The 55,176-nt window shown below is 43.0% G+C and carries 48 protein-coding genes (1 of these 48 only partly in view); 5 read left to right on the forward strand and 43 right to left on the reverse strand.

Features of this window, described 5'->3' with window-relative positions:
* From A5882_RS01240 to A5882_RS01285, 10 genes are all read right to left on the reverse strand, one after another.
* Window positions 1-51 carry the 5' end (the start) of a tyrosine-protein phosphatase gene (locus A5882_RS01240; RefSeq protein WP_008380628.1) on the reverse strand. The gene continues 735 nt to the left of window position 1, outside the view, so the window shows 51 of its 786 coding nt (coding positions 1-51); it begins with the start codon at window positions 49-51; its stop codon lies beyond the left edge, outside the window.
* 3 nt (window positions 52-54) lie between these two features.
* Complete coding sequence (locus tag A5882_RS01245) at window positions 55-1,935, reverse strand: BglG family transcription antiterminator (RefSeq protein ID WP_086372341.1); 1,881 nt, start codon at window positions 1,933-1,935, stop codon at window positions 55-57.
* A 244-nt stretch (window positions 1,936-2,179) separates the two neighbouring features.
* Complete coding sequence (locus tag A5882_RS01250) at window positions 2,180-3,205, reverse strand: LacI family DNA-binding transcriptional regulator (RefSeq protein ID WP_005234088.1); 1,026 nt, start codon at window positions 3,203-3,205, stop codon at window positions 2,180-2,182.
* Window positions 3,206-3,208: 3 nt separating this feature from the next.
* Window positions 3,209-5,335 (reverse strand): glycoside hydrolase family 65 protein, encoded by a 2,127-nt coding sequence (locus A5882_RS01255; protein WP_016621629.1) that lies wholly within the window; start codon window positions 5,333-5,335, stop codon window positions 3,209-3,211.
* Window positions 5,322-6,158 (reverse strand): carbohydrate ABC transporter permease, encoded by an 837-nt coding sequence (locus A5882_RS01260; RefSeq protein WP_008380621.1) that lies wholly within the window; start codon window positions 6,156-6,158, stop codon window positions 5,322-5,324. The genes A5882_RS01255 and A5882_RS01260 overlap by 14 nt, the downstream gene beginning before the upstream one ends.
* A 5-nt stretch (window positions 6,159-6,163) precedes the next feature.
* Window positions 6,164-7,072 carry a carbohydrate ABC transporter permease gene (locus A5882_RS01265; protein WP_008380619.1) on the reverse strand — a complete coding sequence of 303 codons (909 nt, stop codon included), beginning with the start codon at window positions 7,070-7,072 and terminating at the stop codon, window positions 6,164-6,166.
* A 62-nt stretch (window positions 7,073-7,134) separates the two neighbouring features.
* Entirely contained in the window at window positions 7,135-8,412 is a 1,278-nt protein-coding gene (locus tag A5882_RS01270) for an extracellular solute-binding protein (protein WP_005234084.1), read from the reverse strand.
* Between the two features lie 11 nt (window positions 8,413-8,423).
* Entirely contained in the window at window positions 8,424-10,751 is a 2,328-nt protein-coding gene (locus A5882_RS01275; protein ID WP_086372342.1) for a glycoside hydrolase family 65 protein, read from the reverse strand.
* Window positions 10,752-10,801: 50 nt separating this feature from the next.
* Window positions 10,802-11,095: a hypothetical protein gene (locus A5882_RS01280; protein ID WP_005234082.1), complete on the reverse strand. Its 294-nt coding sequence runs from the start codon at window positions 11,093-11,095 to the stop codon at window positions 10,802-10,804.
* A complete protein-coding gene (locus A5882_RS01285) occupies window positions 11,073-11,486 on the reverse strand; it encodes an RDD family protein (RefSeq protein ID WP_005234081.1) in 414 nt (137 codons plus the stop codon). The genes A5882_RS01280 and A5882_RS01285 overlap by 23 nt, the downstream gene beginning before the upstream one ends.
* Before the next feature lie 230 nt (window positions 11,487-11,716).
* Here A5882_RS01285 and A5882_RS01290 point away from each other — a divergent pair, with 230 nt between their 5' ends.
* A complete protein-coding gene (locus tag A5882_RS01290; RefSeq protein ID WP_086372343.1) occupies window positions 11,717-12,931 on the forward strand; it encodes an amidohydrolase family protein in 1,215 nt (404 codons plus the stop codon).
* Between the two features lie 91 nt (window positions 12,932-13,022).
* On the opposite strand, the gene rbsK is transcribed toward A5882_RS01290, so the two are convergent.
* The 11 genes from rbsK to A5882_RS01345 form a co-directional block, all read right to left on the reverse strand.
* Window positions 13,023-13,952, reverse strand: a complete 930-nt coding sequence (rbsK, locus tag A5882_RS01295) for a ribokinase (protein ID WP_086297986.1) — start codon at window positions 13,950-13,952, stop codon at window positions 13,023-13,025.
* 4 nt (window positions 13,953-13,956) lie between these two features.
* A complete protein-coding gene (locus A5882_RS01300) occupies window positions 13,957-14,451 on the reverse strand; it encodes a GNAT family N-acetyltransferase (RefSeq protein WP_086297989.1) in 495 nt (164 codons plus the stop codon).
* A gap of 4 nt (window positions 14,452-14,455) precedes the next feature.
* Complete coding sequence (gene dcuC / locus A5882_RS01305; RefSeq protein ID WP_086372344.1) at window positions 14,456-15,826, reverse strand: C4-dicarboxylate transporter DcuC; 1,371 nt, start codon at window positions 15,824-15,826, stop codon at window positions 14,456-14,458.
* 12 nt (window positions 15,827-15,838) lie between these two features.
* Window positions 15,839-16,759, reverse strand: a complete 921-nt coding sequence (gene rihC / locus A5882_RS01310; protein ID WP_081117921.1) for a ribonucleoside hydrolase RihC — start codon at window positions 16,757-16,759, stop codon at window positions 15,839-15,841.
* Window positions 16,760-16,899: 140 nt separating this feature from the next.
* Window positions 16,900-17,913, reverse strand: coding sequence for a LacI family DNA-binding transcriptional regulator (locus A5882_RS01315; RefSeq protein ID WP_008380606.1), 1,014 nt, complete (start codon window positions 17,911-17,913; stop codon window positions 16,900-16,902).
* Window positions 17,914-18,064: 151 nt separating this feature from the next.
* On the reverse strand, window positions 18,065-18,874 hold the full coding sequence (locus A5882_RS01320) for an alpha/beta hydrolase (RefSeq protein ID WP_086372345.1): 810 nt from the start codon (window positions 18,872-18,874) through the stop codon (window positions 18,065-18,067).
* A 10-nt stretch (window positions 18,875-18,884) separates the two neighbouring features.
* Window positions 18,885-20,351, reverse strand: coding sequence for an alpha-L-fucosidase (locus tag A5882_RS01325; protein ID WP_086372346.1), 1,467 nt, complete (start codon window positions 20,349-20,351; stop codon window positions 18,885-18,887).
* On the reverse strand, window positions 20,348-21,004 hold the full coding sequence (locus A5882_RS01330; RefSeq protein ID WP_005234072.1) for an SGNH/GDSL hydrolase family protein: 657 nt from the start codon (window positions 21,002-21,004) through the stop codon (window positions 20,348-20,350). The genes A5882_RS01325 and A5882_RS01330 overlap by 4 nt, the downstream gene beginning before the upstream one ends.
* Before the next feature lie 138 nt (window positions 21,005-21,142).
* Complete coding sequence (locus tag A5882_RS01335) at window positions 21,143-22,891, reverse strand: ABC transporter substrate-binding protein (protein ID WP_005234070.1); 1,749 nt, start codon at window positions 22,889-22,891, stop codon at window positions 21,143-21,145.
* A gap of 21 nt (window positions 22,892-22,912) precedes the next feature.
* Window positions 22,913-23,845 (reverse strand): carbohydrate ABC transporter permease, encoded by a 933-nt coding sequence (locus A5882_RS01340; protein ID WP_005234069.1) that lies wholly within the window; start codon window positions 23,843-23,845, stop codon window positions 22,913-22,915.
* A gap of 15 nt (window positions 23,846-23,860) precedes the next feature.
* On the reverse strand, window positions 23,861-24,802 hold the full coding sequence (locus A5882_RS01345) for a sugar ABC transporter permease (RefSeq protein WP_005228459.1): 942 nt from the start codon (window positions 24,800-24,802) through the stop codon (window positions 23,861-23,863).
* 234 nt (window positions 24,803-25,036) lie between these two features.
* Here A5882_RS01345 and A5882_RS01350 point away from each other — a divergent pair, with 234 nt between their 5' ends.
* Window positions 25,037-25,642: a YesL family protein gene (locus A5882_RS01350; protein ID WP_005234068.1), complete on the forward strand. Its 606-nt coding sequence runs from the start codon at window positions 25,037-25,039 to the stop codon at window positions 25,640-25,642.
* Window positions 25,639-27,435, forward strand: coding sequence for a sensor histidine kinase (locus A5882_RS01355; protein ID WP_086316535.1), 1,797 nt, complete (start codon window positions 25,639-25,641; stop codon window positions 27,433-27,435). Before A5882_RS01350 ends, A5882_RS01355 begins: the two co-directional genes overlap by 4 nt.
* 58 nt (window positions 27,436-27,493) lie before the next feature.
* On the opposite strand, the gene A5882_RS01360 is transcribed toward A5882_RS01355, so the two are convergent.
* The 7 genes from A5882_RS01360 to xylB all read right to left on the reverse strand — a co-directional run bounded on the left by A5882_RS01360 (window position 27,494) and on the right by xylB (window position 38,237).
* Window positions 27,494-28,957 (reverse strand): glycoside hydrolase family 43 protein, encoded by a 1,464-nt coding sequence (locus A5882_RS01360; protein WP_086372347.1) that lies wholly within the window; start codon window positions 28,955-28,957, stop codon window positions 27,494-27,496.
* Window positions 28,958-31,228, reverse strand: a complete 2,271-nt coding sequence (gene yicI / locus A5882_RS01365; protein ID WP_016612766.1) for an alpha-xylosidase — start codon at window positions 31,226-31,228, stop codon at window positions 28,958-28,960.
* The gene (locus A5882_RS01370; protein WP_016621642.1) at window positions 31,225-32,124 is read right to left on the reverse strand and encodes an ROK family protein; all 900 of its coding nucleotides are present in this window, start codon (window positions 32,122-32,124) and stop codon (window positions 31,225-31,227) included. The genes yicI and A5882_RS01370 overlap by 4 nt, the downstream gene beginning before the upstream one ends.
* Window positions 32,125-32,261: 137 nt before the next feature.
* Window positions 32,262-33,671 carry a response regulator gene (locus tag A5882_RS01375; protein ID WP_061053206.1) on the reverse strand — a complete coding sequence of 470 codons (1,410 nt, stop codon included), beginning with the start codon at window positions 33,669-33,671 and terminating at the stop codon, window positions 32,262-32,264.
* A gap of 36 nt (window positions 33,672-33,707) precedes the next feature.
* Window positions 33,708-35,174, reverse strand: coding sequence for a glycoside hydrolase family 1 protein (locus tag A5882_RS01380; RefSeq protein WP_061053207.1), 1,467 nt, complete (start codon window positions 35,172-35,174; stop codon window positions 33,708-33,710).
* A gap of 141 nt (window positions 35,175-35,315) precedes the next feature.
* Complete coding sequence (gene xylA / locus A5882_RS01385) at window positions 35,316-36,623, reverse strand: xylose isomerase (RefSeq protein WP_008380597.1); 1,308 nt, start codon at window positions 36,621-36,623, stop codon at window positions 35,316-35,318.
* A gap of 117 nt (window positions 36,624-36,740) precedes the next feature.
* Window positions 36,741-38,237, reverse strand: coding sequence for a xylulokinase (gene xylB / locus A5882_RS01390; RefSeq protein ID WP_061053208.1), 1,497 nt, complete (start codon window positions 38,235-38,237; stop codon window positions 36,741-36,743).
* A gap of 250 nt (window positions 38,238-38,487) precedes the next feature.
* Between xylB and A5882_RS01395 the strand changes: the two genes are divergently transcribed.
* Entirely contained in the window at window positions 38,488-39,666 is a 1,179-nt protein-coding gene (locus A5882_RS01395) for an ROK family protein (RefSeq protein WP_016612770.1), read from the forward strand.
* Between the two features lie 56 nt (window positions 39,667-39,722).
* On the opposite strand, the gene A5882_RS01400 is transcribed toward A5882_RS01395, so the two are convergent.
* The 4 genes from A5882_RS01400 to A5882_RS01415 form a co-directional block, all read right to left on the reverse strand.
* Window positions 39,723-40,556, reverse strand: coding sequence for a carbohydrate ABC transporter permease (locus A5882_RS01400; RefSeq protein ID WP_005228444.1), 834 nt, complete (start codon window positions 40,554-40,556; stop codon window positions 39,723-39,725).
* Window positions 40,557-41,468, reverse strand: coding sequence for a carbohydrate ABC transporter permease (locus tag A5882_RS01405; RefSeq protein ID WP_016612771.1), 912 nt, complete (start codon window positions 41,466-41,468; stop codon window positions 40,557-40,559).
* Window positions 41,469-41,594: 126 nt separating this feature from the next.
* Window positions 41,595-42,920 (reverse strand): ABC transporter substrate-binding protein, encoded by a 1,326-nt coding sequence (locus tag A5882_RS01410; protein ID WP_086372348.1) that lies wholly within the window; start codon window positions 42,918-42,920, stop codon window positions 41,595-41,597.
* Entirely contained in the window at window positions 42,917-44,533 is a 1,617-nt protein-coding gene (locus A5882_RS01415; protein ID WP_008380592.1) for a glycoside hydrolase family 43 protein, read from the reverse strand. The genes A5882_RS01410 and A5882_RS01415 overlap by 4 nt, the downstream gene beginning before the upstream one ends.
* Window positions 44,534-44,799: 266 nt before the next feature.
* On the opposite strand from A5882_RS01415, the gene A5882_RS01420 reads away from it, so the two are divergent.
* Window positions 44,800-45,594, forward strand: a complete 795-nt coding sequence (locus tag A5882_RS01420; protein ID WP_008380589.1) for an AraC family transcriptional regulator — start codon at window positions 44,800-44,802, stop codon at window positions 45,592-45,594.
* Window positions 45,595-45,856: 262 nt separating this feature from the next.
* Here the strand turns inward: A5882_RS01420 and A5882_RS01425 are convergent, their stop codons facing one another.
* The 11 genes from A5882_RS01425 to gnd all read right to left on the reverse strand — a co-directional run bounded on the left by A5882_RS01425 (window position 45,857) and on the right by gnd (window position 55,144).
* Window positions 45,857-46,579, reverse strand: a complete 723-nt coding sequence (locus A5882_RS01425) for an HAD family phosphatase (protein WP_008380587.1) — start codon at window positions 46,577-46,579, stop codon at window positions 45,857-45,859.
* 96 nt (window positions 46,580-46,675) lie between these two features.
* Window positions 46,676-47,293, reverse strand: coding sequence for a bifunctional 4-hydroxy-2-oxoglutarate aldolase/2-dehydro-3-deoxy-phosphogluconate aldolase (locus tag A5882_RS01430; protein WP_008380585.1), 618 nt, complete (start codon window positions 47,291-47,293; stop codon window positions 46,676-46,678).
* A complete protein-coding gene (gene uxuA, locus A5882_RS01435) occupies window positions 47,290-48,387 on the reverse strand; it encodes a mannonate dehydratase (RefSeq protein ID WP_086372349.1) in 1,098 nt (365 codons plus the stop codon). Before uxuA ends, A5882_RS01430 begins: the two co-directional genes overlap by 4 nt.
* A 20-nt stretch (window positions 48,388-48,407) precedes the next feature.
* On the reverse strand, window positions 48,408-48,863 hold the full coding sequence (locus A5882_RS01440) for a PTS sugar transporter subunit IIA (RefSeq protein ID WP_086372350.1): 456 nt from the start codon (window positions 48,861-48,863) through the stop codon (window positions 48,408-48,410).
* 24 nt (window positions 48,864-48,887) lie between these two features.
* Window positions 48,888-49,763 (reverse strand): hypothetical protein, encoded by an 876-nt coding sequence (locus A5882_RS01445; RefSeq protein WP_008380581.1) that lies wholly within the window; start codon window positions 49,761-49,763, stop codon window positions 48,888-48,890.
* A 102-nt stretch (window positions 49,764-49,865) separates the two neighbouring features.
* Entirely contained in the window at window positions 49,866-50,372 is a 507-nt protein-coding gene (locus tag A5882_RS01450; RefSeq protein ID WP_005228434.1) for a PTS sugar transporter subunit IIB, read from the reverse strand.
* Window positions 50,373-50,390: 18 nt separating this feature from the next.
* A complete protein-coding gene (locus A5882_RS01455; RefSeq protein WP_008380577.1) occupies window positions 50,391-51,248 on the reverse strand; it encodes a PTS system mannose/fructose/sorbose family transporter subunit IID in 858 nt (285 codons plus the stop codon).
* A 19-nt stretch (window positions 51,249-51,267) separates the two neighbouring features.
* Window positions 51,268-52,101 carry a PTS sugar transporter subunit IIC gene (locus tag A5882_RS01460; RefSeq protein WP_008380575.1) on the reverse strand — a complete coding sequence of 278 codons (834 nt, stop codon included), beginning with the start codon at window positions 52,099-52,101 and terminating at the stop codon, window positions 51,268-51,270.
* An 11-nt stretch (window positions 52,102-52,112) separates the two neighbouring features.
* Complete coding sequence (locus A5882_RS01465) at window positions 52,113-53,216, reverse strand: iron-containing alcohol dehydrogenase family protein (protein ID WP_034872125.1); 1,104 nt, start codon at window positions 53,214-53,216, stop codon at window positions 52,113-52,115.
* A gap of 15 nt (window positions 53,217-53,231) precedes the next feature.
* On the reverse strand, window positions 53,232-54,233 hold the full coding sequence (locus A5882_RS01470) for a D-isomer specific 2-hydroxyacid dehydrogenase family protein (RefSeq protein ID WP_016612775.1): 1,002 nt from the start codon (window positions 54,231-54,233) through the stop codon (window positions 53,232-53,234).
* Window positions 54,234-54,244: 11 nt separating this feature from the next.
* On the reverse strand, window positions 54,245-55,144 hold the full coding sequence (gene gnd, locus A5882_RS01475) for a phosphogluconate dehydrogenase (NAD(+)-dependent, decarboxylating) (protein ID WP_008380568.1): 900 nt from the start codon (window positions 55,142-55,144) through the stop codon (window positions 54,245-54,247).
* Window positions 55,145-55,176: the final 32 nt, after the last annotated feature.

Below are 55,176 nucleotides of genomic sequence, written 5' to 3' on the forward strand. Positions count from 1 at the left end.
AAAATCGCGAAAATTATACGCACCTTCTAAGGTTACTTTTTCATTTGTCATACACTACTCCTTTAAATAATTAATGAACGTCATAAAGTCCGTTGTCGCAGCTAGTTTGTTTACTTTATCCAACGAAGAACATTGTTTGATCAAATGATCATTCAGCGGTTTCACTTTTAAGTGATCTTGTTCAGCAATCACTAATAAGAAAACGAGACGAACCGTCTGTTTGTACCAGAACACTGGCTTTTTCAAGTTTGCAACGGCAATCACCGTTTCTGCACCAATCAGCGCATTGGGATGAGGGAAAGCGACTGACGGTAAGAAATCGGTTCCAAAAAAGGCTTCTCGTTCAAAAACCAACGTTTCAAAATTCTCAGGCATTGAATACTGTTCTTTGATTTGTTGGCATAAAAAATGCAACACCGCTTCTTTTGTTTCAAATTCATGTTCACAGATGAATAACGATTCCTTAAAGTAGTTCAAAAGCACTTCTTCTGTGAAGACAGCGGCCAATGCGGCTTCGATCTTTTTGATCATATCCGGTTGCATAAAATAATCAACACTCATAACAGGAATCGTTCCTTCGTAAGGAAGTGGAATCGAAGAAAAGATAAAATCGAACTCCTGCTCTTCGATCATTTGCAAAAATTCATATGGATTGCATACCGTGACTTTCTTGATATAATTGCGAAAATAAAACTCAAATTTCTCTTTAAGGAAGGTATTGGCCGCTCGGCCTAGGTCATTGACCACTAAAATATACTTGCGCTGTGTTTGCGAATTTTTCTTATTTAAAGCCACATCAAAGTGCATCGCCAAATAGCTGAGTTCATGATCACTGATGGTCTTTTCAAATTGCTTTGCAATGACTTGACCGGCAATGATGGCTAAATCATAAGCGACATTACAGTGTACCTTCACCTCATTCAACAAAGGATTTTTCAGCTCGATCCCCAATTCGATCCGATCGATCAGCGGAGCAAAGTGCAACATCAACATCGTTTGCAGATCCAAGTCTTTGCTGAAATCGATTTGGCGGCTTTCCTTGATCGCTTTTAAAATTTTGCTGACCAATTCTGCTGCTTCATCTGAAACAGTCATCTTTTCATTTCTAGGGACTACTCGTTTGCCAACGATTTGCCCTAAAATATAATTTCGCTCGTATTCGGTAAAATGTACAGCACACTCTTTTTCAATTCTGGCGATGATTCGCTCTCCTAGTAATGTCTGCTCATCATTGGTCCTGCCGCTGATCGGTAGGTTTCGATCTAAGTAGCGGCCGCTTTGCATGCGTAAGACAGCGATCGCTAAATGATTCACCAGATTGTTCAAAATAGCCTCCGACATGGGGTAGGCTTTTTGCGAAAACTCCGTCGAAACGATCGCTTTTATCTGCTGGTGAAGAAGCGACGGTGTATCTTCGCTGATTGTGCCCTCTTCTAACTGCTTGATATGGGTTCTTTGCAAATAATTACTAGCCATAAACCGTCTCAAGTCAAATTCGCTACCGCTAAGTTTCATTCCGTAATACGGCTTCGTTTGAATGGAGAGCTGGTAATGGCTTAGTATCCGTCGCAGCTTTTTCAATTCTTGAGATAGCTTACTCTGAGAAATGAATAAGCGTTCGCAAAGCATTTCGGATTTAATATACGTTTCTTCTTGAATAAAGAATTCAATAATTCTAGAAACAAAGTCGTCATTGTGGGACGCTTGTTCTTTCCTTCGCTGAAAAGCTTCTTCGTTCGTTATTTGTAAATACAACCCACTCCCTTTTTTCGCTTGAATCATACAACCGTATCGTTCTTGATGCTGGTTGATTTCTTCTGCATAACGGCGAACGGTTTTTCTGCTAACACCCAACTCGGCAGCAGCCGCTTTACTCGTCATAAAACCGTCATGCTCCGAAAGTGTTCTTAACAACAATAGGCTTAATTTTTCCATCTCTCTCTCCCTCGCTTACTAGTTTAGAGTCAAACCCAAGCAACCTCCATAGGTATATCTTCCCTTTCATTAAGGGAAATTTCTACAAGAAGTTGCTTGCCTTGTGCTTTGCTTCTTATCAAAAAAACGAATGGTCGTGACTTTCACTTTGTTGTTGCCACATATGACCGACCAATTTGTTTGAGTTTTCTTCTCCACAAAAAAAGACATGATCTTCACTCAATGAAGGTCATGTCTTTTTTATTTAGCGAACCTCGCTGATTTTCTCTACCGACTGTCGCACTTTTAATTGATGGGGACTAATTTTTCGATGGCTCGTTTCTGCTTGATTGGTGATGATGTCTGCTAGTAATTCAGCTGCTTCATAACCGATTCGTTCCATATCTTGGGCAACGGTTGTTAATTCAGGCGTTACGTAGCTAGCCAAAATAATATCATCGAACCCGATGACCGAAATATCTTCAGGAACCCGCAAGCCCATGTCTTTGATTCCTCGTATCGCTCCGATTGCCATAATATCACTAGCACAGAACAGTGCAGTGATTTCTTGATTATTTTCTAACAGATTTTTACAAATCAAATAGGCAATTTCTTCTTCATAGTTGGCGTACTGGATATACGACTCATTCACTAACAAGCCATGCGCTGCCAAAGAAGCGCGGTAGCCTTTTTCTCTAAGTTCACTGACATTGGCATCACGACTCCCGTTGATCATGCCAATTTGTCGATGATTATTGGCAATCAAAAAATCCACAGCTTCTTGCGCCGCTTTTTCATTGTCAATCGAAACCAAGCCGATCTTAGGATTGTCGATTTCCATATCAATCAGAACTGTCGGCAAAGAGGTTTGCTGTACTTCCTGGTAGTAAGGATCGGTGGTTTTTAACCCTTGGATCACTACACCAGTGATATTGTGCTCATTGCAGAACTGACTAAACGTCTTTTGCTTTTGTTTCTCAGTACTTGTCCCATAAAAGACAAACTCAAAATCTGACTGATCCGTATAACGATAGACCCCGTTCAACACTTCCAAAGGCATCGTTGATTTTCGGTTGAAATTCAACTCATTTAAAATCAAGGCGATGGTTTGTTGTTTCTTCGAAGACAGTGTCCTTGCTGCCATGTTTGGGGAATAGTCTAATTCTTTCGCTATTTTTAAAATTTCTTGCTTGGTTTGTTGGTTGATATCACTATACCCGTTAAAAACTTTGGATACAGTCGCTATTGATACACCGGCTGCCTTTGCCACATCGCGAATCGTTGTTCGCATTTGCTATCTCTCCTTTATCCAAATACCACCATCAGCCTTCGTAGCGAGCAATTGGGTTGTCTCCGCTAACTGACAGTCAATATCGCGATCCTTTAAACTGATTTTAACAGGTTCTCCTTGATAAAAGAGCGTAAATTTTAGTTCTTTTATTTTCTGTGGCAAATGATTCGCTAATCGCAGGCCTTGATCGTAATACAACCCTGCAAAACCGTAAATCAAGCTCAGCCAGCTTCCCCCCATATTTGCTGCGTGAATGCCATCGACAACATTTTTTTGGAGATCCGTTAAATCCATCAAAGCCGTATCCATAAAATAACGATAGGCTTTTTCAGAATCCCCAATTCGACTCGCCATCACGCTAAAAATAGAACGAGACAAGGAGGAATCATGCGTCGTCACTTGTTCGTAATAGTCATAATCTTTTTTTAATTGCTCAAGACTGAAGTCTCCTGTATAGAGCATTTGGGCCAAAACCGTATCGGCTTGCTTACAGACTTGATGTTTGTAGATGACCATTGGATGATAATGCAGCAGGAGAGGATACTTTTCAGCAGGTGTAGTTTCAAATGGCCAGACTGCTTGTTCTAAGAATCCATCGTCTTGCTTCGTAATCCCTCGCTGTTCATCGTAACCAAAGTACATTAAGTCGGCTGCTTGCTGCCAAGCACTAATTGTTTCTTGGTATTTACCATACCGCTGTGCTAACTCAATGGCATAATATAGATTATTTTGAACCATTTTATTCGTATAAAAATTATTATTAACAAGGGCACTGTACTCATCAGGTCCAGTCACTCCATTGATGCAAAAGGCAAGTTTGCCCTCTTTTTCTACTAGATCGCCATAGCTCAACCAGAATTTCGCCGTTTCAAAAACAACTTCACTGCCAACCGTTTCGATGAATGCCTGGTCGCCAGTCACTCGTTCATACAATTGGAATGCATAAACGATATCCGCATTGATATGGACTTGGGCAGTTCCCGCTGGATAATAAGCACTCGTCTCATTTCCATCAATTGTTCGCCAAGCAAACAAAGCACCCTCTTGGCTTAGCTCCTGCGCCCGTTGTTTGGCTTGCGGCAAGATCTTCCCGCGATAGGAAAGCAATGCCTTGGCTATTTCAGGGTTCGTGAAAATAAAAAACGGCAACAGATACATTTCCGTATCCCAGAAGTAATGCCCTTCATATCCCTCGCCAGTCAATCCTTTGGCTGCGAAATTTGTTCTGCCGTCTCGCCCCGCACCTTGATTCAAATGAAACAAATTGAACCGAATGCCTTTTTGAAGAACTGGATCTCCTTCGATTTGGATATCACTTGCCGCCCAAAATTGCTGATAACTTTGTTGCTGCTCTTGCAAGAGAACTTCAAAATCGGCTAACTCTTGGTTAAAAGGTGTTTCGTGATTTTGATTATCTTCAAGTAGTTTCATTTGGAAAACCGTCGTAAGCGTTTCCTCTGCTTGTAATTGCTTTTCGCCATTGATCACTCGAATTGCTATACTTCGTTGACTATTTTCAGCAGTCCAAATCGCATAATCCTGATAATCAGCTTTTCGTAAGTGATGTGCTTTACTGGCAACCCGAGGATCATCTGTTTGAACAATTGCTGCTTTTTGTTCTAACGGATGTGTCATGGAAATTGGCTCTGAGAAATTGGTGTTCTTAATTTGATACTGACAGACGTAGAGTTCACTTCGTGTCATAGAGGCAAACGACTGCATCACCAATTCAAAAGTTTTACCTAGTGGCGTTACTACTTTATAGGATTCATCCAACACGCCTTTTTCCAAATCCAAAGTCATTTGTATAGGCTTTACTTGCCATTCTGAAGCACTAGAGTCCTCGTCACCAATCTGTAAACGTACGCCTCTTAGATTCGGCAGCTTGATGATCGTCTGATGCTCTTTGGCATAGCCGTATGCCCATTCACCGTATTGAATCGGCTCACTATCAAAAAAACCGTTAACAAAGGAGCCCGGATTTCCCCCGTAAAGCTCATTAACTTTTAAAGGATGCCCTGCCCGCACGCCAATTTGACCATTGCCAACTGCAAACAATGTTTCTAAGTATTCAGGGGTTTGATGAGAAAGTTCCTGTGCTCTTACTTTAAATGAATCATTTTTCGCCATCCATTCGCACTCCTTGTAAGAAATATTTGTTGAACAGCAAGTAAATGATCACAATGGGAATGATCGTGATCACACTTGCCGCCATCGTCTGATCCCATCGTACACCACCATTTCGACTTTGGAAAGTCTGCAACCCTAGAGTCAAAGTATATTTACTTGGTGTGGTCAAATAGAGCATTGGTTTCATGAATTCATTCCAAAAGCCCATAAAAATAAAGACAGCTTGTGTTGCGATGGATGGTTTTGCTAATGGCATCACGATACGAAAGAATGTTTGAAATCTGCCGAGACCATCGATTGCCGCAGCTTCTTCCACATCTTTTGGAAAAGATAAAAAGAATTGACGCATCATAAAGATATTCCCGATGTTGATCGCAGCTGGTAAAATCAACGCTGAAAAACTATCTAACATTCCTAGATTCATCAAGATTAAGTAATTTGGAATCAACAAAACCTGAGCTGGCACCATCATCAATGCCAAAAATCCATAGTAAATTCGTTCACGCCCCGGAAAATTTAATCTTGCTAAGGCATAACCTGCCATCGTATTTAATAAAATATTGATGGTCGTTCCAATAACGGATATAGTCACGGAGTTTAGAAACCAGCGCATAAACAAAGAAGAGCGCCCCAAGACATATCGAAAATTGTCTAAAGTAAACTCATTGGGGATCAAACTCATATCCCCAGAAACAATTTCTCTATAGGGTTTGAAAGATGCAGCAATTGCCCAGACAAAAGGATAAAAGGTCAGTACTGCATAAAGAATCAAGATCGTATAGAGCAAGATCTTTAAAATTTTTGTTTTCTCTTTTCCTCTCACGGACGTTACCCTCTTTCTTTGTTCAATTTTTCTGCTAAAAGTGACGTGATAAAGATAATAATTGCTAAAACGATCGCTAATGCTGCCGCATACCCCATCGTGTTCATTTGTCCAAAGGCGTATTGGTAAATCATTAGTGACAAGGTCAGAGTCGAATTGTTGGGTCCCCCTGATCCGTTCGAGAAGATATACGCCTGGTCAAACATCTGAAAGGTACCAATGATCCCCGTCAGCAGTACATAGGTAGTGATTGGGCGTAGATAAGGAATCGTGATATACCGTAATTTATCCACGGTTGTCGCACCATCGATCTCTGCTGCTTCGTACAAAGAATGAGGCAGATCAACTAAAGAAGCCAAATAGATCGTCATATAATAAGGCACGGTCGACCAGATATTCATTACCATAATCACTTTCAACGCATAGGCCGGTTCTTGTAAAAAATTGATTGGTTCTGAGTAAAATCCTAAATTCATAAATAAGTCATTGACTGGACCGTAAATATTAAAAATAAACATAAAGATGATCGTCAATGCTGAACTAGAAGTTAAAGTTGGCAAAAAATAAACCATCCGAAACAGTTTCTTCCCCTTGATTCCTTTGCTGCTTAAAATATACGCGATAATCAAAGCAAAAATCGTTTGTAACGGAACGACGACCAAGGCAAACGTGGCCGTATTTCTAAGAGCGATTCGCGCTTTTTGATCGGTGAAGATACGTAAATAGTTTTCTATCCCTTTAAAAGAAAATGTATTGGTAAACAAATTGACGTCGTTGAAAGATAGATAAAAAGCAAAGAGAACAGCTAAGACGAAAAAGATTCCTACGACAATGATTGCTGGAGCCAGAAAGAGCCACGCTTGTCGGATTTCTTGCCATTGGCTTTTTGTATAGTTAGTTTTTTTTCGTTCCATCATGTTGTCACCTTTCCCAAAAGAAAAGAGAGAGGAGTTCCTCTCCCTCGTTCAAATTCAGACTAGTTTGCTGTAATATCTGCGTTCGCTTGTTCATCAGCAGCTTCCATTGCTTCTTCAAAGGTCATGTTTCCATTTAAAGCATTCGGTAAAAAGTTTTGATAGGCTTTGTTGATCGTATCTAAAGTGGTGCCCTTTTGCCAAATCGTTGCATAATCCCAAGCCTCTAGGTGAACATTCAAGTCACTGTTTTCTGTGATTTTGGCCGCATCTGCTACATCTTGACGACTAGGTAATGTCCCGGTTCCTTCAACCCATGCTTGCATACCGCTTTGACCAGTAGCGTGTTGAATCCATTTATCTGCCAAGGCACTTTTTTCAGTCCCAACATATTTTCCCCAACCGACAGAAAACATCATTGACCCTTCCGTTCCTTTATACGTTGGCATTTCTTTCACAACAAAAGGAATATCAGGAAATTCTGTCTTAAGTGTCTCATACACCCAGTTTCCTTCATCCATGATCGCAATTTTTCCAGAACCAAAAGCTTCGCCGTTCCAACCTGTTCCGATATCTTGCGGTGTAACAGCTGCTTTCGTATCGACCAACTCTTTTAAAATCGAAAGATTATCAACTACTGCTGGATCAGCCAAATTAGCCGTCCCATCTTCATTGATTGGTTGAGCATTTTCACGCGTTGCAAGATGATAGTTGCGAGCCATATCTTGGTTATAGCTCATGGCAAAAACATTTCCGTCACCATACGCCTCATTGATTTTTTCTTGGAACGACGGCAGCCACTCAACATACGCTTCAAGTGTGTCTGGCACTTCATCGATCGACACACCCGCTTCTTCAAAAATCGCTGTATTGAAATAGAGTGCTAAAGTTGACATATCTTTGGGAACAGCCTGCAGTTGTCCATCCGAAGTCGTAAAAGCATCGATCAAGCTATCATAAAACTGCTCACTTTCAAAATTAGCCGGATCCAGCTCTGCAAGTGTGCCATTCTCTGAGAACCATGGGAACATATAGGCATCCACGTAAAAGACATCTGGTGCCGTTCTACCAGCCATGTCAGCTTGAATTTGGGTATTATAATCGGTATATACTTTCTTTTCAACTGTAGCACCCGTTGCTTCTTCAAAAGATTGAATCATTTCATCCAACGATTTTTCTTCTGCCTCGTTGCCACCCCAAACACCGATCGTTAACGAATCCCCCGTGAAATCCGTCTGATCTGTCGAACTACTGGTGTCTTCGTTTCCCCCACAAGCTGCCAGCACCACTGCTCCAGACAATAGAAGCCCTGTTCCTACTACTTTTTTCCATCCAGTCATTTTATTTCCCCCTAAAAAGTGATTTTGATTTGTTCTTCAAGCAGATAAACCTTATCAAAAGCGATAAACTCAATCGCTTGCTCCCCATGGTTGGTGACCGTAAAACCTTCCTGTGTGACCTCAATCTTTAATGGCTGTTGGTGCCACATAATACCAAATTCAAGTGCTTCCCAAGCCTTTGGTAAATGTGGTTCGATTCTTAACTGGCCGTCTAAACAACGGACACCACCATAGCCGAAGACCGTCATTTGCCAAATACCGCCGAGTGATGCTGCATGAATCCCTTCATTGGAAGACAGCATATTTTCTCCCATATCAATGTTGATTGCTTGTTGAAACAAATCATAAGAAAGTGCTACTTCCCCTATATCAGCAGCGAGGATGGCATGTGTCGATAAGGATAAGGAAGAATCATGCAACGTTTTCGGCTCATAGTAATCCCAATTCAACCGTTTCTCTTCTTTTGGAAAAAGGTTCTCAAATAAGAACAAGAGCAAAAGAACATCCGCTTGTTTCGAAACTTGCATCTCGTTGACCTGCTCTAAGTTATACTCATGGAACAGTGTGCCTACTTGCGAATCATTTTTATATTTCGTGAGATCGATCTCTTTTTTCGTCAAATAGGTATCATCTTGCGGGATGATTCCCGCTTCATTCGGTTGCGGTAAATAAATAGCATTTACTTTTGCTTGCCATTCTTGATAAGCTTCATTTAATGGTAATTTTTCAGCTAGTTTCGCAAATTGTTCTGGCTGGTTCTTTTTCAACTCTTCATACAATGAAATAGCTAATTGAATGTTCCAGTGCGCAGTATGATTCGTGAAAGCATTATTATCGACATGCTCCTTATATTCATCTGGTCCGACTACGTCTAAAATTTCAAAGCGCTGGTTTTCTTCGGACCACTCTAAACGACTCGCCCAGAAGATCGCCGTATCAAAAATCACTTCATAGCCTTTTTCCCATGCAAATTGTTGATCATTCGTTACATCAATAAATTGTTTGATGCCGTAGGTGACATCGCTGGTAATATGCTGTTCAATAAATCCTGACCAAATTTTCGTTGGTAAGCCCGTAAGGATATCCGCAGCGCCCCAAACTGGCGTAGTCTCACCATCTTCAGGCCAAGCAGCTTCCCACGGAAATTGGGCGCCTTGATAGCCGTTCTCAGTAGCTTTTTTATGGGCACCAGCCAAACCTAAATAGCGATAAGTCACTAATTTTTTGGCGATTTCTGGGTGTGTGAAGGTAAAATATGGCAGCATAAAAATCTCTGTATCCCAAAAGGTATGTCCTTTGTACCCTTCCCCAGATAGGCCTTTGGCACCTATGTTCATGCGTTCGTCATGGGCTGGTGTCATCACATGTAGATGATATTTTGCAAAATGAATCGCTAATTGATCTAGTGTGTTCTCTGTCTTGATTTTGATTGGAAAGACGGACCAGACTTCTTTGTCCCATGCCGCTGCTGAAGCTTTTGCTAATTCCTGATAGCCGTTTTTGCGAATCTCTTTCAGCTCTTCAAGGGCAATCTTCTTCAAATCTTGTGGTGTCTTTCCTAAATGCTCTTTATCGATCGTGGTATAAACAGAAGAGAACTTCTCAAGCTTCAACGTCTCATTAGGTGCCAAGGTTTGCCAGTAACGATTGTAGATTTTCCGTCTTCCCATCTCGATCCGCTTCTTGGTTCCATCATAGCAATCTTCTGTTTTTTCTAGATTATGTGCTGTCGAAAGAACAAAGGCGATCTTAGATTGAGTGGTCTTTGGCATCATTTGTAAGAAACGATTTTCTGTTAATGATTTGTCACCTTCAGTAAAATGCTGTGAGCCGCTATTTGTCTTTTGTCCGTCAATACCAGAAATAATTTCCAACGTGACTTCTTTTCCTAAATTTTCGACCAGCACTTGTTGCGCAAACACATGCTTTTGGGCAAAGGAAACACATCGCTTAAAGGTCAGTTCGACATTAATCTGACCATGTTTCCATTGAAAGGAGCGCGTGAGTTCCCCAGTTCTCAAATTTAAGACACGTGAATAGTTTGAATATTTGCCTTTTGATAAATCTAATCGTTCGCCATCAAAAAGGAGCTCCATTCCAATCATATCCGGCACATTAGGAAGCTCAGTCACTTCATTTTCGTCGAATTTATTAAAGGTTCCTGCAACAAAAAGATTACGCGTTTCGCCAACATATTTCTCTTCTGTCACAGAGCGCATCCCCAGATACCCGTTGCCCAAACACATGATGGCTTCTGCTTTGCCTAACCATTTTGTATCAAAGGTCTTTTCCGTAATTTTCCAAGGGTCTTCTTTTAAATACTGCATCGCTGTCTCCATTTTTTCCTCCTATTTCTTCAGAAAACGTTTTAGTTTCTTTCAAAAATTTTTTATTTATAAAAATAGTTATTGGACCGAAACAAAAGTACAATCAAGCCCATGAAATAACTACCAATTACTAGGACAATTGCTGCGTTAAGAAACACCCATCCTACGATCAAGTGGAGTGGCGCATAGTAAGCATAATCTCTAATTATTTTTGCGGCTTGGTATTCGTTTCGCCACTTCCAAGCAATAAGACTAGCACTAGCCCAAGCAAAAATAACTAACAAAAGTAGCGCTTGTGTATTGATCTCCAATAAAGGATTCCCTGTTAACAACTCATCGAAGGAGGTTTCGTTCATACTGATCATTCCCCTGTTTCTTATTGAACCCCACTACACTTTGTCCTAAAATGTCGTGTAACGTTTTTTTCGTACCTAGATAGAGGAAGAAAGAACCAGTGAAAAACAACCAACCGATCATTGGTAAAAAGTAGAGCAATTTTGCTACTTCCCTCATTCCTACAGTTAATAAATTACGTTGATTCGTAAAAACAACGAGTTTCGCAAAATGTTTGCCAATCGTTTTCCCCTCAAAACTACTCAAACAAATCATGTTGTAGACCACAAAGAGAAGTTGTGGCAAGACAATCGTTACTCCAGCAGGTACCATTAGGAGATAGCTAAGCATGGTACTTGGTAAAAAAATGATCATGCAATCAATCAAAAATGCTAGCAATCTTAGTAACAGCATATTTGTCCCCCTTTTTTCGAAAACCTTTTCGTTACATCCACATATTACCAGACATCTTTCCTCTATTCAAGCGTTTTCATAAAAAATAATTTTTATTTTTTTCCGATTTCCTAATGGAAAATCGCGTAAATACTAAAACGTTTTAGATTGTCTGTTTTTTTGCAAGCGATTTGGTTGGGAACCAGCTTTACTTGTGATACCATGAAGCAAATACGAAAGAAGGCGATTTCTTGGATTTATGGCTTACAAATGTACAACTTGAGACGAGTTATTTAAAAGAAGGCGATTGGTCTTATGGAACCAAAACAGAAAATACAGCAATCGGGATCAATGATGGAAAAATAGCGGAGATCGTGCCGATGACCGAATGGCAGGCATCAAGCGAAGCGACGATCATTGATGGGGGAAATCAGTTATTGTTGCCAGGATTGATCGAAAAACATTGTCATTTGGACAAAAGTAAATTAGGTACTCCTTGGCGTCCAGTAACGCCGGCAGCTAGCTTGGTGGAACGATTTGAAACTGAGATTCCCCAATTAGATGCCTTGCCGTTATCGATCAAAGAACGCGGACAAGCGCTGATCGATTTAGAACTGCCTCATGGTGCGGTGATGTTCCGCTCACATATTGATATTGAACCAATGACTCAGCTGCGTTATTTTGATGCGATTACCGAATTAGTTGCCGAACAACCTTTTGGCTCGGAGTTGGTCTTATTCCCACAACATGGCTTATTGCGCTCAAATGCTGCTTCTTTGATTGAAGAAGCCTTAGCAACGGGCAAAGCATCTTTTATTGGCGGTGTTGATCCTTATACACTCGATCAAGATTACCAGGCTTCCTTACGGACAACTTTTGAACTTGCTCAAAAAGGACATGTCGGGATTGACCTCCATCTTCACGATCGGCAAGAAGCTGGCAGAGCGACCGTCAAAGAAATGATTCGTTTGACGAAGGAATTCAATATGCAAGGAAATGTGGCGATCAGTCACGCCTTTGGTCTAAATGACTTTGAAGGCACAGAACGCAAAGAAGTCTTTCAAGCCTTAGCAGATTTAGAGATCCACATCATTTCAAGTATTCCCATCAGCCCTGGCACGATTCCACCGCTTAAGGAATTGCAAAGCTATGGCGTTGCTGTTCATATTGGTTGCGACAACGTCTATGATTCTTGGTCTTCTCTAGGAGATGGTTCTTTACAAGAAAAACTGGCCCGCTATTCAGAGATTTTTGCCGTCAAAAGTCAGGAAGACTTGACGCAAGCATTAGGTTTAGTCACGGATGGCAAAGTCCCATTGGATAAAAACGGTGCGCAGCAATGGCCTAAGGTTGGTGATTCGGCTGATTTCTTACTGACACCAGCTACTTGTACGGCAGAATTCGTTGCCCGTAAAGGCTTCGTCAGCAAAAGCTTTTATCACGGAACAGTTGTTTTCACCGCATAAATCTTACCTATATAAAAGGCATCTGCGCTTCTTTTTAGAGGCGCAGATGCCTTTTTTCAGGAATAGTCGTTTGCTAATTGTACATAGTCTTTCAGGTAAATGAATCAACCTGCTGCTTCATAAACTCTTCTATTTCACTTTTTAGTGGCATTCCTGTTTGAGCCCCCAGCTTTTGAACGGACAGACTAGCTCCATTATTCGCCATAGAAACGGCTTCATAAAAATCGGCTTCTTCCCCTAAAGCTGCTGCCAAGATGCCATTAAAGGTATCCCCCGCACCGGTAGTGTCTACAACTGAAACTTTGTTCGATGGAATCGTCACAACTTGTGACTTTTCTACAAATGTTACCCCTTTGCTTCCTCGTGTGACAACGATTCGCGTGGCATATTTTTTTTGCCAATCAGCAATGACCTGCTCAATTTCGTCTTCCAAAATGGCCTCTTTACCGATCAAAGCGGCAAATTCCGTTTCATTTGGTGTCAAAATATCAATATACGGCAGGAGTTCCGGTACGATTTCATTGTAAGGAGCAGGATTCAAAATCGTTAGAACTCCTTTTTTCTTGGCAAGAATCAATGCTTGTTTGATTGTTTCCACAGGAATTTCCAGTTGAGTAAGTAAGATATCCCCTTGTGAAAGTTCACTGATTGTTTGCTGAACGTAGGCTTCATCGATCAGTCCATTCGCACCGGGGACGACAGTGATACAATTATCCTCTGCTAATTTAAAAATACTCGCAATTCCTGTGAACATATTTTTTTCACGGGAAACAGCCGATAAATCGAGAGCTTCTCTGCTGAGGTGCTGAAGAACCTTTTCCCCAAAAGTATCTTCCCCGATTTTCCCTAAAAATTTTGTTGATGCACCGTAACGAGAAGCTGCCACTGCTTGATTTGCTCCTTTGCCCCCGACAAAATAATCAATTTGCTCCCCAATGATCGTTTCGCCGATCCTCGGCATTCGTGTTGTCGTGATCACGATATCCATGTTCACACTACCTAAAATCGTTATCTTACTCAAAAAATCACCTATTTCTCTTGAATATATAAAAAGGACCAAAGGCTTCCCGACCCTCAATGGTCGTTTCACCAACCTTTAAAAACCCTGTTTTTACAAATAATCGCTGCATGGGCAGATTGGTATGATTTGTGATTGAAAGAAGTGTTTCCCCTTCATCACACTGTTGTTCCAAACAGCTTCTGATCCACTGGCGGCCAAAGCCTTGCCCCGCTTGAGATGGTCTCGCAACGAGTCGCTGAATCGTTCTTATCCCATGATATTCTTTGCTACAATTTGACAATGAGTCAACTGACAAAACACCGACACTTACAATGTTTTTATTTTCATCCTTCAACACCAACAGTTCCTTTTTCTCGATATCCTTCGCTAAGATTTCTAGGGAGGGATAAGTATCAGTCCACTGGTAGATTTTCCTTCTATTCATCTGCTGCTTTGCTTCGATGAACAGTTGAAAAATCTCTGCTAATTCTTGCCGTGACGCCCTTTGTAGTTCATTCATGACTCTAGTAAGGGAGCAATACCAACGACAAAATGACCACTGCTATAATCCCAACGATCGTTGGAACGCTGGTTCGTTTCAGTAACCGAACAGGGCTGACGTCGATTGAAGAAGACACAATCATAATTACAGCGGCAACTGGTGAGATCGTTCTGCCAAGATTGGCGATCATCTGCATTGGCAAGGCGATCAAAATCCCGTCAATTCCCGCTTTAGCGGCAATATCGGGAATCAGTTCAATCACAGCGTAAAACATCGCCAATCCTCCGCCACTCAAAATACCGAACAATGCGGTTGCGCCGCTGAATATCAATGCCGTTAACACGCCAGCAGATTGAGAATTTTCTACCGCACTCATTAGTGAATCAATCACTCCTAAGCTTTGGATAGCTGTGGTAAATAATGATCCACCCACAACCAACATGACTACTTGACTAAACCCTTGTCCCATTCCTTTGAATAGTTCCACTGCACTTTCGTGCGCGATTTTGAAAGATTTCTTTCTCAAACATTCAATCAGTAATGCGACAAAAAAGGAAATCATCGTTAGGACGAAAATATCCATTGTTACACCTTCTTTGAATATACCGATTATACCAACGATAATGATCAACACCAAAGGAAGGAGTGGTAAAATTGCATAAAATCCAGGAACAGCCGTTTCTTCTGACTTACTTTCAATTTCTTTTAGTTCTACAAAGGCATCTTTGCCTTCTTTTTTATCACAATACGTTTGCCAAAAGTAATGAACAATGGCCATGATCAGCAATGTTGGGATGGAAATTTTCGCATGGTACAGAACATAAGTTAAGATGTTGTAATTCAATGTCTGAGCCGCAATCACATTATCCGCACCTAATGGCGTCGGCATGATCGTGGCAGTCATTGCGATAACACCGGCTGCTGTTAAGGAAGAGATACCAATCCCTTGAAGCAGTGGATAAAGGATTGCCATCAAAATTATTGCCAAACTAGATGCACTTGGGACGACTAACGACATCAAATTCCCTAATAAGAAAACGATCGGAATAAATAATGCCTTAGACTTGATTTTGGTCATTGGCTGAACCAGGATATTGACAGCTTTTTGATTGGCACCAATGAGATTCATATAACCTGAATATCCGAATAAGATCATGATCACTAGACCAGCAGAACTTACTTGAGAGATGATCGTATCTTTAAGCTTTAAAAAAATATCGAATAAGGCCAAGCCAGTCCCTTCGCCTTCTGGGTAAAGCGGATTTCCTAAAGCAACGGATGCACAAAGCAAGACAAGTGCCCCAATAATCAAAATCAATGCTGGATTATAACTCTTAATAATAAAATATCCGACGATCCCCAAAACAACGAGTACTAAAATCGCTTCTATCATTTCTTTCCCCTCCTATTTACACTTGCTGATTGCCTGTAAAAACCATTCTTTAAAGAGCGCTTCATCGATATCGACACAAACACGGCAATTGTTTTTCTGCTTCAGACGATTGTTGAGATCGACAATTGTCGCACCTGCTGTGTAGGCTCCTTGTGTTTCGATCGCAACAAAAGTCTCTTGAACAGTGAACATCTCTGGACACAAAAGATAAGCGATCGCGCAACTGTCATACATTTTCAGCCCCGTGCCAAAACTGCCACCACGATATTTTTTGAATAATTGAACCATCATATCTCCGGTTTGATTCATTTCTTTGATTTTTGCGCTGTCTTCTGGGTAAACAAGCGCTTTGGCGCCCACATCTAATGGTGCTACAGAAAGTGGTAAGCCGCTCTCAAAAACAATCGTTGCAGCCTCGGGGTCAATCGCAATATTGAACTCTGACAATACACCAAAGTTTCCTCTACCTAAGGCTCCGCCCATTAAAACGATCTCATCGATTTTTTCTTTGACTTCTGGATAAATCTTAAGCAAAAGAGCAATATTCGTTAGAGGACCTAATGCGACAATTGTGATTTTTTCTTTATTCTTTTTGATCGTTTGATACATCGCTTCCACAGCTGAAGTTTCCAGCAGCAATGAACGATCTGGTTCTGGAAATGAATAGCCGGCCATTCCTGTGACCCCATGAACATCGCTGGCATCTTTGACTGCTCGCGTTAGTGGCTGAGATGCACCTTGTGCTGCTGGAATCGACAAATTCCAAAAGGAAAGCAGTTTCAGTAAATTATTGGTGACATGTTCAATACCGACATTTCCGGCCACTGTCGTGATCAACTTGACCTCCAAGACTTCACTAAATAGAGCAATTCCCAACGCAACTGCATCATCGATCCCCGGATCCGTATCAATAATGACTTCTTTTTTTGACATACGTATTCTCCTCTCACCTTTGATAAAACGTTTTATCATTTTTCTAAAAAAAGCGAACATCTGATAAAGCGTTTTATCTAATGTTCACACAAAGAATAACATCGTTTTAAAGCGCTGTCAATAGTAAAAAAAGAGTTTCGCTAGGAAACTCTTTCAGTCACACTGTTCTTTTTTATCAATCTAGGTGTCAATTGGACGTAACGTGGCTTCTGTCCGCTGATTGCATTCATCAAGGCAAGAACCGTTTTTTCACCTAAATCATTTACATCTTGTTCCACAGACGTTAGAGATACTTCTAAAAGATCATTCAAAACAAGATTGTCGTATCCTACGATCGAAACATCCTCTGGAACCTTGATTCCTAGTTCTTTGGCACGCTTCATAATTCCCAATGCAATCAAGTCGTTGCCAGCAACAATGCCGGTTACATCTCGGTTTTTTAAGAGAATGTCTGCTTTTTCATAGGCGTCTTCAAATTGGAACTTTGTTACCACATGCCAACTGTCTTTTCGTTGGAGATTGAATTCCTTCAGCGCATCTAAATAGCCTTGGTATCGATACACACAATTGATATTTTTATCAGGGTTCATCATCGTGCCGATCTTTTTGTGTCCTTTTTTTATTAGCTCACTGGTAGCAATATATCCCCCATGCCGATTATTATAAAAGACTTGATCGACCTCAAAGTTATCTATTCCTCTATCAACCAAAACGATTGGAACCGAAAGATTCTTCAATCGTTCTTTGGTTTGTACCTCATCCGCGTAGGATTCGGTTGAAAGGGCGATGATCAACGCATCAACGTTGCGGTCAATCAGGAGCTGAATCAATTCCTTCTCAACGTCAACTTTATCATCTGAGTTGACCAAAATCAGCAGATACCCCTGTTTTCGCAGCAAATCTTCTAAGACCTTGGCCAAGTTGGCAAAAAAAGGATTGTTGATATCTGGGATGATCAGTCCGATCGTATTGGTTTTTTTCAAAACCAGGCTTTTAGCCGCAGCATTCGGCGTATAATTGTTTTCTGCCGCCAAGCGCTTGATTTGCTGTTTTTTTTCTTCTGTGATCCGAATCGGTTTGTCATTTAACACTTGAGAAACGGCTGCGATCGATACACCTACTTCTTTTGCAATGTCTTTTAATCTGACTTTCACTGAATACCCCTTTCGCTTTCCTAATTTTGTAAATGAACCAAGCACTCAATCTTATGTTTTCAGTAAATCCTTTTTATACTGCTGAAAAAACGGATTTGAGAATTAGACAAAGATGATTGATTAAAGATTATACTGTTTTTTTGAATTCCTCTTAGATGTTCCACCTCACCCAATCAGCAAACAATTCTGGCCAACGGACAACCGATGCTTCGATCCCGTGTTGATTGCCGTTGGCGGTTTCCGGTGTTCCTAAACTTAGTCCATGACCACCGCGAGGGAAAATGTGCAGCTCATAAGGTATATTAAATTTGCGCAGCTGTTCGGCAAAAAGGAGGCTGTTTTCCGCCAAGACTAATCCATCTTCTAACGTATGCCAAAGAAACGTCGGCGGTGTCTGTTCATTGACTAAAGTCTCTAAAGACAAAGCGGCTTTTTCTGTTTCATAGCGATCTGCTAATAATGAACGGAAGGAATCTTGGTGCCCAAGTTCACCACTAGATAAGACCGGATAACTCAACAGTAACCCGTTAGGTCGCCATTCTTCATTGGCTCCTTGTAAAGCCTCTGCTAGAAAAGGTTGCTGCCAAGACACACCCAGATTAGTAGCTAAGTGACCACCAGCTGAAAAACCGGCAACAATGATTTTTTCAGGATCGACGTGCCAGACCTCATGATTGGTGCGCACAAGACGAACGGCAGCCGCCAATTCCTTTAAGGCTAACGGATAGACAGCCGGTTTGATACTATAATGCAACACAAAGGCTTGGAAACCAAAGCTCATCATTTTGATGGCGATGGGTTCCGCTTCGCGATCAGACAACATTTCATAGCCGCCGCCAGGACAGATGATGACCGCTGGTCGAACACGATCTGGTTCCATTTCAGGAGAATTTTCCATGACATACGTGGTTAAACTGGCTTGGCTTTCTGGTAAAAGTGCGGTTCTTTTTTCATGTATCACGGATTGCGCCTCATTTCATTGTAATTTTATAGACGATTGGTTGGTCGGTTTCAATTGGTTCAAAAGTTAGTTGCAAGCCTTCATCGGTCACTTGCCAATCAATAGGCTGTTCTTCGTGTCCTAGAATCGTCACGGTTTGGATGATGCCGTGAAATTCTGGCAAATTTTGATCTTTAGACTGGGCCAGTGCTTGGATCCTTGCGTGTCCATTCTCAGGACTTGCCATGCCAATAGCATACAACGAATCCCCCTGAACCGTAAAGCGGAAATCCTGGCTCGTGTATGTCGTCGCCTGTGCCTCTTGAAATTGGCCTGAGACAACGGTCGTGGGTCCTTCCCCGGCTTTGCGCCATGGTTTCGCTTCATAAATGGCTTCACCGTTTACATCCAGCCACGCACCGATTTCTTTTAAGATCGTTTGATCTTTTTCTGGGATCGAACCATTCCCTTTCGGCCCGATATTCAAAAGAAGATTGCCATTTTTACTGACGACTTCGATCAAATCCTGTAAAATCTCACGCGTTGTTTTGTAATCCAACGTTGTGGTATAACACCATGAATTGCGAGCGATCGCTGTATCTGTTTGCCAGTAAAAAGGTTGTGGTTCGGCAAATTTTCCCCGTTCGATCTCCACAATACCACTACCAAACATCATGGCATCGTGTTTGTAGCAGATACCAACTTGTTTGCCCCATTCAGCCCCACGATTGTAATAGTAAGCAGCGAAAACTTGCAGGTGCTCCTTGAAGGCTTCGTGTTGGATCCACCAATCAAAATACAGCAGCTCTGGTTGATAGTTGTCGACGAGTTCACAGGTTCGCAGTAGCCAATCATCTAAAAACTCTTTTGAGGGATATGGCTCGCTATACAAATCTTGATTATCAGGTTCTGGCATAGCAGGCCAATAAAAGTCGCCTTTTGCTAACGGTTCCTTGATGTCGCTGTCAAATTCCTTACCATGTCCCATGAAAAACCAATGTTCGGCACGATGAGATGAGGTGCAAAAATGCAGGCCTTGTTCCTCAGCTGCTTCTTTTAATTCCGCAAGAATATCTTTTTTCGGTCCCATAACTGCCGCATTCCATTCAGAAAGCTCGCTTTTGTACATCTGAAACCCATCGTGATGTTCTGCAACGGGAAAAAGATAATTGGCACCGGCTTGTTTGATCAGTCGAATCCACTCATTTGCATCGAATTTTTCTGCAGTAAATATGGGAATAAAGTCTTTGTAGCCGAAGTTTTTTTGCGGACCGTAGGTGTTGATATGGTGATCGTATTCCGGATGGTCTTTGATGTACATATTTCTGGAGTACCACTCGTTATTAAATGCAGGAACACTATACAATCCCCAATGAATGAAGACCCCAAATTTTGCTTTGGGGAACCATTCCGGTAGAACAAAAGCGCCCAAAGATTGCCAATTTGGGAAAAAGGGGCCTTGATGCGCGACTTGGTGGATCGTTTCTACTGTGATCATGGTCTTTCCTCCAAAATACCGACTGTTTCCAGCCATGTTTTTGCAATCAACACATGTCCTGCAGTCGACGGATGCACACGATCACTGCTTAAGACATAGGATGACTGATAAAGCAAAAAATCATCAAACTTTTCCTGCGTATCTCCTAAAAGGATACCATACTCTTGCGCTACTTTAGCAAGCACGTGTTGGTAGTTGGTAAGCATTTCTCTTAGTGGATCTTCTTTGTTGGCTTCAACCATAAACGGGGTCAAGAGAATCATTCCTTTGACACTCGGTAATGTCTGAGCGATCAAATCACGCAACTCTGATTCAAATCTTTCAATCCCCACCAGTTCCGTTTGAGCAAATGTGCCATCAAAATGCCGCCACACATCATTTACACCGATCATGATCGTTACCCAATCTGGTTGAAATGCCAATACATCATCCTTCCAACGCTTCTTCAAATCGACGACTGTATCTCCACTGATGCCTCGGTTAACGATCATTAATTCCATTTGTGGGAGTAATGCTGTGGTATAGGCGTTGATCAGATGAACATAGCCGTCCCCCCATGACGACCATCCCGCAGGTATCGCTTGATAATTTCGATTACTATCTGTGATCGAATCCCCCATAAAAAGCAGACGATCTTTTTTATCCACTATCATTGTTTTCCTCCTTAAAGAAAGAAGACTGATCCGCTGGTGCTGGATCAATCTTCTTAAGTGATTGCTTAACCAAACGCTGTTTACTCACTTTTGTCAAGGAACCGTTGACCAACCATTTTTATGATTCTTTGTTTTTGATTAGTCCCCAAATTCTTTCGCTACTTCTACCCGTTTTTCGTTTTGATCTTTCGCATTATTCATGTCAAATTCTAGCACTGTTTGATAGCCTAAGCCGTCTGCTGTTTCTTGCATTTCTTTTAGCAATTGGTCAAATTCTGCTTCATCTTTGGCAAAAACCATTCGCCAAGAGTACTCGATGATTGTCGCTTTGGCTTGGTTCCGCAACGTAGAGATCTCTGAACTATCTTCTGGCGCTACATAGCTGGCACCAGGGGCAACTAACAATTGGTCGTTCTCCTCTAAATAGCCAATGGTCGATTCTGCACCACCCATATTTTTTGACCAATCTTCTTTTACAGGATCGGTTGTTTCATTTTGATAGCTTTCCCACATCGTATAAGCATATGGGAAGCCGGTATCAGGATTGATATCGATCGGTAATACCGTATTGACGTTTAGCGCGGATACACCATCTTTGTAACTTCCGCCACCATATTCTTCTGGCACATCCCCATCGCCATCTAGCAACGCTTGTTTCCCAAACTCAGTTAAGACAGGCTCGCCATCTTTCATTTCCCAAGTTAAGCCTTCAGGGCCACTACTACCGCTTGTTTGAGAAGAATTTGCTAACACGCCTTCTGAAGAGTAGAGCCAGTCAATAAAGGCTGCGATTCGCTCTGGGTCTTCGGCATTTGAACCGATCCCGATAAATTGTTTGCCACCGTAAACTTCCGCACCATAAGAGAAGATTTTTTGGTCTTGAATCGGTGCCAACATAAAGCCTTTTCCTTCATTCAAGTTCGTAGTCGTATTAAAAGCCGCTTGACCTAACCAAGGCCACCATGAGAATAAGACTTGTCCTTCTTGGAATTTGGCAAAAAGTGTATCGTAATTTTGCGTCGTTGATTCTGGATCCACTAAGCCCATTTGATTGGCTTGGAAATAAAACTTAAGTGCGCGAATATATTCAGAATCACTATCGAGAATGCTTTGATAATCAGAACCATCCGCTTTTGCCAAGACAAAACCTGATTCATCGTACCCATAGTAGGTGACCAGCTGTTTGCCTGCATTCATCATGTTGCCGTCCCAATCGCTGAATAGAGAAAACCCATAAACTTTTTTCCCAGAATCTGTTGTTGGATTGTCTTCTTGCATTTTTTGAATCACAGGAAGCAGGTCTTCCAATGTACCGATTTCTGGATATCCTTGATCCCCATAAAGATCCCAACGCACATAAGCACCAAATGTAGGATCTAATCCTTCTGAAGGATCGGTGGCTTTTAATGTAGAAACGGAAGTTGGAAAGCCATATAGACCATCGGCATCTTTGTTTAGATTTTGAACAGCCGCATCGAAGCGCTGAACATTTTCCATAGTTTCATAATACTCGCTCGCATCGGTCAACAAACCAGCTTCAACCAATTCGTTGTATTGTTGGCCATTATCAACAATGATCAAATCGCCCAAATCACCTGCTGCCGTCCTCGTTTGATAAAGAGTGTCTCCGTTTCCAGCAACGTTTGGTGCGATGATGTTCAATTCCATATTGAATTTATCCCGCACGATTTTGGCAAACCAACCTTCTTGCATCCCCATATAGTTGGCTAGCCCATTATAGACATCGATCGTGATCGTTTCATCGTAGCCACTTTCGCTGGAAGCAGCGTCTGTGTCAGAGTCAGCCGCTCCTCCACAGCCGGCTAAACTACCTAGCAATGTCATGCCTAACAAACCTGTTGTTACATATTTCGACATTTTTTTCATTTTCTTCCCTCTTTCTTTTTATTAACCTTTCACCGCACCCAACATAATTCCTTTGACAAAATATTTCTGGAAAAGCGGATAAATAAACATGATTGGTAAAACAACAATGACTGAAACGGTCATGCGAATCGAAGTCGGTGTCTGCGTTGTTGCAGCTGAAGCGATACTGGAAAGTGATCCCGATGTATTTTTGACCATTTGTGCCAACGAATTGGCTTGATTGATATACGTATAAAGAAGGTATTGCAAGGAGTAGAGACTTTGATCCGTAATGTAAATCAGTGTATCTTGGAAAGAATTCCATTGACCAACTGCCGAGAAGATCGCGACTGTTGCTAAAATCGGCGTACAGTTGGGTAAAATTACCCGAAAGAATACTTGAATGATGCCAGCTCCATCCATTTCAGCTGCTTCTTGCAACGATTTGGGGATTGACTCAATATAGGTTTTCACTAAGATGATGTTAAAAGGCTGAACGACAGCCGGCAAAATATAGACCCAAAAATTATTCGTTAAACCTAATGTCTTCATCGTGATGAATAATGGAATCAGCCCTGCATTGAAATACATTGTAATCACGACAAAGCGATACCAAAATTTTCGTTTCCACATTTTTTCTTGGGTAAACATAAAGCCTAAGAAGGCTGAAGCTAAGACGGTTGCTGCTGTTCCGATCACCGTTCTAGCCACCGAAACGGTTGCGGCTAATGGCAACCCTTTTAGTTGTAACACTTGACTGTAGTTTTCAAAATGGATCTCTTGTGGAAAAAAGCGAATTTGTCCTAACGCACTCAACTCATTATTACTGATTGAATTAATAATCAAGTAATAAAAAGGATACGCGCAAATCAACGTAATCAGAAAGAAAAAGGTATAATTGAGGATACTAAACGTCAGGTTTTCACGTTTGGGTACTTTTTTCGCCTTTTTCTTTTCACTAATCGATAGTTCCATAGATATCCTCCTCTCCTAAATAATGGAAGTCCCCCGAATTTTTTTCGAAGCAATATTGACGATGGCTAACAAGGCAACAGAAATGACACTTTTTAGCATACTGATCGCGGTAGCCAGAGATAGACTATTTCCGCCCATCCCTAAATTGTAGACATACAAATCGAGGACTTGGATCGTATTTCGATTGAATGCATTTTGGAAAACAAAGTACTGATCCATCCCGTTGTTCAGCAAGTTGGCGATAGACAGCATCAGCATCACAAGGAACGTCGGCATCAAGGCAGGTAGTGTGATATGACGCATCAGATGGAAACGATTCGCCCCATCGATTCGTGCCGATTCATACAATTCGGGGTCAATTCCTGAAATGCCTGCCAGATACATGATGGCACCCCAGCCCAAGCCTTTCCAAATATTCCAAAGACACATCATCAGCCATGTATGATTGCCGCTATCCAAAAATTTGACTGGATCGGTAACGAAGCCCCATTCTTGCAGCAACGTGTTTACCAGCCCTGTTGAAGAAAACAAGCTAAAGGCGATCGTATACACCAAAACCCAACTGATAAAATTTGGCAGCGTGGTCAGCGTTTGGACCAAGTTTTTAAACCATTTGCACTTGATTTCGTTCAGTAAAATGGCGAAGCCTACTGGTAGGATCGAAGTGGCGATCCCTAAAAAACTCATGGCAAAGGTGTTTTTCATTACTTGTACGATCTGATCCACTTGTGTTGGACTAGAGACAAGAAGTCGAAACCATTTGAAGCCTACAAACTCGCTGCGCGCTAAACCTAATGCTGGTTTGTAATCATAAAGTGAATAAATCCATCCGTGCAAAGGAAAATAAGAGAACAAAAACACGAGAATCAGGAAGGGAACGATACATAAAAACAAAATCTTCCCTTCTCGTGTCACCCGCTTATTTTTTCTTGGGACACTGCTTAATTTACTTTCCATTTTCCTCCCCCTTTTTTGTAACCGCTTTTACATTTTTAATACTAGCACCTGAAATCTTATTTGCCACCTGTTAAAAATAGAGGTCAATCCGTACATTTTAGACTTTATTTTTCTTTTATTTATAAAGAATACTGATATATCAAGGTTTCAGATAAAAGACACCTAAATGGCAAGGCTTTCAAAATTTGTTTTTTGCGAGTACTATAGGAATATATCAATTTTGGAGGGATAAAAATGAAGTACAATCCTGATGGTCAACTGTACAAAATAACCACCGTTTTTTCACAATTCACATTGTTAAATTTACTATATATCATTAGCTGTTTGCCAATTATTACGATTGGAGCTGCGACAGCTGCCCTTTATGAAGTGACGATTCGTTATGCGGATGAAGAGCGTGGTGAATTGATCGTGGGCTATGTCCGAGCGCTACGAGCAAACTTTATGAAAGCCACCGGTAGTTTTCTCCTTCTTGGATTGCCCATGGTAGCACTACTGTATAGTAGCTTGTTTTGGTTTTCCTCAAAAACCATTCTTGCCAGTATTTTTGCCTTCGTTCTAATTGTTACAGCTATTTATCTGTTTATTGTGTTAGTCTATTGCCTCGCGTTAATTGGACGTTATGAAAACAGCTTTAGGCAAACATTAAAAAACGCGTTTCTGTTACCGATCGCGGACCCTATCCGTTCGTTAGCCCTCGCGCTTATTCCTATCGCTGCGTTTTGTTTTGTTGTTTTATTTCCGTTGTTTAAATTCCTCTTGTTGATTTTTGGTTTTTCTTTCGTTATTTATTGTAGTTCGTTCCTGTTGCTTTCCATCTTTCGTAATCAGCAAGCATGAAAAAAATCAGTCATCTCTCACTTTTTCGTCGTCTGAGTCAGTTTTCCATTCGGCGACAATTATTCATTCTTTATCTGCCTGTTGTTTTTTTATCCACAGTGACTATTGGTCTCTTATTGGTCTACGATTCAACCAAGCAGCTGACAGGCAATTACCAACACTTGGCAGAGTTGAATGCTCAGCGTGTCAAATCTGTTCTTTTTGATACAACAAACACGCTGACCAACACGGCGAGTTCCTTATCAAACGATACTCATCTACGTCAGCTTTTAACTGCAAATTACCTTGACGACCAAGAAGCGATCGTGGACATCAATAGCTATGATCAGCTAGATGAGATCAGAAATCTTCAAACCTCGATTGCGAAATTAACTATCTATACGACGAATCAAACCATTCCGAACTATAAATATTTTCAACAGGCAGATGACACAATTCAAGCGACCGCCTGGTACCAACGAGCCCTCAAGCAACCCGATGCTTTTTTGATGACGATGCCAGAGGATTACAAAGCAAATCGTTTGAGTCTTTATAAAACGTTGCCTTTGCCTTTATCAAAAGAAACTGCCGTTTTGGAGATCCAAGTCGATTATAATTATCTCAGCAACCGACTTCGTAATTCATCCTATGAATTGGAATTACAGTTAAATGATGATGTCATCTTTTATAGCGACAAAATCAATCAAGTCGGTGAACCGGGACAGCTTACGACTCTTTCTGAGCCGCAAACGAGTGCTGCCTTTTTAAAAGATGATGGTACCAAGGTGATGCTCACCAAAAGCACCTTACCCATGAGTAACAAAGAAGACATCATCACGATTTATAGTGCGGATACAAATGCCTATAGCAATCTACGCGCCAATCTGATCCGTTGGAGCACGATCGTTTTGGTGATTTTGATCACTACTTTCATCATCGTCTTTCTGTTTGCTCGATTCTTTACCAAACGAATTTCTCAACTGCAGCAGGCGGTCTACTTTGCCTCGATCGAGGATTATGATTTCTTTCAAAATATTAGTGGCGAAGACGAAATTTCTCAGATCTCTCTTGATTTCCATAAGATCATTCAACGAATCAAGAAAAAAGAAGAAGAGATCTACCGTTCGCGTCTGGCGCAGCAAGAGCTGTTGACTCAACAACAGCAAATGGAATTTAATATCTTAGCGGGGCAGATCAATCCCCACTTTTTGTTCAACACGTTAGAAACGATTCGCATGATGGCGCTGACTTCCGGCAATTCTGACGTCGTTTACGCCATCAAATTACTGGCAAAATCGATGCGCTATACGCTAGAAGCCCACGGAACCAAGCGAACGAGTTTAGAAGAGTCCTTAGATGCCGTTCACGTATATGTCAAGATCCAGCGGATGCGCTTTGGCGATCGAGTCAACTTTTCCTATTCAGTCTCCAATGAGATCGACCAAAAAGAAGTCCAAATATTGCCCCTCCTGATTCAACCATTGGTGGAAAACGCCATCTCCCATGGCTTGGAAGGCATCACCTATCCAGGGTTTGTCCGTTTGACGATCACCAAAGACGGCCATGATCTGGTGATCGTGGTACAAGACAACGGCAGCGGGATACCGCCAGAAAAACTCGAAGGCTTGCAGCAAAAAATCAAGACGCCCTCCACCCATGCCAAAAAGAACATTGGGCTAGCCAACGTCAATCATCGGGTCAAAATGTTTTATGGACCTGAATACGGCTTGACGATCGAGAGTGTGCTGGGTAGCGGCACACAAGTCATCTTGCGCATCCATGATCTAAGCCAAGATTCATTTTCTCTTCACTAAAACAGTAAAGCCCCCCTTCGATTCCTGTTTCAGAAATCGAAAGGGGGCTTTTGCTTGGTTAGAAATCCCACACACGAACTGTTTGTTGTGGTGAAGAAGCACTGGCGTAACAGCCCACCATGATCCCAGTAAAGACACCACCGACTTCAGTGGTCAGATATTTTGTTTCTCCACTGCCTAAAAGCTGTGCTTGTCCTTGTTCATCAAGAACAGAAAAACGATAGGTTTCTTTATCGGCGCTCAGCTGCAAGGTGACTATATCTGCTGCATAAGGCAGTTTCTTTTCAACTTTCCATAAGGAACCGATTTGTCGGCGGAAAACCAACTGTCGACTGATGGCTGTTTTTTCCAGGTAACCCTCATAGTGATGGGTGGCATTTAAGAAAACCGTCAATCCTGCTTGCCCATCCGTTAGTTGCCGACAATCAAAGGTTGCCTGAAATTGTTGCTCAAAGGCGGTTTGCCGTTGGAACACTGCGGCGAGTTTGCCTTGATCGGACAGACCCGTCTGATTAGGATGCAGCAAGAAGCCATGTGGCTCTTCTTCAATCAACGTCGGGGCCCATTCGAATAAAGTCACGTAATCAGGCTTGCTGCTCTCCTTCCGTGTTTCCTTTGGTACCACCGCTGTGTCTATCTGAACGGTTTCTGGCAAGTGACCTTCCTCGCCAAACACCGGCCATTGGTTTGACCAGTCCACCGGTAGCAGGCATGTTTCCCGACCTAACAAATGCCTCAAAGGATAGCTGATGGGGCGTACTGCCAGACAAACTGCCCACCAGTTGCCTTGGATATCTTGCACGAGGTCCGCATGCCCTGCAGCTTGCAGCGGCAGATTCGTACTGCGATTGGTCATCACTGGATTATTGGAACATGCTTCATAGGGTCCCGTCAAGGAACGGCTGCGGGCCATGGTCAGCATATGCCCATAGGACGTTCCGCCTTCGGAGATCAACAGGTAGTAATAGCCGTCTTTTTTATACAAGTGGGGGCCTTCTGGATCAGCCGCTCCGCTGCCTGTCCAAATGTTTTGGCGCGGGCCTAATTCTCCAGAAGCCAAATCGATCGTCCGCAGATAGATCTCCTTATGGGTGCCTAAGTAATAGGTCTGCCCATCGTCATCTGCGAAAATCGTCGGGTCGATCCCAGGGGTGTCCAACCAAATTGGGTCAGACCATTCACCGGCGATGTCATCTGTCCAGATCAGAAAGTTGCCTTCTCTTCCTTCGTTTGCCCCAACGTTGGTACAAACGAGGTAAAAGCGGTCCTTGATAAAACGCAAGGTTGGGGCATACAGACCAAAAGCATTGGGATTTTTCGTCGATAACTGCAGCTGCTCAGGTCGCGAAAGTCCATGACCAATCAGCTGCCAGTCTGCCAAGTTTTTACTGTGATAAATTGGTAATCCAGGAAAATATTCAAAAGTACTCGTCACCAGATAAAAGTCTTCACCGACACGGCAAATACTGGGATCTGGATGAAATCCAGGTAAAATTGGATTCGTGATGGTTCGCATCGGCATCTAGAACTCCTTTATCGTGGTTTGGTCAGCCGTCAGCTTATGGCTCGTTTTTCCAGCAGTCGTGTGAATCTGCAAGGATGCTTGCTGGATCCCTGTCAGCTTGACGATCAGTTCTTGATCGACTCTTTCAACAGCCACCTCGCCAATCCACTCACCGTGGTGATCATAGATAGCCGCAGCGGTCTTGTCTTGCGGATCAAAGAGATGGATCGTTGGATGTTCGGCATAGTCATAGACTGCTTTGGTTTGTTCATGGCCTTCGATAATCAGTTGATTTGGTCGGACTAACAGTGGCAAGTGGAAATAATCATAGGTTTCTTGGTACCAACGTCCGCCCTCGTAAGCTTTGCCAGATAAATAGTCGATCCAATGCCCCTTCGTCTTCGGTACGTAAAAGGAGACCGTTCCTTGATCATTAAAAATGGGCGCAACTAAAAGGTGTTCCCCCAGCATGTATTGGCGATCCAAATGATGGGTCATCTCGTCTTCAGGAAACTCTAAGACCATCGCCCGCATCATCGGAATCCCCGTTTGGGCGGTTAGCACCGATTGAGCTTGCAAGTAAGGCATCAAGGACAATTTTAACTTGGTAAAGGCTTTGGCTACCGCCACGGCTTCGTCGTCATAAACCCAAGGCACTTTGTATTCCCAGCTGCCATGGTAACGGCTATGGGAAGACAGCAGACCAAATTGTGTCCAGCGCTTGTAAAGGTCTGGGGTTGAGCCAGCTTCAAACCCTGAGATATCGTGGCTCCAATATCCAAAGCCGCCTAACCCAAAGGACAGACCTGCCCGCAGTGACTCTGCCATTGATGGATAATCTGAGGTACTGTCGCCACCCCAGTGTACAGGCAAGCGTTGCGAACCAACCGAAGCTGCCCGCGCAAAAACGATGGCTTCTTCTGCTCCCTTGACTTCTTTCAGCAAGTCAAAGACAACTTTATTGTATAGGTAGGCGTAATAATTGTGCATTTTTTCTGGATCAGAGCCGTCATAGTACACCGCATCGGTGGGAATCCGTTCACCAAAATCCGTTTTGAAGCAATCCACACCCATGTCTAATAAGGCACGCAGCTTGCTATTGTACCAAGCGACCGCTTCAGGGTTGGTGAAGTCGACGATCGCCAAACCTGCTTGCCATTTGTCCCATTGCCAGACATCTCCATTGGCGCGTTTCAAAAAGTAGCCATTGGCCATCCCTTCGTCAAACAAGGGTGATTTTTGCCCAATGTAAGGATTGATCCAGACACAGATTTTCAATCCTTTGGCTTTCAAGCGCTGCAGCATTTTTTCCGGTTCTGGGAAAGTTCGTTCGTCCCACGTGAAGTTGCACCACTCGTATTCCTTCATCCATAAGCAGTCAAAATGAAAGACCTCAAGGGGAATCTCACGTTCTGCCATACCGTCTACAAAAGATGTTACGGTTTGTTCATCATAATCCGTCAAGAACGAGGTACTTAGCCACAACCCAAAGGACCACGCAGGTGGCAGCGACGGTTTCCCCGTCAAATCAGTGTAGCGCTGGATCACTTGTTTTAACTCATCACCGGCGATCACAAAGTACTGCAGCGTTTGTCCTGGATTGCTGAATTGAACACGAGAAACTTTTTCACTCCCCACTTCAAATTGCACCCGGTCGGGTGAATTGACAAAGACGCCATACCCTTTATTACTTACATAAAACGGAATATTTTTGTAAGCTTGCTCCGTACCAGTGCCCCCGTCGGCATTCCAGATATCAACACTTTGGCCGTTCTTCACGAAATTTGTAAAGCGTTCCCCTAAACCATAAATCGTTTCTCCCACATCCAGGGTCAACTGTTCGCTGATATGGGTATTTGCTTGCGGATCAATCACTAAGGCTTTGCTGCGAGGTTTGCTTTGGGTAATCAGCTGTTCTTTGTAATAAAACGAAGCTGTCACATTTTCCTCTTTGCTGATCACGACTTGCAAGTCTCCCGAGCGAAAAACATACGATTGCTCATCTTCTGAAATATCAGGAGTGATCTCTTCTGTCATCAATTCAAAGTTGGGGGCTTTGGCTTGGACCCCTTTATAATTGTAGAGGGTGATCCCAATGATATTGGTTCTAGGGGTAGTAACTTCCATCGTTAACAATCCGCCATCCAGTGTTGCCCCTTTATGCCCGACATAGCTATAAGGCAGATATAAGACCAATTTGTTTTCTTCTTTACGGGCATCGTAGACATGCACCGCAAATTTCACATCAAATCCTTCACGAAATAACCAACCGCCATCTGAAAATTTCATTTTTTTCCTCCTTGTTGGATCAATGTCAACGCCCCTAACAGACCAGAATCATTATAGTAACGACAAGTCTCTATCGGCACTTGGAAATCCGGCCAATGGGGGTTCTCATTGATTGCTTGTTTGATTATAGCTAATAGATCAGGGTTTTGGCTGATGCCGCCGCCGATCAGTATTTTTTCGGGATTCATCGTGACAGCTAGGTTGTAAATCGCAAGTGCGACATAACGTGCCCACTGTTTCAGAATCTCTTGCGTTTCAGGATCACTCGACCGCTGCTGCATGATGGTTTCGCCTAAAATCTCCTCTGATTCAGGAATCGCTTTTGCCCGTCGATAGGCATCAATCAGTCCTCTCGTTGAAGCTAGGTCATGGAGGGTCGCAAAAGAAGATGCTTGAAAATCAGTGATCATCATTCCGAATTCTCCTGCCCGAAACCCATTTCCGTGAATCAACTGGCGCTGATGAACGAGCGCGCCACCAATACCGGTGCCTAATGTGATCATGACAAAATCTTGTACGTCAGTAGCATTGCCGGTCGAGAGTTCTGCTAAAGCAGCACATTTCGCATCATTTTCGATCCAGATCGGATAAGACTTGGTTAAACGCTGCTGTAGCTCTTGTACGACAGCACAGCCGTGTAAAGGAGCCAACGCCCCCGCCATGATCGCTCGGCCATTGACTGAATCAATGAAACCAGGAAAACTCAGCCCGATCCCTTCGATAACATGCGCTTGCTCGACTTCTTGTATTTTGGCAGCTAAGGCAGCAAAAAATTCATCCCGCGTATTACTCGGGGTTTTGATTTTGCCTCGGTCCAGCCATTGATTCTTCTCGGTAAAAACCCCGAATTTGATATAGGTCCCGCCTACATCAAAGCACAGGCGTACATCTGTCATTTCTCCTCCTCCGTTCAAAAAGCGCTTACAGTTTCATTTAAATTATATAAAAGAAAAAAAAGAAAGCCTACCAAGCAATTTAGTCATCGTTACCCTAAAAAATAGATGTCCGTAGAAAATCACAGACATCTTTGTGGTTATTCATTTTTCCGAAACTCATTCGGTGAAACCCGATGGTATTGTTTGAACTTTTTATAGAAATAATCAACATTGCTGTAGCCCACCAATTCAGCAACTTCGTAGACCATTAGATTGGAATGACGTAAGATTTCCACCGCTTTTTCCATTCGTACTTCATCCAAGAACGCCAAATAATTTTTACCGGTTTCTTTGCGAAACTTCTTGCCTAGATAGGCACTATTGTAATTGAAACGTTCCCCGATTTTTTTCAAGGTCAAATCTTCTTGATAATGCTTTTTTGTGTATTGGATCAATTCTGCAATGATATCGATTTGGTTCAAACTGCTGGCGACTGTTGCTTGCAAGTCTGCTAGTTTTTCGGTGATCACCTCTTGTAGCATCGGAAACGTTTGGGCGAGAAAAATCTGCTGATGCACTTCGTCTGTCGACCATTCGATCGCTAATGCTACTTTTTCACTGATTTGATGCTGCAGCCATTCGATGTCGCCATTGACTTGCCATTTGATCTCTTCTTCCAATGCCAATAAATGATAAAAGGTTTGATAATAGCGGAATAACGGCTGTTCCAACGGATCGTTTGCCAAAATCGCTTTTACTAATTCTTCACGCAAATCGCTTCGTTCTTCTGCTTCTTGGGTCGTATCCAAAACATGGTGAGAAATGACTTGATTGGGAAATAAGAAAATCAATTTACTTAATGTCTGGATATCGATCATCAATGGCTTCAAGTTCTCTTGCGCCGCAAACCAGCGGGAGATCAAGATCTCTTGATGAGCCATTTTTTTGCGGCACCACGCATCGATCGCCTCGTCGGGAAAGCGTTCCTCGTTTAACAAAACCAAATACCGATGATGCCGATGGATCAAGGTGATGACTTGCGCCACTTGCTCCTGCAATTTCTCAACCAGCTTTTGGGCATCTGCCTCCTCGGAAAGTCGCAATAGCTTGATGGCTTGTGCGTCTTTGATCCCCGTTTGATCCCCGCCAAACAATTTCTCCATCAACTGACTCTTCTGATTTTTCTGCTGATCGGTCTTGGCTTTTTGATCGATTTTCGTCAAAATACCGATCAGCTCTTCTTCATCAACTGGTTTCAGCAAATAGGTCACAGCGCCCAGTTGCAACGCTTGCTTGGCATAGTCAAAATCTGAGTAGCCGGACAAAATAATGGCAAAAAACAAAAGCCCTTCCTCCGATGCTGCTTGCACCATCTCAAGACCATTTTTTCCCGGCATACGGATATCAGCGATCACAACGTCTGGCTTCAATTCGCGGATCATTGCCAAGCCATCTTCGCCGTTTTCCGCCGACCCGACAATTTGATACCCCAGACATTCCCAATCGATGATCAGAGGCAGTCCATTTCGGATCGATGCTTCATCATCAACGATCAACACTTTACGCATTTTCCAACCTCCATTTTCAGCTACTCCTTCGTTACATCATGTTTCACTTGTCAAACTTGCCCCATTGGTGCGAATCACCTCTTGATACCAATAAAAACTATCCTTCGGGATGCGCGCCAACTGACGTTCGTTTTGATTGTCGCGATCGACATAAACAAACCCATAGCGTTTTTGGTATCCATTCAACCAACTTAGTAGATCTGTAAAGGACCAAGCACAATAGCCGATCAGCTCAACCCCATCCGTGATAGCCTTTTGCAGTTCCGCCAGATGTTCCTGCAAATAGGTAATGCGGTATGGATCATGGATCTGTTTGTCTTCTGTCAATTGATCGATGGCGCCTAACCCATTTTCAGTAATAAAAATCGGCAAGTCATAATTGGCTTGGATACGTCGCAAGGCTACACGGAAACCAACGGGATCGATCTCCCAGCCCCAATCTGTTTTTTTCAAGTGGGGATTTTCCGCCGTCGCAAACATGGTTTCTTCTGGTGAGAACTCGCCAGCTGCCGCTTGCATCAAATACGGATCGACTTTAGAAAATTCTTTCTTTTCAGCTGACTGCTTTTGCAAATTGTTTTGTTGGGCCGTTCCACCGTGATAGTAATTGATCCCTAAGAAGTCAGGTTTTGCCTGTTTTAATAGTGCTTGATCTTCTGGAGTGACTTCAGGAGCCAGACCGACTTTGGCTAATTGCTTGTAGACAAATTTCGGGTATTCGCCTTTGCAATAGACATCTAAAAACCACGCGTTGTTGAAGGCTTCGCCATTTTCTGCAGCCAGCACATCTTCTGGGTCACAGCTAAACGGATACATCGGACCATAGCCAAAACTTGGACCAATCTTGCCCTGTGGAACCAGCTCATGGAACAAATTAATTGCCTTTGCATTGGCAAGGTTGATGATATGATTGGCTGCATACATCCGTTTTAAGTCCTTCAAGCCCGGTGGATGTGCCGCCCAACGGTACCCAAGAGAAGTGAAGACATTTTGTTCATTCATGGTGACCCAATAGGTGACTTTCTTTCCTAAGCGTTCAAAAAGGATTCGGCAATACCGTTCAAATGCCGCTGCTGTTTCTCGTCCCTCCCATCCTTGGTATTTGTCTTGCAAAGCCTGAGGAAGATCCCAATGATACAGCGTCAAAATCGGTTCTACTCCTTGCCGAAGCAATTCGTCCACCAGCTTTTCGTAAAACGCCACACCAGCTTCATTGACCGCACCTTCGCCATCAGGCACGATTCGCGACCACGCCACGCTGAAGCGATAGGCTTTCAAGCCCATTTGCTTCATCAAGGCAACATCTTCTTTGTATCGATGGTAGTGATCGATCGCCACTTTGCCGTTGGTTTCCTCAAAGGTATTGCCGGGAATTTGGGCATAGGTATCCCAAATCGACGGACCTTTGCCGTCTTCTGCCCATGCACCTTCAATTTGATAGGCCGCCGAAGCCGCCCCCCATAAGAAGTTTTCTGGGAAAGGATCTAAGTTTGTGTGAAACATCAAGTTGCCTCCTTCAATTCCTAAACCGAGTTAAATCGGTTACATTTTATCGTATCATAATTTGGTTGATTCGTAACAATTGCCAAAAGATATTTTTTAGGTGAAAAAACTGTCGCTCCTCAGAACGACAGTCGTTTCTTATTAAAACAGGTAATCATTCAAACGAGATTTCACATATTCAATGTGGCTGGATTCTAATTCGATTTGATCATGCGCCAATGCGTAATCTGTCAGTGTTTCTAAGTTTTCCTCATCAGCAACGATCTTCGCTCCGATGCCTTCTTGGAACGAGGCGTACCGTTTTTCCTTCAACTCGTCTAAGAAGCGGTCTTCTTTCAGTTTCGCTGCTGCTTTTAACGCTCGGGCATACGTATCCATACCAGCGATGTGGGCTAACAACAGATCTTCCATTTCAAATGACGAACGACGGACTTTAGAATCGAAGTTGATTCCTCCCGGTGCGATGCCGCCGTTTTCTAAGACTTCGTATAAAGCGAGTGTCGAGTCAAAAACGTTGGTTGGAAATTCATCCGTATCCCATCCTAACAGCATATCTCCTTGGTTGGCATCCAGTGAGCCTAATGCGTTATAGCTACGGGCAACGGCGATTTCATGTTCAAAGGTATGGCCAGCTAATGTTGCATGATTGGCTTCTAGGTTTAATTTGAAATCTCCTTCTAAGCCGTAGTGCTGAATGAAGGCCATCGTTGTCGCTGCATCAAAATCATATTGGTGCTTTGATGGTTCTTTTGGTTTCGGCTCTAATAAGAACTGCGGTTTATGACCGATTTTTTCGCCATAAGCGATCGCCATTTTGAATAGACGGGCGATGTTGTCTTGTTCAAATTTCATGTCTGTATTCAACAAGGTTTCATAGCCTTCACGGCCGCCCCAGAAGACATAGTTTTCACCGCCTAATTTTTTCGAGATATCTAAGCCTTTTTTAACTTGGGCTGCTGCATACGCGTAAACTTCCGCATTATTGGTGGAAGCAGCGCCGTTGTTGAAACGAGGGTGTGAGAACATATTTGCTGTATTCCATAAGAGTTTGATCCCCGTTTGTTCCATTTTTTCTTTGATCAAATCGGTGATTTCGTCTAAGTTTTGGAAAAATTCTTCTAACGTTTCTCCCGCAGGTGCCACGTCAACATCATGGAAACAGAAGAACTCTGCCCCTAATTTTTCGCAAATCTCAAAAAAAGCTTCTACTCGATTTTTCGCCGTTTCCATTTCGGTGTCACCGATCCACGTCCGTTTGTTGACGGGTGCGCCGAAAGGATCGGAACCATCTTGCGTCATGGTGTGCCAATAGGCAATTGCAAAACGTAGATGATCTTTCATTTTCTTGCCTAAAACAACTTCTTCGGCATCGTAATGGCGAAATGCAAACATATTGTCTGTTTTAGGACCTTCGTAGCGGATTTTTTCGATTTCTGGGAAATAAGTCATTGTTGTTGCCTCCATTTTATGTTTTTTAGTGTAATAAACTAACTTACTTAGTTCCAATCATTTAGAACCAATAACGATTCCTCGCTTTGATCAAACAAATTGTCTGCTGCCATTACGCTATTCGAGCTGCGCCAACGCATGGCAGATAGGCGCGGTCTGCTGGTAGACGGTCCGGTAGATCGCATAAATTTCTTGGTATTTGGCGACATTTTCAGGAATCGGTGCAATTGCCTTGCTGTATTTGACAAAGGTGTTAACACAAGCGGCCGCATCTGGATAAATGCCACTGCCGATTGCTGCCAGCATTGCTGCGCCCATACCTGGACCTTGTTCAGTAGATAAAGTCAGCATTTCTGCATTAAAAATATCGGCTTGCATTTGCAGCCATTCGGCATTTTTCGCACCGCCCCCCACAGAAACGATCTGGGTGAATTTCCGCTGTGCTCGTTCTTCCATGATCATTTGGGAATCTTTCAGAGAGAAGGTGATCCCTTCTAAGACGGCACGACTGAAATGCTTTTCGCGATGCCGTGTGTCAATACCAATAAAACTTCCCCTGATTTGGCTGTCGGTATGTGGTGTGCGTTCGCCCACGATATAAGGCGTAAACAGCAGGCCTTCTGCCCCCGGTTTTACCTCACTGATCGCTGAAAGCAATTCCTGAAACGATTGGTTTGGGGCAAACGTATCACGATACCAGCTTAAGGAATTTCCAGCGGCTAAAGTGACCCCCATTGAATACAACTTGTCTTTGATCGCATGACGGAAAAGGTGTAGATCGCCTTGATAATCAACCTCTTGCGCTTCTTCAAAGGATAAGAACACACCGCTAGTGCCAATCGACACCATGCCGACACCTTCGGCGATGATCCCGGACCCTAATGCAGCACAGGCATTGTCTGCGCCACCTGCATAGATCGTCACCTCTTGTTCAAAGCCAAAGGCTTCTTGCAGTTCTTTTCGCATTTGCCCTACAGGCGCTGCTGATTCAAAAAGCGGCGGCAGTAAATCCGATGCGATTGCGAATTTTCCTAGAATGGCTTCAGACCAGCACTTCTTTTCGATATCCAGCAGTAACGTACCCGCCGCATCAGAATAATCCATCGAATAGTTACCTGTCAGCCAAAAAGCCAAGTAGTCTTTTGGCAGCATCATGTGACGAACTTGTTGCCAATGTTCAGGCTCGTGTTCTTGGACCCATAAAATTTTGGGTAAGGTGAACCCTTCCAAAGCAACATTCTTGGTGATTTCTTTTATTTCCTCTCCAAAGGATGCCATGATCGCTTGACATTGTTTGGTGGTTCGAACGTCATTCCATAATATTGCCGGGCGAATGACTCGGTTTTCTTCATCCAATAAAACAAGACTATGCATTTGCCCGGAAAAGCTGATGCCGATCAATTCTTTCTGCAACGTTGGAAGCTGCTGGATCAAGGTTTTGATTACCTTATCTGCCGCCTCTTGCCAATGCACAGGCTCTTGCTCACTGAACCCCGGTCTAGGGGATGACAATGGATAGTCAACACTTGCTGTTCCTTGGAGTTCCCCGGTTTGATCAAAAACTAAGCCTTTTAACGCACTTGTTCCTAGATCCAACCCTAAAAAATAAGCCATCTCTTCTCTCCTTCCTCTGTTTGAAGCAGTTAACCATTGCCTCTCAATCGGTTAATTAGCATTCAAAACTAACTAATTGGATAGTAAACGATTCTCGCATTCCTGTCAAGCGCTTTCAACAAATCTTTCTATGATTTTCGTTCTCAAACTGCTGCTTCTACATTCTTCGTCTTTTCTTTATTCTTCAGCTTGCACAATATTAATTTGCACGGTAAACTAACACTAATCACATCTATGAAGAGGAGAACACATGATTATCAATAAAATGGGCATACGCGAACAAAATGAAGCGGCTGTATTGAAGACGATCATTGACAATGAAAATGTGTCACGAGCGGAAGTGTCAAATTTGACCCATCTCAATAAAGCGTCTGTTTCTCAAATAACAAAAAAACTGATCGACACGGACTTCGTTCGCGAAGTCGGCATTGGGGATTCCACTTCGATCGGTGGTCGCAAACCGATTCAATTGCAATTCAATCACCGCAGCAGCTTAGCTGTTACCTTTGACATCGGCTATAACTATGTTCGTGGAATGCTTTCTTATATCAATGGCGAGATGATCGCCTCCGCCGATCATTCCCATGAATTGATCACCAAAGAAAATGTACTGGCGACGATCGATTCTATGATGAAAGAATTTTGGCCGCAAATGCCGCAAACCACTCATGGATTAGTAGGAATCTGTTTGGCGATCCACGGCATCGTTCACAATCAGACGGTCACCTTTGCCCCCTACTACGACTTGGAACACTTTGATTTGATCGCCCCTTTGAGCCAAAAATACAATACGGCGGTCTATATAGAAAACGAAGCCAATCTGACGGCTTTAGGCGAGTACTGTTTTTCTTCTGATTCCACGAATTTACTGAGCGTCAGCGTCCATAGTGGGATCGGTGTCGGAATCATCGTTGATGGGCAGCTACAAACCGGTACTCACGGCATGGCGGGGGAAGTTGGCCATTCTACGCTCTTTCCTCACGGCAACTTGTGCCCTTGCGGCAATCGAGGCTGCTTAGAGCAATATGCGTCGAACAAAGTCTTGTTTGACACCTACAGTCACTATACAAAAACAGCGTTCGTTAATTCGGATACCTTTGCACAAGCCTATCATGCCGGAGAAAAATCAGCAGTCGAATTGGCGCAACAAAATGTTGAGTTTCTTAGTATTGGGCTAAACAATGTCATCACTTTTTCTGATCCCGAAGAAGTCTATATCAACAGCTCGGTCTATCGCAAAATTCCTGATTTATTACTGGCGCTGCAACAAAAATTGACCAGCCAGTTCACCAAAAACACGAAGATCAAAAACAGCCGATTAGGCGATCAAGCCCCGCTGTTTGGCGGTAACGTTTTAGTGGCGAAACATTTCTTGAATATCAACGATTTGCGCTTTGCAGCACTTGATCTCTCCCGTGTGATCCATTAAATGAATGCTGGACTGAAGACTCAGTCCAGCGTTTTCTTTTGGGAAAAAAGGTCTCGCTATCCTTTGATTCCGCCAGCCGTCACACCGCCCACGATGTATTTCGATAGAAACAGGTAAATCAGCAATAAAGGAATAATACTTAATGAGATCCCTAGATACATACTGCCAAATTCAGTACGGTAAACATCAGTTTTCAGCAATTGGACCAGCATCGGCAACGTATACTTTTCCGTATCGTTGATCAAGATCAAGGGCATCAAGAAATTATTCCACGAGGTCACGAACGAGAAAATCGCCATGGTGGCTAAGCCCGGTTTCATCAAGGGCAACATGATGCGATGGAAAATTTTGATTTCGCCGGCTCCGTCCAAACGAGCAGAATCTGCCAAATCAGGATGATAGATCGTTTCTAAGTATTGCTTTAAGAAAAAAACGGTAGCAGGTGATGCGATCGCTGGTAAAATCAATGGCAGAAAATTATTTAAGAGCCCTAAGCGATTCATAAATTGATAAAAACCGATCATGCTAATTTGCTGAGGGATCATGATCAGCCCAAGAATGACAGCAAACAGGACTTTCTTGCCACGAAACTCATAGGCGATCACGCCATAAGCTGTCAATGCCGAAAAATATACATTGAGAACGGTAGCGCCAGCCGCAATCAAGAAACTATTTTTAAATCCATTGAAAACATTGAAGCCTCTGCCCATTAAGACGGACCAGTTGTATTGGAGATTACCGCCAGGCCACAAGGACAGCCCTTGCTGGATCTGTTCTGCTGAACGGGTCGCATTGACTAAGACGACCCAAAACGGCAGAATACTTAAGATCGTCAGCAACACCAAAAAGACATAGATCAACAATCGTTTTGCTCGATAGCTATTTTCCATTTATTTTCGCCCCACTTTGCTGTTTTCTTTGAAAAATTGAAACAATAACGTGCTTAATACGATCGAAAGTACCAATAATAGCACCGACGCGGTTGCGGCAACGTTGAAATTCCGACTCCCGGTAAAGGCTTGGTTGTAGATAAACATCGTGATCGTTAAGACACTATTGTTGGGATTGCCGTTTGTCAGCAAAAAAGGAATGTCGAACATTTGCAAGCCGCCAATCAAAGACGTCACCAATGTATAAAGCAAGATTGGTTTTAACAAAGGCAGCGTGATCTTGCGGAAAATTTGACCATCATTGGCTCCATCGACCATTGCTGATTCAAAAAGAGCATCATCAATGCTCAAAATGCCCGAAACCAAAACGATCGTTGTCTGACCATACCACATCCAAAATTGGATAAAGGAAACGATCAGCCGAGTGCCCGTTTCACTACGGAAAAAGTCATAGGGCTGGTCCAAAACACCGAAATGCTGCAAGACTAGGTTGATCGGACCTAACGGAAAACTGAACAAAACGAAAAATAAGATTGCTACTGAAGCGGCAGTAATGATGTTGGGTAAGTAAAAAGCGACTTTGAAGAAGCCTTTCCCCCGCAAACGCAACTTGATATTGGTAAACCATGCCGCCAGCAACAGAGCCAAGCCAATTTGAGGGACAAAGTTTACGCCCCACAAAATAAAGGTATTGCTGATCGATTTTAAAAATAACGGGTTGCGAAAAATCGCAAAATAGTTATCCAGTCCGACAAGATTGGCAGCTGGATTCCACCCTTTTAGATCCGTAAAGCTTAGGTAAATCGTATAGAGAATTGGATAAAGCTGAAAAACCAAGAATGCTAGAAAAAATGGTGTGATAAATAATAGCCCATAGCGATGATACTGTTCAAATCTTCTCTTATTCTGCATCGTAATCCCCCTGATTTTTTTCTTCTACTGCCAACTTCTGCCTGTAAAGACAAGCCATTTAAGCAGCGCATAGTACCTAGAAAAGGTTGAAACCGACCCCGTCTTCGGTGCCGGTTTCAACAACACCTAATCTACTTGAACATCTGGATAAGCATTGACGACCGCATCTTTAAAGTTTTGGATCGCCGTTTCCTGATCCACTTCACCTTTTGAATATGGTGTCAAACAACTATCCGTAAAGAGGGTTTCAATCGTCTGGTCATACTCGGTCAGAATTTTCGCGTTGATGTCTTGAACCATATCGGCAAATTCTGCATAGTGGTTTTGACCGCCTAAAAATTCCTCTTCATATTCGCCTTTAATTTCTTCAACGACTCGCTCATTTGATACAAAATCACCGGTATCTTCGGCCCATTGTTTTAAAAATGCTTGATCTGTGGTCAAGTAAGCCACCAATTGCGCAGCTTCTTCTTGCATCTCAGAATTTGCCGTAGCACCGATCCATGTGCCGCCCCAGAACCACGACGAAGGTCCTTGGATCATGCGCCAGTCGCCTTCTGTTGAGCTGGAGTTATCGGCAGCTGTCGCATTTGGTTTTAACCAATAGTGCAGCCCCCATGTCGGCAAACTATAACCGAATACATTGTCGCCATTCATTCCAGCAAACCAAGCTTCTGACTGTCCTTCTGTATCTTGTGTCAGGCCTTCTTCTACAAATTTTCGTGATACATCCAACAAGTCATACAAACTGTCGTCGATCACTAATTTGCCGTCTTCAACCCAGCCATGTTCGCGTTGACCATAAAAAGGCTTCGCCAAATCTTGGACACTAGAGATCATATAGGTGGTTCCACCACTTTTTTCTTTGACTGCTTTGGCTTGCTCATAGAACTTGTCATAGTCTGACAAGGCCGCTTGCGCAGCCGCTGGATCATCGATTCCTAGCAGCTCTTCTGCCATCGATTCCCGGTAATAAAACCCGCCAGGAGCAGCTTGCCAAGCCAAGGCATGAAGAACCCCGTCTTTTGAAGTCCCTACGTCTTTGACATATTGATACGTATCTGCTGAGGCTTCATCAAGCCCCAGTGAACCAAGGTCTGCCATCATGCCTGATTCCACATATTTTTTGACAAAGGCAGATTCTAAAGCAATCACATCTGGTGCATCTTTGGAACCGAGAATCGGATCGAGCTTGGTCTCGAATTGGTCAGAAGGAATCTCCACGATCCGAATGTCATAGGCCAAGTCGTCATGCGCCGGCAAATAGTAATCATTGATCATCGTTGATAATTCTGAAGTAAAGGTCCAAACCACGAGTTCATCCTTGCCACTACTTCCCGTTGCGCTATTATCTGAGCTGCTGTTTCCAGAACCATTCCCGCAGCCACTAAGCATAAAAGCTGCTAAGCCCGCCAATGACACTGTTTGTAAGACCCGTTTCCAATTTTTCATCTTTCTTCCTCCTCGATTTTTTGATAGTCAAATGAATCAAAATCAGCCGCCAAACGATTGCCGGTCGTATCAATCGCAAACATCCCTACAAAAGCCCCTGTAAAGAACCCACCGTAATGTTCTGCTACATAGTCGTCAGACAATTGCAAGCTGTCAAATAGCTGATCGATGACCTGCCACTCTTTTTGATCAAACGAGTACGCGTATTGATAGTGGGCATAATTAACGATCGTTTTGAAGTAGACTGTTTGTACATCGGCTGGTATCACAACTTCTGGTGCTTTTTGACTCTTCAGTTGGCCCTTTTCGCTTGTCAATACAGTGATGATTCTGCCTTTCGTCTCATCATGAGTGATGTAGATCGCCGACCAGTTTTGTGTATTGTAGTAATTCGTCATGCCTGCTAACTGTAGAAACGAGTTCGGTGAAAATTCGACGGCAGTCGTTGCTTCGAAACGAAAATCGCTCCATCTTCTTGCCACCAGTGCTTGATGGAACAAGGAATTGAACGACTCTCGCCCATACAAGCGCAAGTACCCTGGTCGTGCGGTCAAACTACCGATTTCCTCAGAAAAAGGAATCCGCAAGGTTTGAAACACTGGTGCCAACGACGCCTCTTCAAAATCATCAAAGCCTGATTCTGTTTCCCACGGATGTTCGGGCAGCTGTGGCTGTGGGACTTCCTCTTTTGGAAAGTTTCCGCCTGTGATATACGGCCAATCATTTTCCCAATAAACAGACTGGATCGCTGTTTCTCGTCCGAGCGGGCAATAGCCGCGATTTTCTAAGAGGGGCGTTTCTGGATACTTCAGCGCTCGCCCTGTTAAGTGAACAAAATACCATTCATCGGTCTGCGTTTTCACAAATGAACCATGGCCAGCTTTTTGTAGCAGGATCTCTGGCTGTCCCCAGGAACTGATCAGAGGGTTTTGAGGATGAACTTCATAAGGCCCTTCGATGTGCGTCCCACGAGCGATGGTACTTGCATGTTCAAACTTGGTGCCGCCTTCTGCCGTCAATAAATAATAATAGCCGTTCACTTTATACATAACCGGTGCTTCCGTCAATTTGCGCTCTGTTCCTTTGAAGATGATTTTGGGCTGCCCCACCAATTTCTTGGCTTGCCAATCAAACTCTTGGAGAGCGATCCCATAAAAGGAATGGTTTGTCGGACGATAATCCCAAACCATGTTCAAAAAATATTTTTTGCCGTCGTCGTCATGAAATAACGAGGGATCGAAACCAGAAGAATTCATATAGATTGGTTCTGACCAATCCCCATCAATGGTCTCACAGGTGATCAAATAATTGTTCACATCTTTCCAACTATTAGATTGTGTTTTGACATCTGAATAAATCAACCAAAAACGACCATCACTGTAACTTAAGTTTGGCGCCCAAACACCCCCAGAATCTGGGTTTCCCAGCATATTCAACTGACTGACACGATTGACTGGTGTACTGATCAAGCGCCAGTTCTTCAAATCCTTCGAATGGAAGATGCGCACACCTGGAAACCATTCAAAGGTCGACGTAGCAATGTAATAATCTTCTCCTGCACGACAAATACTCGGGTCTGGATGAAAGCCTGTTAGTATCGGATTGGTAATCAAAAAAATTTCCTCCTCTTTCCCTTTTTGGCATTTTGTGATTCAACTGAGTGTCAGTAGGAATGAGCTTCATCCAGTTAGTAAGTTTTCTTTACTAATATACCTAACAAAAAAAAGAAACTTGCTGCTGCAGCTCATTTTAAAAATATTCACTAATCATTGTTCTATTTACTTTCTTCAGCTGAACTGTCATAATTATAGAATGAAATCGCTATCATTCACAGGACGATTTCCACACATCGATAGACAAAAAATGGAGGATAGATCGCGTGACTATTTTAGAAGAATACCATTTCGGCGAATACCTAGGCGTTTCCAGTTACCATCCCTACTCGCTTAATTACATGGAACATTTTCATCGTTCCTTTGAATTGCTTTTTTGTAGTGACGGCGAAGCGGTTGTCAAAATCGAAGAAAGTCCCTATGTCCTTACAACTGGCCAAGTGTTATTAGTCATGCCTTACCAGACCCATGCCATCGAAACCCCTAAGGAATCACAACTGCATATTCTGGTTTTTTCGCCGGAGTTTATTCCAGATTTTTATGCCAAAACCAAAGATTTCGCTTTGTCAGATCCCGTTATCACCATTGATTCGTCTGTCGCAAATCAGCTGTATTATCCTTTATTTGAAACGGATTCCCTCTATTTACGAAAATCGGCACTGTATCAAGTCCTTTACCTTTTTGAGCACCAAACGACTTTACTACCAGCCAAAAACCAAGAGGATATCCTGATCCAGCTGCTTGCCTATATCGAGTCACACTTCAAAGAAGAGCTGACGCTCGAAAAACTAAGCAGCAGTATCGGTTATAGTAGCGTCTACGTTTCCAGAATGATCACTGAGAAATTGAAAAGCACCTTTCCTCGGCTTTTGAATCAAGCAAGAATTCGCCATGCCTCTTTTTTGCTGACTCATAGTCTCTTGCCGATTACGGAAGTAGCAGAACAGGCTGGCTTTCAAAATGTGCGAACCTTCAATCGAAATTTCAAAGCTTTGACCTCACTGACTCCGAAAGAATACCGCTTAACACACAATGCTCATTTTTCGTTGCTGAAGGAATAGCGCAAAAAAGCAGCTTCACTTACCTATAAAGTGAGCTGCTACAATCTTACTCGTTTTTCTAGTCAGCCTTTTGCCACGTTCCCAGAAAGTAGTGAAAAACATTCTAACTCTCCCCTTCTTCATAGAGAAATGAGCAGGAAAAGACCAATTGCCAAAATGAACCTTTGTTGTTTTACCGATTCCGCAACGCTATGCCTGATTTATAGCACCGTATGTTCTTGCTTAATGCCGTTTGCTTTATCGAAGCTTCTTGGAACATCGATCAAGGCCAAGAAAAATGATTCACGACTAGCCAGTCTCTGACTTCCGTCAGATCAGAAAAAGTTTTCACCTGTGCAGCTACTTCTTGCTCAAGTTTTGGCTGTTTAAGCAAAGGATACTTCCCATTTTTCTTGACTGGCAAAATACTCAAATCATCCGCAATCAGAAAAGCTGGGATCTTGGCTTGTTTTGCGGCTCTTATGCCGGCTAGAGAATCTTCTAATACCAAGGCTGCTTCAGGCTTTACGCCTAATTGTTGGCATGCTGTCAGAAAGATTTCTGGATCAGGTTTGCCCTTTCGCACTTGATCCCCAGAAACCACCGTATCAAACCAATCTGGCATCTGTTCCATTTCAAAATACGCCTTGATTTTTTCTTTCGACGAAGAGGACGCCACGGCTATCAAGCAATCTTGTTTTTTTAATGCTTCCAATAGTTCAAGAAGGCCGGGCTTTTTGAACACCCGCTTTTCTTCAGCTAAAATCACTTCTTTCTGACGATTCATCGCTTCTCGCCACCGATCCGTTGGTACCGTACTGCCATAAAGTTCCTGCATCCCTTTACGAATATCTGCTTCCGTTCTGCCAGTCAGGTAATAATAAACATCTTGGCAAACTTCAAAATCATACTCCTCCGCGGCTCTTAAATAGGCGCGGTAAACTAACCGACCTGTTTCAAACATCAAACCGTCCATATCAAAAATCACCAGTTTTATCTTCTCCATCCTATGGCCTCCTTTGCTTTTCTGCGAATAAAAAAGCAATGGTACCAAAATCCTTTGGCACCCATTGCTTCATCTTGTTTATTTACAGCTGACTGCTCAACTTAGCAATGATTTTACATGCGCCAAATGGCTGTCAGCCTTTTCCCGCCCTTCTTTTACTAGCGCTTCTGACAGAATGAAGGAGCCGCCAACCGCTAATACTTGCGGATCAGATAAATAGTCTTGAACATTTTCGAGAGTGATCCCACCAGTTGGGACAAATCGAATATCGTAAAACGGACCGCTGAGGGCTTTGATTGCCGGTAAGCCCCCGTAGATATCCGCAGGGAAAAATTTCACAACTGATAAGCCATAATCCGTTGCCCGTTGAATGTCATTTGGGGTAGCTGTCCCTGGAAACACTGGAATGTTTTCGGCAAGACAAAATTCCACCACATCAGGTACAAGAGCAGGGGAAACAATAAAGCGCGCCCCTTTCTCAACTGCTGCTTTTGCTTGTTCTAAGGTGCGGACCGTGCCTGCGCCTACGATCAATTTGCCCGATTGAGAGAGTTTTTCAATCGCTTCTAAAGCAAGGGCACTGCGGAAGGTCACTTCAATAAAATACAGTTCATGCTCAATCAGCAGTGATTCTACTACTGGCAAATAGGTAAGGTCTGTTGCCGTGTAAAGGGGCAACACCCTTGTTTTTGCCAATTGTTCATAGAGTGTCATACACTCTCTCCTCCCTTCGTTCCCCTCGATTGCATTTGCTCTTTCAAGACGGCTTCATGAAGCCCTTGAAGATAACTGATACCAATCGCGCGATCATACAGACCATAGCCTGGCATCGCCACTTCCCCCCAGATCGTCCGCCCGTGATCAGGACGGATGACACCATCAAAACCGACCTCAACCAAGGCTTTCATAATGGCATACATATCTAACGATCCTTCAGTGGAAAGATGGGCAGATTCTTTAAATTTGCGTTCCCCCATAAACAACACATTGCGAAAATGAACAAAGTTGATGCGGCCTTTTAAGCCATGAACGATCTCCACCATGTCGTTTTCTGGATCGGCACCTAACGAACCGGTGCACAACGTCACCCCATTATAAGGCGAATCCACGATGGTCATGATTTTTTTCAAGTCCTCTAAATTTTTGGTGATCCGTGGCAAACCAAAAATTTCCCAAGGTGGATCGTCCGGATGGATCGCCATTTTCACATCTACTTCTTCACACACAGGAATGATCCGCTTTAAGAAATAGCTTAAGTTATCAAAGAGGATCTCTTGAGTGACCCCTTCATAAGTTGCCATCAAACGCTGGAACTTTTTCAGTCGTTCTTCTTCCCAGCCTGGCAATTTAAAGCCTTTTGATTGGCTATGGATTAGCGTATACATCTCACTAGGTTCCATATCATCCACAACGGCTTGATCATAGAGCAAGGAGAAGCTGCCATCCTCGTTTTGATAAAATAGGTTTGTTTTTGCCCAGCCGAAGATCGGTTTGAAGCTATAGCAGATCATATGTACATCACAAGCTGCTAAATTCCGAATCGTTTGAATATATTGATCGATGTAGTGATCCCGTTCCTCTGTTCCAGCTTTGATCGCATCGTGGATCGCGACACTCTCAATCCCTAATAGCGAAAGATGCTCTTTTTCAATTGATGCTTTTAGTGCGTTGATTTCGGAAATCTCCCAGACATCTCCGGGCATTTTATTCAGAAGTGTTCCTACAATGCCGTGCATTCCTGGAATTTGTCGAATATTCGTTAACGGGATCGTATCCCCTTCCCCGTACCATCGAAACCCCCATTGCATTTGCTGTCACCCTTTCGTTTTTAAAAATCATCGTCCTCATCAGTTTCTTCGCTACTATCACCTGCTGAAGAATTGTGCCAAATCGCTACACTGTTTTCTCCTTGCTGGATCACTGCTGCCACCGCCTGTTCAATCGGTGTCGCCAAAAATTGATGATTGATTGCTTCTAATACCATCGGTAGATTCACTCCGCCGATCACATACGTCTTTTCCTGAAGTGGTTCATCTAATTGATTGATCGTTACAACCGACTGATTGTAGGGACTGGCACTCAATAGATCAGCAAACACCACGACACCGTCCCCTTGATCTGTTTCATGGATTGCTTTATGGATTTTGTTTCCCAGAAGTTGAATATCCTCTCCGTGGTTCAAATTAACGACCGCAATATTTTCGACACTGCCCATGATCACCTCTGCGGCATCTTTAAAACCAGTACTCAGCTGTCCGTGAGTTGCCAATACGATTCCTAACAAATGTTGTTCCTCCTTTTTCGCTTCCTAACCAAATAACGCAAGGACTTTTTGCATATTCCTACTATTCAGCTCTTTTTGCTTTAATTGTTTTTTAGGCAACACATACGTCTGATCCTGTTGCTTTTCTGCACAAAACAGATAGTTGATGCTGCCCATTGCTTCACTACTGTGTTCGATTGACAACTGCTGGAGTTGCCCTTCATTGAATTGCTTGCCGATAGCTCGAATCGGAGCATCGGCACCAATAGAATCTAAATAATAAATCTTCGCATTCGGCCTTACTGAATCACGTAACACTTCCAACCCGCGTTCTCCGTAACTTCCTTCATCAAGAAATGCGAAGGCCGTCGTTGTTTGACTGTTTTGACTGATTAGGGACAGCAGCGCTAAGATAGAGGAGGTATTGCGGGTTAGATTTTGCTGAAATCCTGCCCCGCGGCTTACGCGATTTAATAGCAGAAAATAAATACCGACCCCTGAAGCAAAAAGCGCTGTTTGCCAAGACAATAAGGGAAATCTCCCTGAGGCAAAGTGGATATAAAGCCAGGTACCTAACAACCCTAAAAGAATCATCACTGCTGAAGCAGTCAGAATAAATTGATTTGTTTTACGGCCTTGCTCCTGCCGATCAAAAAAATGGTAATCGCCGAAATGCTCTGGCGGTGTATCATAATATGTGCAGATGATCCGTTTTGCTTTGGTCAGATCACCAACATACAAATTGCGTGAGGCGTTTTTTTTCGTGTGATCATACTCGATCACCTGAAGGTCTTTGCGAAATGGAATGATATCCGCGATGAGTGCCTTCAAAAATCTTTGTTTGCTTTTATCCGTTGATCGCGACCGATAGACATATCGATAACGAAAAAGCCAATCACGAAATGCTTCTGTTTGATTCATGGCGGATTCTCCTATTCACAAATTACTGACAAGGAAGGAGGAACTCTATTTTTATAAGACCCTCCGCCTTCCTCTTCAACAGATGACGAACGCGCTCAATGATTACAAATTGAACTGCTTCAACACATCTTTAAGGGTTGATTTCGGTGCAGAAGGTGTTGCTTGAAAATAGATTGATTCCACACCGTACGCTTCGTTCATTTCTTTGAGTTTTTGCGCATCAGCTTGATTTAAATAAACAGATTTTGTTACCAAGAGATCTTTCTCGGGATCTTTTTGGGCGATACCGCCTATGTTCAATTCTTTCATTGGCACGCCGTGTTTGACTAAGTCGTACATCACACTGACGGTTTTAGCGATCAAAATACAGTTGTAATCTTTGAAGTTGTATTCATCCCAGTAAAATTTGGCTTTTTCTGGTGTAACGACGATCGTTTTTTGCCCTGTGCGGCTACCGGCATTTTTGTATAATTCCCGCATGAACTTATCCTTAGCTACTACCTCATCCACTACAAAGATCGAGTTGACTCCGCTTTTTTGCGACAAGGTCATCATGACCTGCCCATGGATCAATCGTTCATCTACTCGTGCTAAATTTACTACACCCATTGTTGACACTTCCTTTTCTTATAAAATACCGACACCGGCTAAAATAATCAGAATCAAAGTCAGCCATAGCAATGCTTGCGTGACTTTTAATCCTTTCTTTGTATAGAACCAGTAGACGCCCATTACAACTGCTAACGGCAAGATCCCTGGTACAATCTGATCAAGGATATCTTGGATAATAAATTCTCGTCCAGAAATATCAAACTGCAGCGAAGAACTGACTTTGACATAGTTTCCAGCCAGAACCCCCATCATAAACAAACCGAGAACCGACAGTGTTTCAATGGCAGTTTGAACACCTGTACTCTGCATCAAGCCAGTTGCGTTGCGTCCCATTGAGAACGCTTGGCGGGCAAAAAACATTCCTAGAGAAACTTGATACAGTGCAAAGCAAATGAACGGAAACAACGCACCTAGCGGACTTCCTTGCTGTGCCCAAGGGACGGCAATCGCAATAAAGATATATTGAACGGTTCCTGAGTCGATGGCATCCCCGATTCCTGCTAAAGCACCCATCAAACCAGCTTTCGTGTTGTACATTAGATCATCCTGCATCAAGATCTCTTTTTTCTCATGCTCTTCCTCGGCTCGCTGTTGTTCCATTGATGACATCAGCCCAGTAATAACACCGCCACCCCAACTTAGCTGGGTATTGAAAAACAACAGTTGGCGTTTGTAGGCAGCTTTCAGTGCCTCATCGTCTTTGTAAAGTTTGCGCAAAATCGGCATCATGGCGTATAAAAGCGATGGTGATAAATACCGTTCAAACGAATGCGGGATCTCATTGGCGAAATGCCATCTTAGGTATGCTTTTGTGACATCTTTCTTCGTGATTTCTTCCGGTGCGCCTTGCGCTTTTTGAATTATTTCGGTCATTACTGCTCCTCCTTATCGATTAGAACCCGTCATCATAGTCATCGTCATCATCAAAGGATGGTGATGCTGTATTCGTTTCTGGGGCTGGGGCCAATTTTCCTTTTTGTGACTGAACAAAAATCAACGCGATCAAAATACCAAAAATCGCATAGGTGACCATGGTAATTTCCAGCGAACTGAAAACTACACTCATGAAATAGGCCAAGAAGAAAAAGACCATATAATCTTTTCGACCGATCACATAGACGGTAGTTGCAATCCCGATCGCTGCCAATCCGCCGCCGACTACTTCTAAAATATGGATAACGACTGTCCCCTCAAGAGCATTGATGACATCAGCAATCAGTGGAGCGCCTAAATAAAGTGCAATAAATACCAGCGGAACAAATAAAATAAATGAAGCCAGCGTTGGGTATAAAATTATTGAACGAGTCATTGCTTTGTCATTAAGATCTTCCACTGCTTTATCCGTATATTTTCCTAAGAAGGTATTGATAAAGAAACGGAACTGATATAAATAACTCCCAAGCAAACCAACAGGTACGGCAACAGCAATCGCTGCTTCTGGTTGCAGATTTCCTAGCAAAGCTACCGGTACGGCAATCGCCGCTGCAATCGAAGGTTCCGCCGGCATGGATCCGCCGGGAGAAAATACCCCCATGTAAATCATTTGTAAAGCGGCAGTGACGATCATGGCTTGAGGCACATTTCCCATCACCAGTCCGACAACTAATCCCGTCATCAACGGTGAAAAACGTAAAGTCAGTGTGGCGCCTCCGCCGAGCCAACGAGACATGACTGCTGCAACCCATAGCGCAATCAGTAAACTTTGTGTAACACTTAATGTATCCATTTTTCCTCCTCCTAAACTTCTTTCAAATAGTTTTCTAAATCAAGAACAGCTTCTTTCAAGCGTTCTTTGGTGATTAAGACTGGAATCAAGTGTACTTTTTCTTTTGAATCTATGAACTGCACCAACTGATCAATGACTTGTGCATCTTCAGGAAAAATACCCATTTGATGTAAACTCATTGGTAAGTGCAATTCTTGATAAAAGGGGATCAACTGATCGATGACCGTCCATTTTTCTTCAAGCGCTAATTGATAAAACATCCCATAGGCAACCTTTTCCCCGTGAAGAAAACGATGACTCTCAGGAAGATATTTACTGATGGCATCATGCATCGCATGCGCCGCTGCATTGCGGGCATATTTATCGCCTAGCCCGCCTACCATTCCAGCAACTGCAATAACGATCTCCGACAAATGACAAAAGGCGTCTGTCACTTCCTGCCGCTTCATATCTTCAATCGCTTGTTTCGATTGTGTCAAAATAGCTGTTTCGCATAATTTTGCTGTATAGCCTGCCATTTGCAAGAAAGGCTCATTTTTCAAATGTGGTTGGGCTAAGATTGCTTCCGATTCAATCCACTTTGCCAACGTATCTGCTAAACCGGCGATAAAGTAGGAGACTGGTGCATCGATCACTAACGTCGGATCGGTAATCAAAAAAGCAGCCTGTCTTAAATAGTGTTCCGACTTCCCTTCAGATTCTCCCGACTCTTTATACATGACAGACAAGGGTGTCCATGGTGCACAATTACTGGCCAATGTTGGGATCAGTCCAAAGGGTCGATTGACTACATGTGCTGCATATCCCACTAAGTCGGCTAACTTCCCGCCACCAACCCCCAGAATAAAATCGATCGCCAGTTCTTCAACAAGATCAGCAATCAGTCCAGCGCCATAATAGCTACATTCTCCTGTGTAGCGATGATAAAAAATTTCCAAATGCGCATCTTCTAAAAAGGGTAATTTTGGTTTCGCTTTTTCCCATGAAACCGTTCCATGTACGAGCAGCAGTCGTTTTACTTTGTACTCTTTTAATACTTCCGGCACATAGTCGATCGCGCCTTCATGGTAACGATAAACTTGCGGTCCAACCTTTACTTTTAAATCCGTTAGCACGAGCTTCACTCTCCTTTATACAGCCAAAAACCGACTTTCCGCTTGAACAGCACGGTCTGGCAGCAGTCCCTTAACGATTCGTTCAATATCCGTTACACATTTGTTTCCCATCTCTTCTAAGCATTCCATAGTATAAGCTGATGTATGCGGTGTCATAACTATATTTTCAAAAGCTAAATACGGATGATCTTTATGACCAGGCTCTTCCTCTAAGACATCGGTGGCAAGACCAGCGATTTTCCCACTTTTTAATCCGCTTACAATTGCCTCTTCATTCAAAAGTGCGCCACGGGCACTATTGGAGAGATACACTTGATCTTTCATTTTTGAAATTTCTTCAAAGGAAATCATATGATAATTTTCCTCCGTCAAGTTAGCACATAGACAAATAATATCTGATTTTGCTAGCAGCTCGTCTAGATCGACTTTTTTTCCGCCATAGCTTTGAATATGCAAAGCGGACTTATATGGATCGTATGCCAAAATCTCGCAGCGGAAACCATTTCTCAATATTTCTACTACACAACTTCCAGTATTGCCGACACCAATCACGCCTACTGTCTTGTTAAATAGTGCGCGTCCGACAAAGTTCGCTCGTTTTTCCCATTGATCTTCGCGGACTTTTGTATTCGATTCAACTGTACAGCGCAGAAGCGCCAATAGATTGGTCACATTATTTTCTGCTACTGCATCACGCTCGACCAAAGCTGGAATGATCGAAACAATCGTTTGGTGGTCCTTCGCTGCTTCTAAATCAATATTGTTATAGCCGATCCCGTGGCGTGTGATCAGTAGCAATTCATCTTTGTACTCAAAAAATTCTTTGGTAAAAAATGGGGTAACACTTGCTATAATGATGTTGTATCCCTTAAGCTTTTCTGCCAATTCTTTCCCGTTGATTTCGCTATCGAACGTGAAAGGACTGACAGTTCCGATTGCTTTCAACCGCTCGATATGTTGCGGAAAGATTTTTCCAAAGCTGCTGGAATTCACTATAGCGATCTTAAACTGTTCCATATTCTTCCTCCTTACTCTTTTGCAACAATCTCATGACCACCAAAACCATTCCTTAGCGCAGAGACGACTTTTGCTGAGAAACTGTCTTCTTCTTGGGACAAATTTCTCATAAACAAACTCATAGCGATCGTCGGTACAGCAACATTCATCTCCAAAGCCGTTTCCACTGTCCACCTAGCTTCACCAGAAGCTGCAACAACCCCGCGATATTCCTCCAACTTAGGGCTCTCATTAAATTGGGCCGCTGCGATTTCCATCAGCCAGCTGCGAATAACCGATCCATGATTCCATACCTCCGCGACGGAAGCCAAATCAAAGTTATAGGCACTTTGTTCAATCAATTGAAAGCCTTCACCGATCGCTTGCATCATTCCATATTCGATACCGTTATGGACCATCTTTAGAAAATGACCGCTTCCTGATTCCCCTGCGTAAAGGTAGCCTCCTAAAACAGCCACATCTGCAAACAAAGATTCCACCTCTAAAAAAGCGATCTCATTCCCGCCAATCATCAAACATGCATCTTTTCTAGCTCCGGAAACCCCACCAGAAGTCCCACAATCAAAGTAATGCACCTCTTTTTCTTTAAACCAGGCTGCTCGGCGAATCGAATCTTTGTAATTAGAATTTCCGCCTTCAATCACGATATCTTTCGCTGATACAAGGGTCCATAGTTCTTCAAGAACCCCCTCAGTCACCGTTCCCGCAGGAAGCATCAACCATAAAATCCGTCGGCCGCTAAAGGAATTCGTCAAATCAGCTAGCGTTTGATAGAGTGTGATTCCAGCTTCTTGCGCTGTTTTCTGCGCATGTACCGAAAGATCCAGCCCTTTTACTTGATAACCTTGATCTTTTAAATTGAGGGCTAAGTTCAATCCCATTTTTCCAAGTCCGATAATTCCTACCTCCATGATAGCGCCTCCATTTCATACTTCCATTATAC

Source organism: Enterococcus sp. 4E1_DIV0656 (assembly GCF_002140695.1).
Classification (GTDB): Bacteria; Bacillota; Bacilli; order Lactobacillales; family Enterococcaceae; genus Enterococcus_D; species Enterococcus_D entomosocium.

What these genes read in the sequence shown, in the direction of transcription:
- A5882_RS01245 (WP_086372341.1), bottom strand. Translation starts at nt 1,935, where the DNA reads ATGGAAAAATTAAGCCTATTGTTGTTAAGAACACTTTCGGAGCATGAC.
- A5882_RS01250 (WP_005234088.1), bottom strand. Translation starts at nt 3,205, where the DNA reads ATGCGAACAACGATTCGCGATGTGGCAAAGGCAGCCGGTGTATCAATA.
- A5882_RS01255 (WP_016621629.1), bottom strand. Translation starts at nt 5,335, where the DNA reads ATGGCGAAAAATGATTCATTTAAAGTAAGAGCACAGGAACTTTCTCAT.
- A5882_RS01265 (WP_008380619.1), bottom strand. Translation starts at nt 7,072, where the DNA reads ATGGAACGAAAAAAAACTAACTATACAAAAAGCCAATGGCAAGAAATC.
- A5882_RS01270 (WP_005234084.1), bottom strand. Translation starts at nt 8,412, where the DNA reads ATGACTGGATGGAAAAAAGTAGTAGGAACAGGGCTTCTATTGTCTGGA.
- A5882_RS01275 (WP_086372342.1), bottom strand. Translation starts at nt 10,751, where the DNA reads ATGGAGACAGCGATGCAGTATTTAAAAGAAGACCCTTGGAAAATTACG.
- A5882_RS01280 (WP_005234082.1), bottom strand. Translation starts at nt 11,095, where the DNA reads ATGAACGAAACCTCCTTCGATGAGTTGTTAACAGGGAATCCTTTATTG.
- A5882_RS01285 (WP_005234081.1), bottom strand. Translation starts at nt 11,486, where the DNA reads ATGCTGTTACTAAGATTGCTAGCATTTTTGATTGATTGCATGATCATT.
- A5882_RS01300 (WP_086297989.1), bottom strand. Translation starts at nt 14,451, where the DNA reads ATGAATGAACTACAAAGGGCGTCACGGCAAGAATTAGCAGAGATTTTT.
- dcuC (WP_086372344.1), bottom strand. Translation starts at nt 15,826, where the DNA reads ATGATAGAAGCGATTTTAGTACTCGTTGTTTTGGGGATCGTCGGATAT.
- rihC (WP_081117921.1), bottom strand. Translation starts at nt 16,759, where the DNA reads ATGTCAAAAAAAGAAGTCATTATTGATACGGATCCGGGGATCGATGAT.
- A5882_RS01325 (WP_086372346.1), bottom strand. Translation starts at nt 20,351, where the DNA reads ATGATCACAGTAGAAACGATCCACCAAGTCGCGCATCAAGGCCCCTTT.
- A5882_RS01330 (WP_005234072.1), bottom strand. Translation starts at nt 21,004, where the DNA reads ATGATAGTGGATAAAAAAGATCGTCTGCTTTTTATGGGGGATTCGATC.
- A5882_RS01335 (WP_005234070.1), bottom strand. Translation starts at nt 22,891, where the DNA reads ATGAAAAAAATGTCGAAATATGTAACAACAGGTTTGTTAGGCATGACA.
- A5882_RS01340 (WP_005234069.1), bottom strand. Translation starts at nt 23,845, where the DNA reads ATGGAACTATCGATTAGTGAAAAGAAAAAGGCGAAAAAAGTACCCAAA.
- A5882_RS01345 (WP_005228459.1), bottom strand. Translation starts at nt 24,802, where the DNA reads ATGGAAAGTAAATTAAGCAGTGTCCCAAGAAAAAATAAGCGGGTGACA.
- A5882_RS01350 (WP_005234068.1), top strand. Translation starts at nt 25,037, where the DNA reads ATGAAGTACAATCCTGATGGTCAACTGTACAAAATAACCACCGTTTTT.
- A5882_RS01355 (WP_086316535.1), top strand. Translation starts at nt 25,639, where the DNA reads ATGAAAAAAATCAGTCATCTCTCACTTTTTCGTCGTCTGAGTCAGTTT.
- A5882_RS01360 (WP_086372347.1), bottom strand. Translation starts at nt 28,957, where the DNA reads ATGCCGATGCGAACCATCACGAATCCAATTTTACCTGGATTTCATCCA.
- yicI (WP_016612766.1), bottom strand. Translation starts at nt 31,228, where the DNA reads ATGAAATTTTCAGATGGCGGTTGGTTATTTCGTGAAGGATTTGATGTG.
- A5882_RS01370 (WP_016621642.1), bottom strand. Translation starts at nt 32,124, where the DNA reads ATGACAGATGTACGCCTGTGCTTTGATGTAGGCGGGACCTATATCAAA.
- A5882_RS01375 (WP_061053206.1), bottom strand. Translation starts at nt 33,671, where the DNA reads ATGCGTAAAGTGTTGATCGTTGATGATGAAGCATCGATCCGAAATGGA.
- A5882_RS01380 (WP_061053207.1), bottom strand. Translation starts at nt 35,174, where the DNA reads ATGTTTCACACAAACTTAGATCCTTTCCCAGAAAACTTCTTATGGGGG.
- xylA (WP_008380597.1), bottom strand. Translation starts at nt 36,623, where the DNA reads ATGACTTATTTCCCAGAAATCGAAAAAATCCGCTACGAAGGTCCTAAA.
- xylB (WP_061053208.1), bottom strand. Translation starts at nt 38,237, where the DNA reads ATGGCTTATTTTTTAGGGTTGGATCTAGGAACAAGTGCGTTAAAAGGC.
- A5882_RS01395 (WP_016612770.1), top strand. Translation starts at nt 38,488, where the DNA reads ATGATTATCAATAAAATGGGCATACGCGAACAAAATGAAGCGGCTGTA.
- A5882_RS01400 (WP_005228444.1), bottom strand. Translation starts at nt 40,556, where the DNA reads ATGGAAAATAGCTATCGAGCAAAACGATTGTTGATCTATGTCTTTTTG.
- A5882_RS01405 (WP_016612771.1), bottom strand. Translation starts at nt 41,468, where the DNA reads ATGCAGAATAAGAGAAGATTTGAACAGTATCATCGCTATGGGCTATTA.
- A5882_RS01410 (WP_086372348.1), bottom strand. Translation starts at nt 42,920, where the DNA reads ATGAAAAATTGGAAACGGGTCTTACAAACAGTGTCATTGGCGGGCTTA.
- A5882_RS01425 (WP_008380587.1), bottom strand. Translation starts at nt 46,579, where the DNA reads ATGGAGAAGATAAAACTGGTGATTTTTGATATGGACGGTTTGATGTTT.
- A5882_RS01430 (WP_008380585.1), bottom strand. Translation starts at nt 47,293, where the DNA reads ATGACACTCTATGAACAATTGGCAAAAACAAGGGTGTTGCCCCTTTAC.
- uxuA (WP_086372349.1), bottom strand. Translation starts at nt 48,387, where the DNA reads ATGCAATGGGGGTTTCGATGGTACGGGGAAGGGGATACGATCCCGTTA.
- A5882_RS01445 (WP_008380581.1), bottom strand. Translation starts at nt 49,763, where the DNA reads ATGAATCAAACAGAAGCATTTCGTGATTGGCTTTTTCGTTATCGATAT.
- A5882_RS01450 (WP_005228434.1), bottom strand. Translation starts at nt 50,372, where the DNA reads ATGGGTGTAGTAAATTTAGCACGAGTAGATGAACGATTGATCCATGGG.
- A5882_RS01455 (WP_008380577.1), bottom strand. Translation starts at nt 51,248, where the DNA reads ATGACCGAAATAATTCAAAAAGCGCAAGGCGCACCGGAAGAAATCACG.
- A5882_RS01460 (WP_008380575.1), bottom strand. Translation starts at nt 52,101, where the DNA reads ATGGATACATTAAGTGTTACACAAAGTTTACTGATTGCGCTATGGGTT.
- A5882_RS01470 (WP_016612775.1), bottom strand. Translation starts at nt 54,233, where the DNA reads ATGGAACAGTTTAAGATCGCTATAGTGAATTCCAGCAGCTTTGGAAAA.
- gnd (WP_008380568.1), bottom strand. Translation starts at nt 55,144, where the DNA reads ATGGAGGTAGGAATTATCGGACTTGGAAAAATGGGATTGAACTTAGCC.